The organism is Cryptosporangium minutisporangium (genome assembly GCF_039536245.1).
Taxonomy (GTDB): domain Bacteria; phylum Actinomycetota; class Actinomycetes; order Mycobacteriales; family Cryptosporangiaceae; genus Cryptosporangium; species Cryptosporangium minutisporangium.
In genome coordinates this window covers 1-56063 of sequence record NZ_BAAAYN010000009.1, presented here as the reverse complement: position 1 = coordinate 56063, position 56063 = coordinate 1, and the positions used below count along the sequence as shown (strand labels likewise).

Annotated in this window: 52 protein-coding genes (1 of these 52 running past the window's edge); 21 read left to right on the top strand and 31 right to left on the bottom strand. The window is 71.9% G+C overall.

Annotated elements, in window-relative coordinates:
• Positions 1-568: the 5' portion of a hypothetical protein gene (locus ABEB28_RS08005; protein WP_345727338.1), read on the bottom strand. The gene continues 32 nt to the left of window position 1, outside the view; only the first 568 of its 600 coding nucleotides appear in the window; the start codon lies at positions 566-568; its stop codon lies beyond the left edge, outside the window.
• 147 nt (positions 569-715) lie between these two features.
• On the opposite strand from ABEB28_RS08005, the gene ABEB28_RS08000 reads away from it, so the two are divergent.
• Together ABEB28_RS08000 and ABEB28_RS07995 are read left to right on the top strand one after the other, a co-directional pair.
• Positions 716-1141 carry a rhodanese-like domain-containing protein gene (locus ABEB28_RS08000; protein ID WP_345727337.1) on the top strand — a complete coding sequence of 142 codons (426 nt, stop codon included), beginning with the start codon at positions 716-718 and terminating at the stop codon, positions 1139-1141.
• A 5-nt stretch (positions 1142-1146) separates the two neighbouring features.
• Complete coding sequence (locus tag ABEB28_RS07995; protein WP_345727336.1) at positions 1147-2262, top strand: aminoglycoside phosphotransferase family protein; 1116 nt, start codon at positions 1147-1149, stop codon at positions 2260-2262.
• A gap of 31 nt (positions 2263-2293) precedes the next feature.
• On the opposite strand, the gene ABEB28_RS07990 is transcribed toward ABEB28_RS07995, so the two are convergent.
• The 4 genes from ABEB28_RS07990 to ABEB28_RS07975 all read right to left on the bottom strand — a co-directional run bounded on the left by ABEB28_RS07990 (position 2294) and on the right by ABEB28_RS07975 (position 5827).
• Positions 2294-3481, bottom strand: coding sequence for a winged helix DNA-binding domain-containing protein (locus ABEB28_RS07990; protein ID WP_345727335.1), 1188 nt, complete (start codon positions 3479-3481; stop codon positions 2294-2296).
• Between the two features lie 179 nt (positions 3482-3660).
• Positions 3661-4182: an HXXEE domain-containing protein gene (locus ABEB28_RS07985; protein ID WP_345727334.1), complete on the bottom strand. Its 522-nt coding sequence runs from the start codon at positions 4180-4182 to the stop codon at positions 3661-3663.
• Positions 4179-4364 (bottom strand): hypothetical protein, encoded by a 186-nt coding sequence (locus tag ABEB28_RS07980; RefSeq protein ID WP_345727333.1) that lies wholly within the window; start codon positions 4362-4364, stop codon positions 4179-4181. Before ABEB28_RS07980 ends, ABEB28_RS07985 begins: the two co-directional genes overlap by 4 nt.
• 35 nt (positions 4365-4399) lie before the next feature.
• On the bottom strand, positions 4400-5827 hold the full coding sequence (locus ABEB28_RS07975; protein ID WP_345727332.1) for a cytochrome P450: 1428 nt from the start codon (positions 5825-5827) through the stop codon (positions 4400-4402).
• Positions 5828-5972: 145 nt separating this feature from the next.
• On the opposite strand from ABEB28_RS07975, the gene ABEB28_RS07970 reads away from it, so the two are divergent.
• Both ABEB28_RS07970 and ABEB28_RS07965 read left to right on the top strand, forming a co-directional pair.
• Positions 5973-6782, top strand: coding sequence for a hypothetical protein (locus tag ABEB28_RS07970; RefSeq protein WP_345727331.1), 810 nt, complete (start codon positions 5973-5975; stop codon positions 6780-6782).
• Positions 6783-6872: 90 nt separating this feature from the next.
• The gene (locus tag ABEB28_RS07965) at positions 6873-8744 is read left to right on the top strand and encodes an N-acyl-D-amino-acid deacylase family protein (RefSeq protein ID WP_345727330.1); all 1872 of its coding nucleotides are present in this window, start codon (positions 6873-6875) and stop codon (positions 8742-8744) included.
• Here the strand turns inward: ABEB28_RS07965 and ABEB28_RS07960 are convergent.
• A complete protein-coding gene (locus ABEB28_RS07960; RefSeq protein WP_345727329.1) occupies positions 8723-9529 on the bottom strand; it encodes a class I SAM-dependent methyltransferase in 807 nt (268 codons plus the stop codon). The genes ABEB28_RS07965 and ABEB28_RS07960 overlap by 22 nt on opposite strands.
• A 104-nt stretch (positions 9530-9633) precedes the next feature.
• On the opposite strand from ABEB28_RS07960, the gene ABEB28_RS07955 reads away from it, so the two are divergent.
• Positions 9634-10308, top strand: a complete 675-nt coding sequence (locus tag ABEB28_RS07955; protein ID WP_345727328.1) for a winged helix-turn-helix transcriptional regulator — start codon at positions 9634-9636, stop codon at positions 10306-10308.
• Between the two features lie 289 nt (positions 10309-10597).
• Here the strand turns inward: ABEB28_RS07955 and ABEB28_RS07950 are convergent, their stop codons facing one another.
• The gene (locus ABEB28_RS07950; protein ID WP_345727327.1) at positions 10598-11728 is read right to left on the bottom strand and encodes an FAD-dependent monooxygenase; all 1131 of its coding nucleotides are present in this window, start codon (positions 11726-11728) and stop codon (positions 10598-10600) included.
• Positions 11729-11984: 256 nt separating this feature from the next.
• On the opposite strand from ABEB28_RS07950, the gene ABEB28_RS07945 reads away from it, so the two are divergent.
• Complete coding sequence (locus tag ABEB28_RS07945) at positions 11985-13001, top strand: phosphotransferase family protein (RefSeq protein ID WP_345727326.1); 1017 nt, start codon at positions 11985-11987, stop codon at positions 12999-13001.
• Here ABEB28_RS07945 and ABEB28_RS07940 read toward each other — a convergent pair.
• Entirely contained in the window at positions 12987-14114 is a 1128-nt protein-coding gene (locus tag ABEB28_RS07940) for a coiled-coil domain-containing protein (protein ID WP_345727325.1), read from the bottom strand. The genes ABEB28_RS07945 and ABEB28_RS07940 overlap by 15 nt on opposite strands.
• Before the next feature lie 295 nt (positions 14115-14409).
• On the opposite strand from ABEB28_RS07940, the gene ABEB28_RS07935 reads away from it, so the two are divergent.
• Positions 14410-15432: a hypothetical protein gene (locus ABEB28_RS07935; protein WP_345727324.1), complete on the top strand. Its 1023-nt coding sequence runs from the start codon at positions 14410-14412 to the stop codon at positions 15430-15432.
• A gap of 5 nt (positions 15433-15437) precedes the next feature.
• Here ABEB28_RS07935 and ABEB28_RS07930 read toward each other — a convergent pair whose 3' ends face one another.
• Together ABEB28_RS07930 and ABEB28_RS07925 are read right to left on the bottom strand one after the other, a co-directional pair.
• Complete coding sequence (locus ABEB28_RS07930) at positions 15438-16286, bottom strand: ABC transporter permease (RefSeq protein ID WP_345727323.1); 849 nt, start codon at positions 16284-16286, stop codon at positions 15438-15440.
• The gene (locus ABEB28_RS07925) at positions 16283-17299 is read right to left on the bottom strand and encodes an ATP-binding cassette domain-containing protein (RefSeq protein WP_345727322.1); all 1017 of its coding nucleotides are present in this window, start codon (positions 17297-17299) and stop codon (positions 16283-16285) included. The genes ABEB28_RS07930 and ABEB28_RS07925 overlap by 4 nt, the downstream gene beginning before the upstream one ends.
• A gap of 120 nt (positions 17300-17419) precedes the next feature.
• Between ABEB28_RS07925 and ABEB28_RS07920 the strand changes: the two genes are divergently transcribed.
• Together ABEB28_RS07920 and ABEB28_RS07915 are read left to right on the top strand one after the other, a co-directional pair.
• Positions 17420-18520 (top strand): nucleotide disphospho-sugar-binding domain-containing protein, encoded by a 1101-nt coding sequence (locus ABEB28_RS07920; protein WP_345727321.1) that lies wholly within the window; start codon positions 17420-17422, stop codon positions 18518-18520.
• 84 nt (positions 18521-18604) lie between these two features.
• Positions 18605-19096: a cupin domain-containing protein gene (locus ABEB28_RS07915; protein ID WP_345727320.1), complete on the top strand. Its 492-nt coding sequence runs from the start codon at positions 18605-18607 to the stop codon at positions 19094-19096.
• Between the two features lie 6 nt (positions 19097-19102).
• Here the strand turns inward: ABEB28_RS07915 and ABEB28_RS07910 are convergent, their stop codons facing one another.
• The gene (locus ABEB28_RS07910) at positions 19103-20443 is read right to left on the bottom strand and encodes a DUF4185 domain-containing protein (RefSeq protein ID WP_345727319.1); all 1341 of its coding nucleotides are present in this window, start codon (positions 20441-20443) and stop codon (positions 19103-19105) included.
• 296 nt (positions 20444-20739) lie between these two features.
• On the opposite strand from ABEB28_RS07910, the gene ABEB28_RS07905 reads away from it, so the two are divergent.
• Both ABEB28_RS07905 and ABEB28_RS07900 read left to right on the top strand, forming a co-directional pair.
• Positions 20740-21429, top strand: a complete 690-nt coding sequence (locus tag ABEB28_RS07905; protein ID WP_376980866.1) for a TetR/AcrR family transcriptional regulator C-terminal domain-containing protein — start codon at positions 20740-20742, stop codon at positions 21427-21429.
• A gap of 86 nt (positions 21430-21515) precedes the next feature.
• Positions 21516-22496 (top strand): NAD(P)-dependent alcohol dehydrogenase, encoded by a 981-nt coding sequence (locus tag ABEB28_RS07900; RefSeq protein WP_345727317.1) that lies wholly within the window; start codon positions 21516-21518, stop codon positions 22494-22496.
• 321 nt (positions 22497-22817) lie between these two features.
• On the opposite strand, the gene ABEB28_RS07895 is transcribed toward ABEB28_RS07900, so the two are convergent.
• The gene (locus ABEB28_RS07895; protein WP_345727316.1) at positions 22818-23693 is read right to left on the bottom strand and encodes a dihydrodipicolinate synthase family protein; all 876 of its coding nucleotides are present in this window, start codon (positions 23691-23693) and stop codon (positions 22818-22820) included.
• A gap of 70 nt (positions 23694-23763) precedes the next feature.
• On the opposite strand from ABEB28_RS07895, the gene ABEB28_RS07890 reads away from it, so the two are divergent.
• Together ABEB28_RS07890 and ABEB28_RS07885 are read left to right on the top strand one after the other, a co-directional pair.
• Complete coding sequence (locus ABEB28_RS07890) at positions 23764-24663, top strand: LysR family transcriptional regulator (RefSeq protein WP_345727315.1); 900 nt, start codon at positions 23764-23766, stop codon at positions 24661-24663.
• 21 nt (positions 24664-24684) lie between these two features.
• A complete protein-coding gene (locus ABEB28_RS07885; protein ID WP_345727314.1) occupies positions 24685-27519 on the top strand; it encodes an ATP-binding protein in 2835 nt (944 codons plus the stop codon).
• Positions 27520-27549: 30 nt separating this feature from the next.
• Here ABEB28_RS07885 and ABEB28_RS07880 read toward each other — a convergent pair whose 3' ends face one another.
• Positions 27550-28611 carry a class I SAM-dependent methyltransferase gene (locus ABEB28_RS07880; protein WP_345727313.1) on the bottom strand — a complete coding sequence of 354 codons (1062 nt, stop codon included), beginning with the start codon at positions 28609-28611 and terminating at the stop codon, positions 27550-27552.
• Between the two features lie 176 nt (positions 28612-28787).
• Here ABEB28_RS07880 and ABEB28_RS07875 point away from each other — a divergent pair, with 176 nt between their 5' ends.
• A complete protein-coding gene (locus tag ABEB28_RS07875) occupies positions 28788-29378 on the top strand; it encodes an HD domain-containing protein (RefSeq protein WP_345727312.1) in 591 nt (196 codons plus the stop codon).
• Positions 29379-29621: 243 nt separating this feature from the next.
• Here ABEB28_RS07875 and ABEB28_RS07870 read toward each other — a convergent pair whose 3' ends face one another.
• Positions 29622-29969, bottom strand: coding sequence for a DoxX family protein (locus tag ABEB28_RS07870; RefSeq protein WP_345727311.1), 348 nt, complete (start codon positions 29967-29969; stop codon positions 29622-29624).
• Between the two features lie 79 nt (positions 29970-30048).
• Complete coding sequence (locus tag ABEB28_RS07865) at positions 30049-30918, bottom strand: RNA polymerase sigma-70 factor (RefSeq protein ID WP_345727310.1); 870 nt, start codon at positions 30916-30918, stop codon at positions 30049-30051.
• Positions 30919-31125: 207 nt separating this feature from the next.
• Here ABEB28_RS07865 and ABEB28_RS07860 point away from each other — a divergent pair, with 207 nt between their 5' ends.
• Positions 31126-33768 carry a helix-turn-helix transcriptional regulator gene (locus ABEB28_RS07860; RefSeq protein ID WP_345727309.1) on the top strand — a complete coding sequence of 881 codons (2643 nt, stop codon included), beginning with the start codon at positions 31126-31128 and terminating at the stop codon, positions 33766-33768.
• Between the two features lie 62 nt (positions 33769-33830).
• Here the strand turns inward: ABEB28_RS07860 and ABEB28_RS07855 are convergent, their stop codons facing one another.
• Positions 33831-34043 carry a hypothetical protein gene (locus ABEB28_RS07855; protein ID WP_345727308.1) on the bottom strand — a complete coding sequence of 71 codons (213 nt, stop codon included), beginning with the start codon at positions 34041-34043 and terminating at the stop codon, positions 33831-33833.
• Positions 34044-34260: 217 nt separating this feature from the next.
• Here ABEB28_RS07855 and ABEB28_RS07850 point away from each other — a divergent pair, with 217 nt between their 5' ends.
• Positions 34261-37110: a LuxR C-terminal-related transcriptional regulator gene (locus ABEB28_RS07850; RefSeq protein WP_345727307.1), complete on the top strand. Its 2850-nt coding sequence runs from the start codon at positions 34261-34263 to the stop codon at positions 37108-37110.
• Between the two features lie 94 nt (positions 37111-37204).
• Entirely contained in the window at positions 37205-37744 is a 540-nt protein-coding gene (locus ABEB28_RS07845; RefSeq protein WP_345727306.1) for an SHOCT domain-containing protein, read from the top strand.
• 4 nt (positions 37745-37748) lie between these two features.
• Here ABEB28_RS07845 and ABEB28_RS07840 read toward each other — a convergent pair whose 3' ends face one another.
• From ABEB28_RS07840 to ABEB28_RS07825, 4 genes are read right to left on the bottom strand one after another with little or no spacing between them, the layout of a single operon-like run.
• Positions 37749-38417 carry a MarC family protein gene (locus ABEB28_RS07840; protein WP_345727305.1) on the bottom strand — a complete coding sequence of 223 codons (669 nt, stop codon included), beginning with the start codon at positions 38415-38417 and terminating at the stop codon, positions 37749-37751.
• 44 nt (positions 38418-38461) lie between these two features.
• A complete protein-coding gene (locus ABEB28_RS07835) occupies positions 38462-39724 on the bottom strand; it encodes an arginine deiminase (protein WP_345727304.1) in 1263 nt (420 codons plus the stop codon).
• Positions 39725-39742: 18 nt separating this feature from the next.
• Positions 39743-41188: a basic amino acid/polyamine antiporter gene (locus ABEB28_RS07830; RefSeq protein ID WP_345727303.1), complete on the bottom strand. Its 1446-nt coding sequence runs from the start codon at positions 41186-41188 to the stop codon at positions 39743-39745.
• Position 41189: 1 nt separating this feature from the next.
• A complete protein-coding gene (locus tag ABEB28_RS07825; protein ID WP_345727302.1) occupies positions 41190-41369 on the bottom strand; it encodes a DUF1269 domain-containing protein in 180 nt (59 codons plus the stop codon).
• A 311-nt stretch (positions 41370-41680) separates the two neighbouring features.
• Here ABEB28_RS07825 and ABEB28_RS07820 point away from each other — a divergent pair, with 311 nt between their 5' ends.
• On the top strand, positions 41681-42151 hold the full coding sequence (locus tag ABEB28_RS07820) for an alpha/beta-hydrolase family protein (protein WP_345727301.1): 471 nt from the start codon (positions 41681-41683) through the stop codon (positions 42149-42151).
• Here the strand turns inward: ABEB28_RS07820 and ABEB28_RS07815 are convergent.
• Together ABEB28_RS07815 and ABEB28_RS07810 are read right to left on the bottom strand one after the other, a co-directional pair.
• Complete coding sequence (locus tag ABEB28_RS07815; protein ID WP_345727300.1) at positions 42132-43334, bottom strand: XRE family transcriptional regulator; 1203 nt, start codon at positions 43332-43334, stop codon at positions 42132-42134. The genes ABEB28_RS07820 and ABEB28_RS07815 overlap by 20 nt on opposite strands.
• A gap of 26 nt (positions 43335-43360) precedes the next feature.
• Positions 43361-44254, bottom strand: coding sequence for a LysR family transcriptional regulator (locus ABEB28_RS07810; RefSeq protein WP_345727299.1), 894 nt, complete (start codon positions 44252-44254; stop codon positions 43361-43363).
• 30 nt (positions 44255-44284) lie between these two features.
• Here ABEB28_RS07810 and ABEB28_RS07805 point away from each other — a divergent pair, with 30 nt between their 5' ends.
• Together ABEB28_RS07805 and ABEB28_RS07800 are read left to right on the top strand one after the other, a co-directional pair.
• Positions 44285-45211: an alpha/beta fold hydrolase gene (locus tag ABEB28_RS07805; RefSeq protein WP_345727298.1), complete on the top strand. Its 927-nt coding sequence runs from the start codon at positions 44285-44287 to the stop codon at positions 45209-45211.
• A 52-nt stretch (positions 45212-45263) separates the two neighbouring features.
• Positions 45264-45701 (top strand): VOC family protein, encoded by a 438-nt coding sequence (locus ABEB28_RS07800; protein ID WP_345727297.1) that lies wholly within the window; start codon positions 45264-45266, stop codon positions 45699-45701.
• Here the strand turns inward: ABEB28_RS07800 and ABEB28_RS07795 are convergent.
• From ABEB28_RS07795 to ABEB28_RS07770, 6 genes are all read right to left on the bottom strand, one after another.
• On the bottom strand, positions 45673-47106 hold the full coding sequence (locus tag ABEB28_RS07795) for a multicopper oxidase family protein (RefSeq protein WP_345727296.1): 1434 nt from the start codon (positions 47104-47106) through the stop codon (positions 45673-45675). The two genes, ABEB28_RS07800 and ABEB28_RS07795, sit on opposite strands and share 29 nt — an antisense overlap.
• A complete protein-coding gene (locus ABEB28_RS07790; RefSeq protein WP_345727295.1) occupies positions 47103-48443 on the bottom strand; it encodes a DJ-1/PfpI family protein in 1341 nt (446 codons plus the stop codon). The genes ABEB28_RS07795 and ABEB28_RS07790 overlap by 4 nt, the downstream gene beginning before the upstream one ends.
• Before the next feature lie 5 nt (positions 48444-48448).
• Positions 48449-48871, bottom strand: a complete 423-nt coding sequence (locus ABEB28_RS07785; protein WP_345727294.1) for a hypothetical protein — start codon at positions 48869-48871, stop codon at positions 48449-48451.
• A 62-nt stretch (positions 48872-48933) separates the two neighbouring features.
• Positions 48934-51531 (bottom strand): winged helix-turn-helix domain-containing protein, encoded by a 2598-nt coding sequence (locus ABEB28_RS07780; RefSeq protein ID WP_345727293.1) that lies wholly within the window; start codon positions 51529-51531, stop codon positions 48934-48936.
• A 21-nt stretch (positions 51532-51552) separates the two neighbouring features.
• Complete coding sequence (locus tag ABEB28_RS07775; protein ID WP_345727292.1) at positions 51553-52284, bottom strand: DUF899 family protein; 732 nt, start codon at positions 52282-52284, stop codon at positions 51553-51555.
• Complete coding sequence (locus tag ABEB28_RS07770; RefSeq protein ID WP_345727291.1) at positions 52277-52744, bottom strand: hypothetical protein; 468 nt, start codon at positions 52742-52744, stop codon at positions 52277-52279. Before ABEB28_RS07770 ends, ABEB28_RS07775 begins: the two co-directional genes overlap by 8 nt.
• A gap of 260 nt (positions 52745-53004) precedes the next feature.
• Here ABEB28_RS07770 and ABEB28_RS07765 point away from each other — a divergent pair, with 260 nt between their 5' ends.
• Positions 53005-53235: a DUF5708 family protein gene (locus ABEB28_RS07765; protein ID WP_345727290.1), complete on the top strand. Its 231-nt coding sequence runs from the start codon at positions 53005-53007 to the stop codon at positions 53233-53235.
• A 26-nt stretch (positions 53236-53261) separates the two neighbouring features.
• Here the strand turns inward: ABEB28_RS07765 and ABEB28_RS07760 are convergent, their stop codons facing one another.
• Genes ABEB28_RS07760 through ABEB28_RS07750 form a run of 3 tightly spaced genes read right to left on the bottom strand, consistent with a single transcriptional unit; the run spans position 53262 to position 55859 of the window.
• Entirely contained in the window at positions 53262-53801 is a 540-nt protein-coding gene (locus ABEB28_RS07760; RefSeq protein WP_345727289.1) for a hypothetical protein, read from the bottom strand.
• Entirely contained in the window at positions 53798-55552 is a 1755-nt protein-coding gene (locus tag ABEB28_RS07755) for an alpha/beta hydrolase (protein WP_345727288.1), read from the bottom strand. Before ABEB28_RS07755 ends, ABEB28_RS07760 begins: the two co-directional genes overlap by 4 nt.
• 4 nt (positions 55553-55556) lie before the next feature.
• Positions 55557-55859, bottom strand: coding sequence for a WXG100 family type VII secretion target (locus ABEB28_RS07750; protein ID WP_345727287.1), 303 nt, complete (start codon positions 55857-55859; stop codon positions 55557-55559).
• Between the last annotated feature and the right edge of the window lie 204 nt (positions 55860-56063).

Sequence of the window (56063 nt, the reverse complement as noted above, 5' to 3'; positions counted from 1 at the left end):
GCAGCGGACGGTCCGGGTTCGTGGGGAGCGCGACCGGTGCCGCGCTGGTGAGCACTGCGCGACCGCGCCCCGGGTCGTGGACCCAGGCAGCGACCAGCGCGCCCAGGTCGGGGTCGGCGAACGTCCCCGCTGCGGTGAGGTCGGCCTCGACGTCCTGGTACCGGAAGAGGACCGGCCAGTGCGGCAGGACGTGAACGGTGAGGAGCTGGAAGCGCGCAGTCCAGTGCTGCTCCCGGTTCCGCAGCGGCACGGCCAGCGCATGCCACGGGTGCGCGTCCGGGTGGCCGTTCGCGCGGGCAGCGTCCTCCAACTCGTCGGCTACCGCTTCGAGCATCTCGTCGGCGTCGGTCGGGCCGTCGACCGGGACGACGAGCGCCGCGCGATCGCCGAGCGCACGCACCACCGCTGCGGCCAGGCTGTGGCGAGCCGCCCGATCCGTGCCCTGGAGCAGCACACCGGCGTTCTCCGGTTCGCCGAGGGTCCGCAGCACGGAACGCACCTCGGCGTCGGTCGGCCGCACGCGACCGGCCTCGGCCGCCGACGTCGCGACGTCGCTCCGCTGGTCCACTGCACCTCCCCGGGCGATTCCCGTTCTCCGCCGTCGCTCCATGATGCCCGCGGAAACGGCGCGCAACCGCATCCGGCGAAAGGGGGGCCCGGGAACCACTCGACCTCCGGTGTGGGCCACGTCGACGCGCGGGACACAATCGGGGGCGTGCACCAGGATCCGGCAGACGAGCAAAGCCGAGGCGACGATCCGAGCGCGGCCAGGGCCGGCGCGTTCGCGTGGCGGCTGACCCCGGCGGAGACCGTGGCGGCGTTCGTCCGCGGCGCGCTGCTGATCGACATCCGGTCGACGGTGGACCGCAAGGAGCAGGGCTGGCTACCGGGAGCGATCGTGCTCGAGCCGTCGGTACTGGAGTGGCGGCTGATTCCGCACAGCGGCGGGCACATCCCCGAAGTGACCAGCTACGACGTGGAGGTGGTGCTGGTATCCCGGGACGGGGAGGAGTCCAGCGTCGTCGCGGCGCGGCTGCGCGAGTTGGGGCTCTGGCGCGCGACCGACCTGGCCGGTGGGTTCTGGTCCTGGCGGGCCGCCGAGCTGCCGGTCGGGGGCGACCCGGCCCCGATGCGGGGTTGATCGGGATGACACGGACCTCTGACGTCCGGCCCGGGCCGGATGGCTTCGCCGCCGCGCCGCCGGCGCTGGTACGGAACGCGACCGCGGTGTGGGGCGACGCAGGTCGGCAGTGGCTGGACGCGTTGCCCGCGCTGGTGGACGCCGTGGCCCGGCAGTGGGGGCTCACGATCGGCGCGCCCTACTCGGGTCTCTCGTACCACTGGGTCGCGCAGGTGACCGATGCCGCCGGCGCGCCGGCGGTCCTGAAGCTCGGCCCGCCCGGGTTCGGGCACCTGCAGGACGAGGCCGCGGCGCTGCGTGCGTTCGACGGGCACGGAGCCGCCCGGCTGCTCGACGCGGACGATCAGCGGGGCGCGCTGCTGCTGGAGCAAGTGCGGCCCGGCTCCCTCCTCCGCGACGAGGTCATCGCGGGGCGCGACGCCGAGGCCACCGCCGCACTCGTCGCGGTCGCGACGCGCCTGCACCGCGCCGCCGTCGAACCGCGGCGCGATCGCGTGTCCGCCCCCGAACCGGTCCGCGACCGCGTTCACACTCCCGAACCGGCGAGCGGCGGCACGGCCACGCCCGAACCGTCACCCGGCGCCGAGCCGGCACCAGGTTCGGGCGACTCCGGCCTACCGGACGTGCGGCAGCAGCGCGAAGCCTTCCCGCGCTACCTGCAGACGTTCGGTGACGACGGTCCGCTCCCCCGCGCGCTCGTCGAGCGGGCCGACCGCCTCTTCACCGAGCTGTGCGACAGCGCGACCCGGCGCGTCGTGCTCCACGGCGACCTGCACCACGACAACGTGCTGCGCGCCGAGCGGGCACCCTGGCTGGCCATCGATCCGCACGGGGTCGTCGGCGACCCCGGTTACGACGCCGGGGCGCTGCTCTACAACCCGGATCCGGACCGACGGGACGAGGCCCTGCTGGCCCTGGTTCCCGCGCGGGTGGAACAGCTCGCGGACGGGCTCGGCGAGCCGATCGAGCGGATCACCGCGTGGGGTTTCGCGGTCGCGATGCTCTCCGAGGTGTGGGACACCGAGGGACGGATTCCCGGGGCGTCACCGGCGCAGGGCGGCCCCGGGCCGACCGGCCGCGCGTTCGACGTCGCCCGCATACTGCTGCCCCGCCTCCGGTAGCCACCGCTCGAGCCGCGGCGAACCGCGCGGATCAGGTGGACAGTTCCCGCTCCACCGGCGTGCGGAAGCGCGGGACGACCCGGACGTCGCCCACCTCCGCGAGCCACCGCGTCAGCCGCCCGGCCTCGGCGTCGACCAGCGCCCTTCCCTCGGTACCGACGTCCTCGAACAGGCGGACCGCGACCGCGCCGTCCGGCCGCTGCGCCCAGCCGCCCACGATCCGGCCGTTCAGCCAGAGCGTCGGACCGGCGTTGCCCGCACGGTCGAAGAGCAGCGGCCCGTACGAACCGAGGTACCAGCTCCGCTCCGCCCACCCCATCGTCGTCGGGTCGAGCGCGGGCAGGAACGCCGCCCACGGGCCCGGATCCGCCGTTGGGTCGAGATCGTCCGGCAGCACAACGGCGGATCCACCGTCGGCCAGCCTCACCGGCACGGCCTTGGCGTCGGCCAGCGCCCGCTTGACCTGGGCTCCGGTCCAGCCCGTCCACCACTGGAGGTCGGACGCGGGCGCCGGCCCGTACGCGGCCAGCCACTCGCGGGCCAGGACGGCTCGGGCTTCGGTCTCGGACGGCCGGTCGAGCGGTACCGGCAGCCACTGTTCGGCCAGCGCCCAGCGGTACCGCTGGGAGAGCCACGACCCGGTCGGCCGGCCACGGACGATGCGCCCGTCGGCGCCGAGGACCGTGAGTACGCGGGTGGTGATCGTGGTACGGGCCTGGTACGGCTTGCCCGGCGCCATCAGCAGCGCCGTGCGGAGCCGTGGTTCGTCGGCGGAGAGCTCGTTCGCGGTGGCGGCGCCGCCCCGGGCCGCGAGCGCGGCGAGCGTGCCGGCTTCGACGTCGGTGAGCCAGCGTTCGGTGTCCGGTACCCCCGCTTCGCGCAGATGCTTGAGCAGCAGGCGGCGTTGCGCAGCCGCGACCCGCTGCATGGTCGACGCCTCGACGATCGGCAGCATCGGGCTCGGGACCACGAACATCGTCCGCCGCATACCGAGCATGCGGACCAGCGACCGCTGCACGTACAGCGCGTCCTCCACGACGGCGGGCGGAGCCGGATCGGCCCGGGCGCGGACGGCGAGAAACACCGTGGGCGCGTCGGTCGCGTGCAGCGCGACCACTGCGGTAGCCGCCGCGACCGGGTCCGCCACCCGAGCCGAGGACGCCAGCGCATGCCGGACGCCGAGCCGACGCCGCCGCTCTTCCGTCGTGATCTCCCGCACGCCCGAGATCCTTCCCCACCCCACCGACAGTTCCCGACCCGCCGACGGCCCCGTCGGAGGGATCCGTCCCTGCGGCCCAGCCCTCGAGCGGAAGCCCCGGCCGCGGCAGGCTGTGCGCGCCGCATGCCTCGGCCGTGCGCACCGATCGAACCGCGGTGGACCGCGCGCACGGCGAGGGCTCAGCGGCGGCGGGTCACCCAACGGGCCAGCGCGTGGCCGCCGCCGACGGTGAGCGGAAGCGCGGCGACGGCCCACCACGTCGACGGGCCACCCTTCCGCGGCACACCCGCCGCGCCGAGCTTCCGCCACGCCCAGATCGAGAACGGGGCCACCACCAGCGGCGTCGTGACGACGCCCGGCGTGTAACCGCGGGCCGCCGCCGAGGCGCCGAGGTGCGAGAGCGCGTGCAGCCCGAATCCCACCAGCGCGGCCTGGTAGAAGCCGCTGCGGCCGCCGGTCCGGGCTCCGTCGGCGGCGGCCGCGGCCATCACGACACCGACCGACCCGATCGCGATCCCGGCCTGGGCAGGCGTCACGTCCAGCACGCGCCACGCGCGCTCCGGCACCGCCGGGAACCGGGCGGCGAGCTCCGGACGGGCCCGCTGCGCCCAGCGGCTCATCGTCGCCGCCTCCTCGACGTCGTGCACCAGCCAGGCCGCGAACAAGCCCCAAGTCGCCCACGGGGTCACCGAAGATGTCATGGAACGGGTTTACCGCGCCCGGACAACGCCGCGCCCAGCGCCTCCAGACCGGGCTGGGTCCGCTCGACCGGGATCAGCCCGAAGCCGAACACCAGGCCGTCGGCCGACCCGCCGTAACCGGCCAGGCGTTCCACCCGGACGCCGCCCGCGGCGGCGCCGTGCAGCAGCGCGGGGACGTCCACCTCCGGCGCCGCGTGGGTGCAGAGGTGCGGTCAGGTCAGCGGTGGGTCACCGAGAAGCGCATGCTCACGTGGTCGACGCTGCCCGGGAGCCGGTGCCGCGGGTCCAGTCCCAAGCACGACGTCAGCTCGAACCGGTGCTCGCGGAGCAGTACCCCCAGCATCGAGCTCGTCGTGTAGAGCACCAGGTTGCGGCCGGGGCACTGCGCCGGGCCACCGCTGAACGGCACCAGCGACCAGCTCTCCCGTGCCCGCCCGTCGAGCCAGATGTCCGGCGTGAACCGGTCCGCGTACGGCAGGCGCTGGTTGTCCCGGTGGAAGAACGGCGCGTAGATCATCACCAACTCGCCGTCGGCCAGCCCGGAGTCCGCGTGCCCACCCGGCTGCGGTGCCACGTAGTCACGGAGGATGGCCGGCGTCGTCGGCCAGAGCCGGACCGCCTCGTGCACGCAGGCCCGCAGGTAGGGCAGGTCCTGCGGGACCGACAGGTCCCGGCCGCCGATCTCTTCGTCGGCGCACCGAGCTTGTTCCGGGTGGGTGGAGAGCAGCGCCAGCACCCGGTAGGTCGCGATCCCGGCCGCATCGAACGCGAACAGCCACTGCGGGATCTGCTGTTCCGGAGCGACGCCGTCCCGCGCGGCCGACGCCGCTGCCAGCGCCGCGAGGCTACCCGGCTCGGCGCGCGCGACGTACTCCTGGATCCGCCGCTGGAAGGCGGCCGTGGCGGCCGGACGCGACGGGTGGAACGGCCCCCAGTTACCGTCCCGGCGCAAGCGGGACAGCAGGTCGGTCGTCTCGAAGTCGTCGCGCGCCGCGTCGCCGAGCACGATCCGCCGGACCATGCGCCACCACGAGGACGAGAACCGGTCCCAGTCCAGGCTGCCGGTGACCGCCGTCGACCGGCCCTCTTCCACGATCGCCGCGAGCATCGCGTCCGCGTGGCGGTGGACCGGCTCCGCGGTGTCCAGGACCGCCTCGTTCAGCGCGCGCTTGCCCGGCCGCTCGCCCGGCGAGGAGATGAGGACGCCACCCGGTTCGAATCGTTCGAGGGCCGCTTCCTTCTCCTGGTTGGCGGGTGTGAACGGTTCCGGAGCACCCTCCAGCACCGTGCGGACGTCGTCCGGCGAGAGCACCAGCGTGATCGGACGGAAGGGCACCCGGAGCCGCAGCAGACCGTCGCCGTAGCGACTGCGCAACCGCTGCAGTTGCCGCACGCCGCGGCGGTCGGCGTCGAGTCGCGCGGCCAGCTTCACCGCCCACGGGCGCCGCTGGATCACTCCGATGGCGACGGTGGCCGCGAGCGGGTTGACCAGCGCGCGGGTGGTGTCGAGCACGGAGGCTCGCGAGACCGGCCGGACCGCCGGCCGGGTCGTCGGTTGCGTCTGGACGTCGGTCATCGGCCCCTCCTCGTCGATGCGCATCGTGCCGACCTGTGCCCGCGCGCTGACGTCCCAAACTAAGGGCATGAATAGGTACAAACTGGATGCCACACCGCAGACATGCTCCTAGAACCGGACGCCGGGTAGCACATCCGGCAGCGCGGACCTCGGGTGATCTCGGTAACCGACGTCGTCGCGTACCCGGCGGGGCGTCGGAGGCGGCGACCGGGGTATGCCCGATCGACTCGACGAGGAGGAGAACATGCTGCTGCAGCTGATAGCCGACTACGGCGTGGGCGACCTGGCCTACGCGGAGGTCCGCCAGCGACTGGCCCGCTACCTGCCGGACGCCGACGTCGTCTACACGCCGGTGCCACCGTTCGACACGATCGGCGCCGGCTTCTGCGTCGCACAACTGGCGCTCACCCCGGGTCCGCCCGGCCGGCTCATCTACTGCAACGTGGCGCCGCGCGCCGACACCGACGAGCCCCGGCCGGACAACGAAGGCGAACGGCTGGTGGCCGCTGTGCTGCCCGACGGCACCCAGGTCGTCGCGGTCGACGCCGGCCACGTCTTCTCGTTCCTGCGGGACGAGGCCGTGTCGCTGTCGGAACTGGCGATTCCGAACTCGGGGTCGCAGTTCCGGTCCCGGGACGCGTTCCCGTCCCTGCTCCCGCGGGTGCTGGCCGGAGAGGCCGACGTGGTGGGCCCGGTCGACCCCGGCCGGATCCCACCGCCGCCGGAGCGGGCGGTGCTCTACGTCGACGGCTACGGAAACCTCAAGACGAGCTGGTCGGAGCCGCCGGCGCCGCTGGGCTCGGTGGTGACGCTGCGGGTGGGCGGCGTCGGCGCGGAGGCGGTGGTGAGCGACGGAACGTTCGACGTCCCCGCCGGGTCGCTGTCGTTCGCGCCGGGCAGCTCGGGATGGACCCGGGCGGACGGATCCGAGGTGCGGTGGTACGAGCTCCTTCTCCGCGGCGGAAACGCGAGCGCGGTCCTCGACCATCCCGAGCCAGGAACCCCGGTGCACGTACGCGTCTGATCCGGACTCGGGGATTCTGACGATTGTTGATCAGATATCGCGCTACCCTCGGGCGCATCTGTGGTGCACGTCACGCCGGGAGGGTGTGCGATGACCGACTTCGACCTCGTGATCCGGGGTGGCCGCTGGTTCGACGGCACCGGTGCGCCGTCCGCGATCCGTGACCTCGGCGTCCGCGACGGACTGGTGGTGGAGGTGGCGGACGGCGCGGTCAACCCGCTGCCGGTCGGACCGGCCACCGAGGTGATCGACGCGACCGGACGCTGGGTGCTGCCCGGCATGGTCGACCTGCACACCCACTACGACGCCGAGGTGCTGGTCTCCCCCGGGCTGAAGGAGTCGGTCCGGCACGGCGTCACGACGGTGGTGGTCGGCAACTGCTCGCTCTCGACGATCTACGTCGAGCCGGTCGACGCCGCCGATCTGTTCAGTCGGGTCGAAGCGCTCCCCCGCCAGCACGTGCTCACCGCACTGGGAGAGGGACGCACCTGGACCCGGCCGTCCGAGTGGGCCGCCGCGGTCGAGCAACTCCCGCTCGGGCCGAACGTCGCCTCGTTCCTCGGCCACTCCGACCTGCGGACCACGGTGATGGGGCTCGGCCGAGCCACCGATCGGAGCCACCGGCCGGCCGCCGGCGAGCTGCGGCAGATGACCGACCTGCTCTCCGACGCGCTCGACGCCGGCTTCATCGGGCTGTCGACGATGACGAACCCTTGGGACAAACTGGACGGTGACCGGTACCGCTCCCGGTCGCTGCCGAGCACCTACGCGCACTGGTCGGAGTACCGCACGCTGCACCGCTTACTGCGCAAGCGCGGCGCGATCCTGCAGAGCATCCCGAACCTGAACACGAAGTACGACGTGCTGTTCTTCCTCGGCACGAGCACCGGGATCGGCCGCAAGGCACTGAAGACGTCGCTGCTCTCGGCCGCCGACCCGAAGTCCGACCGCTGGCTCTGGCGCATCTTCGGACCGCTCTCCTGGCTGGCGAACGGGCCCGGTCGCGGCAACTTCCGGTTCCAGCACCTGCCCGTGCCGTTCGAGGTGCACGCGGACGGCGTCGACCTGGTGGTGTTCGAGGAGTTCGGTGCGGGCGCCGCCGCCCTGCACCTGCAGGACGAACTGGAGCGCGATCGGCTGCTGCGCGACGAGGGATACCGGCGGTGGTTCCGCCGGGATTTCGAGAAGCGATTCAGCTCCCGGGTCTGGCACCGCGACTTCGCCGACGCGTACATCGTCGAGTGCCCGGACGCCTCGCTGGTGGGACAGTCGGTCGCCGATGTCGCCGAGGCCCGCGGCGTGCACGTCGTCGACGCGTTCCTCGACCTGGTGGTCGAGCACGGGCGGAAGTTCCGCTGGAAGACGACGATCGTCAACGACCGCCCGGAGATCCTCGACCGGTTGTCGGCGCTACCCGGCGTGCAGTACGGCTTCTCGGACGCCGGGGCGCACCTGCGGAACATGGCCTTCTACAACTACGGCCTCCGCCTGCTCGGCCGGGTGCGGGACGCCGAGCGAGCCGGCCGGCCGTTCCTCACCACCGAGCGTGCGGTGCACCGGCTCACCGGAGAGCTGGCCGACTGGCTCGGTCTGGATGCCGGGCACCTGCGCGTCGGCGACCGGGCCGACTTGGTGGTGGTCGACCCGGCCGGACTCGACGCCGACGTCCTCGCGAGCTACCACGAGGAGCCGCTCCCGGAGTTCGGCGGCCTGCGCCGGATGGTCAACCGGAACGACGCTGCCGTGGACGCGACCGTGATCGGCGGCGAGGTGGTGTTCTCCGGCGGCGAGTTCCGCCCGGAGTACGGCGTCTCCCGGCGCACCGGCCGCTTCCTCCGCTACCGGGAGGAGAGCCGGGCGCCGCTGAACCCCGTCCGACCTCCGGCCTTCTCCGAGGTCGAGCGGGCTCAGCGGTCGCCGGTGGAGAACGGCTCGCTGGCTCAGGCCACCGAAGCCGTATAGAGCAGGTACTCCCACGGCATCACGCCGCCGGTGAGGTAGCGATCGCCGAGGTCGGCCAGGTCGCGGTCGAGCGCGGCGGTGCGGTCGGGGTCGCCGCCGAGGCCGCGGTAGGCCGCGATCGTCGGACCGTAGATCTCTTTCCAGTAGTCGCGGAACTCGGCGCCGGTCGCGAAGCCCTCGACCAGCACGTTCTGCCTGCGGGTGGCGACGCCGCGGACCCGGTCGCCGAAGAGGGTGCTCAGGTGTGCCTCGCTCCCCCACAGCGGTGGCGGCTGGGCACCGGGCGGCGGCGGCGCGACGTACGGCTTCATCGCGGCGAAGAGCTGCCCGACGAAGCCCTCGGGCGTCCAGCTGATCAACCCGATGCGGCCGCCGGGCCGGCAGACCCGGACGAACTCGTCCGCGGCGGCCTGGTGGTGCGGCGCGAACATGACGCCCACGCAGGAGACGACCGCGTCGAACTCGCCCGTGTCGTACGGGAGGTTCTCCGCGTCGGCCTCCTGCCAGACGACCGTCGCGCCGCTCTCCTTGGCACCGAGTTCGCCCACCCGCAGCAGCTCTGGCGTCAGATCGCAGGCGACGACGTCCGCCCCGGCGAGTGCGGCCGGGATCGCGACGTTGCCGGTACCCGCCGCGACGTCGAGCACCCGCCGCCCGGGCCCGAGCCCCGCGGCGGCGACCAGGATCGGGCCGAGCGAGCTGATCAGGTCCGTGGCGACGGCCGGGTAGTCACCCAGCGCCCACATCGCTCTGTGCTTGGCCTTCAACGCCGTGTCAGTGGTCATGGGTGTCCCCCGTGTCCTCGGCCGACCTGGTGCCGGCCCGTCGGAACGACGGTAGGAAAACGGTGGGTGCCCTTCTAGTACACGATCTGTACTAGAACTGACCCATGGGAGCCACGTACCACCAGTTCTGCCCGGTCGCGAAGGCCATGGAACTGCTCGACGAGCGGTGGACGATGCTCGTGGTGCGGGAGTTGGTCGCCGGCAGCCGGCACTTCAACGACCTGCGGCGCGGGCTGCCGCGGATCTCCCCGACGCTGCTGTCCAAACGGCTGCAGCACCTCGTCGCGGCCGGGGTCGTGGAGCGGCGGCCCGGCGAGCGCGAAGTGCAGTACGTGCTGACGCCCGCCGGTGCGGAGCTGGCGCCGATCGTCGCGGCGCTCGGTGCGTGGGGCGTCCGCTGGGTCGGCGAGCTCGGCGACTCCGACCTCGACCCCAAGCTGCTGCTCTGGGACCTGCACCGCAACGTCGACCACGGCGCGGTCCCGGCGGGACGGACCGTCGTCCAGTTCCGCTTCCCCGGCGCGGCGCCGCGGAAGCAGGACTGGTGGATGGTGATCACCCCGCCCGACGTCGACGTGTGCGACGTCGACCCGGGCCACGACGTGGCGGTGCGGGTCACCGCGGACCTGCGCCGGATGGTGCTGGTGTGGCGGGGCGACGTGTCCTGGTGGGACGCGGTGCGTACCGGGGACGTCGCGCTGGACGGCCCGGAACCGTTGCGGCGCGCGGTTCCGACGTGGTTCCGCCCCACAGCGTTCGCCTCTGTGCCCCGCGTCTAGCCTCGCCCGCGGGCCCCGGGCGCCGGGCGCCGGGCGAGTTCCAGGCAGCGCGTGGCACGGGCGCGCGGCACAGAGGCACGGGCGCGCGGCGCGATGCGGGCGGGCGGGCGGGCGGCGCCGGGCGCGGGCGGATTTTCGGGAAGGCCACCTCTCATGGGGCGCGCAGAGGTGGTCTTTCGGAAAGACCACCTCTCGGAGGGAGCGGGGAAGCGGTCTGTCGGGAAGTTCCGGGGCGGCGCGCCCCACCCCGGGCGGCGGGTGCCACCCGGGACGGCGGTCGGGCCGGACCTCAGGCTGGCTGGCTCACCAGGGCGGACACCTTCCCCATCAAGCCGGGAACGTCCCCGCGGACACCGTCGATCAGCCACTGCCCGAGCTGCACCGACGACTCGACCACGAGCTTGGCGCGCTCGTAGCGCCGCACCGTGAACACGTCGAACACGCTCTGGTCGAGCTGCTCCGCCGTGGTCAGCAACTCGGCCAGGACCGCCGCGTCCTCCAGTGCCATCGCCGCGCCCTGCGCCAGGGTGGGCGGGCAGGTGTGCGCGGCGTCGCCGATCAGCACGACCCGGCCGCGGTTCCACGGCGCGTCGAGGAGGTGCGTCTCGAACCGGGTGTAGTTGACCCGGCTCGGGTCGGTCAGGCCGGGGCGGATGTCGTCCCACGGCCCGTGGTAGGCCTGCGAGAGCTCGACCATCGTGGCCAACTTCTCGGCCGGCGAGAGCCCGCTGCGATCCTGCACCTTCTCGACGATGTACGCGTAGAGCGTGTCCTCGCCGGTCGGGCAGTACCCGGCGATGTAGCTCGGGCCGCCGTAGATCAGGTCGGTCCGGGTGACGCTGGCCGGACGCGGCGCGAACACCCGCCAGATTCCCATGCCGGTGGAGCGGGTCTCCAGCTCGACGCCGATCGCGCGCCGCACGGCCGACCGGATCCCGTCCGCGCCGATCACCAGGTCGTACCGGCCGGACGAGCCGTCGGAGAACCGCACGTCGACTCCGTGGTCGTCTTGGGTCAGCTCGGCGAACGACGAGCCGAACCGGACCTTCGCCCCCAGCTCGGTGGCGCGCTGCATCAGGATCGCGGCCAGGTCGGGGCGGTACATCCCGAGCGTCGCCGGCAGTTCGGGGCCGCCGGTGCGGGCGTCCGGGAACTCGGCGACCACGGTGCCATGTGGATCGGGAGCGCGGATCCCGAGGTCGTTGAAGGCGTAACCCTTCGCGCTCACCTGCTCCCAGACCCCGAGCCGGCGAAGGACGCGCAGCGCGTTGCCCTGGAGGGTGATGCCGGAGCCGAGCGTCGTGACGTCCGGGTTCGCCTCCGCGACCTCGACGGCGACACCCTGCTCGGCGAGGAGGATGGCGGATGCGGCGCCCGCCGCACCGCCGCCGACGACCAGGACGTTCTGGACAGCAGGCATGACATCGTTCTCCGAATCGGGCCGCGGGGCGGCGTCGGGCGGCACAGGTGTAGCGGCGGCGGGGCCGGGTGATTACCGAGGAGTTACCGGGCGCCGGAACGCCTCACTATGCGAGATCCCGGTCACATGAAGGAAATCAATTCTCACCATACCGACCATGCACCAGACAAATACTCTGGGGTGGAGCCATCGGGCGGGCGCTGCCAGACTAGAGCGTCCAACTCGACCGCATTGTCGGTTCACGGAGGTAAGCAACGTGGCCCCAGAATCCTCGTTACCCGGGCTCGACCTCGACGCCCTCGCCGCGTGGGCGTCCGTCCACCTCCCCGAGCAGGGGACGGTCCAGAGCGCCACGCTGATCTCCGGCGGCCTCTCGAACCTCACGTTCCGAGTCGTGTTCGAGGCGAGCTCCCTGATCCTGCGGCGGCCGCCGCGCGGGCCGGTACTGCCCAGCGCACACGACATGGGGCGCGAGTACCGGGTGCTCTCCGGCCTCCAGCAGAGCGCGGTCCCGGTGGCTCGCACAGCCGCGTTCGAGCCGGGCCCGGACGTCCTCGGTGCACCGTTCTACCTGGTCGAGGACGTCGTCGGCGAGGTCTACCGCAGGCCGGAGCAGACCGCGGCACTCGCGCCCGACGACCGGGGCGCGATCGGTGCGAGCGTGGTCGAGGCGCTGGCCCGGATCCACGAGGTCGATCTGGTGGAGACCGGTCTCTCCGAGTTCGGCCCGCCGACCGGCTACCTGCAGCGGCAGGTACGCCGGTGGGGGCGGCAGTGGGCGGCGTCCAAGACGCGCGACCTGCCGGTCATGGAGGAGTTGCTGACCCGGCTCGGCACGGACCTGCCGACGGACAGCGAGACCACGCTCGTGCACGGCGACTACCGCCTCGACAACATGATCATCCGGGGCACCGACGTCGCGGCCGTCGTCGACTGGGAGCTCTCGACGCTCGGCGACCCGCTGGCCGACCTGGCGCTGACGCTCCTCTACTGGGCGGACGACGGCTCGGTCTCGTCCGCGGGCGGCGTCACCGGGCATCCCGGCTTCCCGACCGCGGACGAGTTCGCCGCGGCCTACGCGACCCGGACCGGCCGGGAGCTGGACCTGCTGCCGCTCTATCGGGCGTTCGCCGAGTTCAAGCTCGCGGTGATCCTGGAGGGAGTGCACGCCCGCTACCTGGCCGGTGGCACCGTCGGCGACGGCTACGCGGCGGCCGGGCGAGCGGTGCCGATGCTGGCCGAGCGCGCGCTCGCCGGCTTACTGGATCGATAGGTGGACGTGGTTCGTATGGGCGGACGAGGGGTCGCCGCCGCTCTGGTACGCCCGCCAGCCGGAGCCAGGTAGCCAGATCTGCCGGTACCAGATGACGTAGAGGACGGCGAGCCGGTCGGCGTTCTCCACCAGCCACGCCGCCAAGCGGTTTCCGTAGGTCCGGTCGCCGCCGGTCGCGGCCCCGCCGAAGCCGCTCCGCGACGCCGCGAAGTCGCACGCCCGGCCCTTGGGGTGCTCGCCGAACGACGCCTGCCGGAAGCAGTGGACGTAGCGGGTGAAGCCGGCGGCCTTCGTCTGCCGCAGCGCGTGCAGGGTGCGGCCGGTCAGGCACCCGCCGGACGTCGGATCGTCCTGCGAGCAGCCCTGCGACGCCCACGTGCCGTCCGAGCGACGCGGAGCCGCCGCCGCACGCCGCGTCTTCTTCCGCTTCTTCGGCGTGGTCGCCTGCGGCGCCTCGGCCGAGCTGCGGTCACCCCCGGACGACGCTGCCGGCTGGTCGGTGTTGTCACCGTCGGTCGAGAAACCACCGGTGCGCTCACCACCGACGTCCGCCGCGGCCAGTGCTTTCTCCGCGTCCCGGCGCCGTTTGTCCATCGTGCGCTGCTCGGCGCGCTGCTTCGCCAGCTGCTCGTCGACCTCGCGCTGGGCGGCCGCGAGATCCTTCCGGGAGTTCCGGAGCTCGTCGAGGGTCTGCTGCCTGCGCTGGGAGAGGCTTTCGATCAGCCCCACGTCGCCGATCATGTCCGGCAGCGACCGCGAGTTGGCCATCGCGGTGGCCGGGTCGGGCAGGCCGCCGCGGTAGGCGGCTGCGCTCAGCTCCTGGACTTCCCGGTCGAGTGCGGAGATGCGCTTCTCGGCAGCGGCGATCTTCTGGATCAACGCGGCGCGGCGACGTTCGGACGCCTGGGCCTTGGCTCGCGCGTTGTTGTAACCGCTCGCCGCCTCGTCGAGTTTCTGGCGTAACGACGCGGTGCCGCCCTCGTCGTCCTCGGCCGTGCTGGGCGCCGCGACCGCCGGACCGGGTACACCGCCGAACAGGAGACCCAGCGCGGCTAGGACGGCGACCAGCGCGAGGACGACGCGGAAGCGGGCTGTCGGGGCAACGAACGTCACGAGCACTTTCCTTCTCCGGGCGAAAATCTGTTCCGGACTGTACGTCGCCGCCGGAACCATTCATGGCCCCGGAAAGGGAATTAAGTAGTTTTAATCCGCCCACGGAATGGAGCGCCTGGTCGCGCGGTTCACCGAATAGCGCAATTTCGGGGATACTTAATTTCGGCCTAATGTGGCGCTGCACAACAATGACCGCGGCGAATAGCTGCGGTGTTACTGCTGTGACGGAAGTGATCAATGAGCTGCCGGCACCGCGGAAAGTGCGAGCGAATAGCCGCCGGATTACGCTGGGACGATGGCCGCCGCTGGGGAGACCGGGTCGAGCCCGCCCACGTTCCACTGCTGCCTGGCGCACTTCACCGACCGACTCGGCGATCGCCACTCGCTCGTGGTGGCGCCGGGTCGGAGCCCGGCTCCGGCGTCCTACACCGCCTGGCGTGAGCGGCACGCCCGACTCGAACGGGAGGCCGCCGCCCGCGCCGGTGGCGGCTACATGCTGACCGGCCTCTCCTCCGCCCCTCCACCGCCGAAGCCGGAAGAGGTCCGGCGGGACGCGGTGGCCCGGCTCGAAGCGGAGCGCGACCTCGCGGCCCGGCACATCGAGGTCAGCCAGAGCGTTCGGATCGACGCCGACGAACAGGCGGCTCGCGCCTGGATCGCCGCCGCGGACGACCTGCTGGACGCCGTGGACGCCGCCGACGCCGCACTGGCCAGATCGGAGGCCCGCGCGCGGCGAACCCCGCTCCTCGCCGACCGACTCCGGGAACGAGCTCGCCGGCGGTACCGGCAAGCGGTCGCCACGGCCGCCGAGACCTACCGGGAGGCCGTCGGCGAGTTACCCGATCGGGTCCGCATCGCGGTGGCCGTCGCCGTCGCCGCGGCCTACCAACGGCAGCTCGAGATCGAGCGGGAGCGGGCACGAAAGGACGCGAAGCGGCGGCAGGCGACCGCGACGGCCGACGCGCGGCGGGTCTGGCGGTTGCTGGTGCGGGACCGGACCGCGTACGTCAAGCGCAGCGACGTGACGCCCACGACCCGGCTACCGAAGGCCGAACAGGGGTGGGGCGAGCCGCTCACCCCGTCCGACCTCGCGCACCGGCTCGCCCAACTGCTCTACCAGCGGCTGATGGTGGCGCCGCAGATCTTCGACCTCGTCTGGGACGACGCGGCCGTGCGGGCCACCCGTCGGCAGCTCAACGCGGGCGGGGCAGCGTTCGACGGGTGGTGGGCGGAGCACTACCGCCGGGCGGAGCGGCAGGTCTCGGACTTCGAGAACCGTCACCGCCGCGGCGGCTACAGCGCCGGTGGCTTCGTCTGAGTCCCCTACTTCCGGTTGTAGAGACGCATGGTGAGCGTGCCGAAGACCACCACGAAGATCAGGCTGGCGAGCAGCGTCCACATCACCGAGGCGCCCGCGTCCTCGCCGCTCATCATGGCCCGGACCGCGTTCACCAGCTGCGTGATCGGGTTGACGTTGACGAACGCCTGCAGCCAGCCCGGCATCGTCCGCGGCTCCACGAACACGTTGCTGAGGAACGTCAGCGGGAACAGGATCATCATGCTGACGCCCATCACCGACTTCTCGCTGCGCAACAGCAGTCCGAACATCGTCCAGACCCAGGAGAACGCGAACGAGAACACGACCAGCAGCAGGATGCTGCCCAGGACGCCGGGGACGCCGCCCTCCGGGCGGAAGCCGAGCACCAGCCCCACGCCAAGGATCACCAGCGACGCGAGCACATAGCGCAGCAGGTCGCCGAAGATCATCCCGACCAGCGCGGCCGGACGCCAGACCGGCAACGTGCGGAACCGGTCGAAGACGCCCTTCTCGATGTCGGTGTTCAGGCCGACGCCGGTGTACATCGTGATCATCACGACGCTGGTCACCATGATGCCGGGAAGGAAGAACTGCAGGTACTTCGCCGGGGTATCGGCCAGCGCACCCCCGAACAGGTACGTGAACATCAGCGTCATGATGATCGGGAACGCGGTGACGTCGAACAACTGCTCCGGCACGTGCTTGATCTTCAGCATCGCGCGCCAGCCGAACGCGATCGACGCGGCGAACGGGCCGGGCGGCGCCGGACGGCCGGCCGGCGAGAGCACCGCGCGCAGGTTCTCCGCGGTCGGCGTGTAGACGGTCGTCTCGACCGGATCGGTGGCGGTGCTCATGCGACGGTCTCCTTCTGGGCGGAGCTTGCCGGGGCGGCCGACTCGGCATGCTCGGAGGGGCCGGTGAGGGCGAGGAACACCTCGTCGAGGCTGGGCTGGCCGAGCGAGAAGTCGTCGACGACGATGCCGGCCGTCGCCAGGTCGGCGAGCGCGCGGGACGCGTGCTCGGCGGCGCCGCGGTCGGAGCCGGTCACTCGGATCGTCAGCGCCACCGGATCGGACTCCTGCAGCACCGGCGCGTTCAGCGCCCGGGAGAGCAGCTCGGAGGCCTCGGCCCGCCGCTGGGGGTCGCGTAGCCGCACGTGGACGGTGCCGGCTCCGATCGACGACTTCAGCGCGCCAGGGGTGCCCTCCGCGATGACCTTGCCGTGGTCGATGACCGCGATCCGGGACGCCAGCCGGTCGGCTTCGTCGAGGTACTGCGTCGTGAGCAGCACGGTCGTGCCGTAGGCGACCACCGCACGCACGATGTCCCAGACCTGGCTCCGGCTGCGCGGATCGAGGCCGGTCGTGGGTTCGTCGAGGAACAGCAGCTGCGGCGTGTTCAGGATGCTCGCCGCGATGTCGAGGCGGCGACGCATCCCGCCGCTGTACTTCTTCACCTGGCGGTCGGCCGCCGCGGTGAGCCCGAACGCCTCGAGCAGATCGTCCGCGCGGGCTCTGGCCGGCCGTTTGCGATGCCCGACCAGCCGGCCGAGGAGCACCAGGTTCTCCAGCCCGGTGAGGTCCTCGTCGACCGAGGCGTACTGCCCGGTGAGACTCACCCGGCTGCGGACCTCGTTGGCCTGGCGCACCACGTCGTAGCCGAAGACCCGAGCCTCACCGCCGTCGGGGCGCAGCAGCGTCGCCAGGATGCGAACCGCGGTGGTCTTCCCGGCGCCGTTGGGCCCCAGAACGCCGTAGACCGTGCCGGCCGGCACCGCGAGATCGACGCCGTCCACCGCGCGGGTATCGCCGAACGTTTTGACCAGGCCAGTGGTTTCGATCGCCAGGTCGGTAGCGGCTTTCGTCATGAAATCCCTCTCTCGCGGATTCGGGTCAGCACGGTAGCCATCGCCTATGGTTGCGGGTCTACCAACCAGGTACGACAGAATTTGGGACCGCGGGCGGTGGGTGCCCGTAACCTTCCCCGCATGCGTGTACTGGTCGTTTCGGCCCCGCTGCCCGGTCACGTCCTCCCGCTGGTCCCCCTGAGCCGCGCGCTCGTCGCCGCCGGCCACGACGTCCTCGTCGCCACCGCCGCCGACGCGGCCTCGACCGTGCGGGAGCTCGGCCTCCCGGTCGAGGACGTCGCGCCCGAGTTCGACTTCGGAGCGGTGGCCCGCGGCATCATGCTGCGGCACCCCCTGGTCGCCCGGGCCGAGCTGGCCGGCAACGGCGGGACCCGGGGCGTCGGCCTGCTGTTCGGAGCAGTGAACGCCCGGCTGGTGAACGCGGTCCGGGACGTCACCGAGCAGTTCCGGCCACAGGTCGTGGTCGCCGAGCCGCTGGCCGTGGCGGGGCTGATCGCCGCGGCGGGTTACGGCGTCCCGGCGGTGCGGCACGAGACGAATCTGTTCGACGGCGCCGAGCTGGCCGCGGCGGCGGCGGGGCCGGTGCTGCGGAAGCTGTCGATCGACCGGCTGCCGGAACCCGCCGCGGTGATCCAGGTGTTACCGGCGAGCGTCGTGGGGGAACGCCCCGGGTGGCCGATGCGCTACGAAGCACCGGCGCCGGCGGCGGTCCCGTCCTGGCTGGCCGAGACGCCGAACCGGCCGCGCATCCTGGTCAGCCGGAGCACGGTCGGCGGGCCGGGCAACGCGAGCATCATGCGGCCGCTGGTGATCGCCGCCGCCGAGGTGGACGCCGAGATCGTGCTGGTGCGGCCGGAACCCGGCTTGCCTGCGGAGCTGCCGGACAACGTCCGGACGATCGGCTGGGTCTCGCTCGACGCCGTGCTGCCGACCTGTACCGGCATCGTCCACCACGGTGGGGCCGGTACCGTCCTGGCCGCGTTCGCCGCCGGTGTGCCGCAGCTGGTCGTGCCGGGGCCGGGCGACCGGCGGTACAACGCGGAGCTGGTGGCCCGGATCGGCGCGGGGCTGTGCGTCTCGGCCCGGGAGGTGGCCGCCGAACACCTCCGGCGGCTGATCACCGACGACGGCCTGCGCCGGGTGAGCGTGACGATCCAGGACCAGCTCGCGGCCCGCCCGGCGTCCGCGGAGGTGGCGGCCCGCGTGGCCACGCTCGGCTGAGGCGGCCACGAGCGTTCGCGACGCGACAGTTCGGGCGGTGCGGCGGGCACAGAACGCGGGCGCGTCCGGCGCTTCACTGTCGTCATGGCCGCGACGACGAGCACCCCCACGCAGCAGAGCTCCGGGCTCGACCACCTCGAGCCGTGGCTGCTCGCGCCCTCGTCCCTGACGCCCACCGCGCTGCGCGAGCGGGCGGAGATCATCACCGCGGAGATCGACGCGGCCGGCGGTCCGGAGGCGTTGCTCGCGGCGTCCGGCGGCGCGCCGGTGGCCCTGCGCGGCAACTTCCTCTACGACGCCTGGCTGGTCCGATGGGCGCCCGGCGACGCGACCGACCTGCACGCCCACACCGTCGGCTTCCAGACCGTCACCGTGCTCGGCGGAAGCCTGCGGGAGACCGTCGCCACCGCGGACGCCCTGGACGACACGGAGCTGACCGCCGGCGGTCGGCTGGCCGCGCGTCCCGGGCACACCCACCGGCTGGTGGCCGGGGACGCCGGCGCGGTCAGCCTGATGCTGTCCTCGCCGCCGCGGCCCCACCCCGTGGTCAAAGCCCAGCCCGCCGTCAACGGCTGACCCGGCTCAGGGGCTGAGCGTGACCCGGAGGAGGCGCTGCGCGCCGGTGGACTGCTGGTAGTAGGTCACGTACTGCACCAGGCCGCCCTGCTGGGCGTACTCGGGGTGGGCGAACGCGGCGTAGTTCGTCCCGTAGTCACCGGGGTCGGTCTCGGCCACCGGGAAGGAATCCGACCACGGTCCGTACGGCGCACCGCCCACCTGCGCCCGCACCTCGTGCGAGCCGAACTCCATGTAGACGTTCATCCACGCGTCCAGCGCGGGGTTCCACAGCACGCTGTTCCCGGCCGCGCCCGCTCGCACGGTCGGCACCGCGTCCAGCGGATCGGTCACCCACAGCACGGTGCGGTCGTCGTCGCGGCCGCCGTAGAACCGCCAGGCCGATCGATCGTCGATCCGCGCCAGCGGCACCCGCGCCAGCCGGCACCGGCCGTCCTCGGCGCAGTCGCCGTAGACGTAGACGTCGTCCCCGGCCACCAGCGCGGCGGACGCGAACATCGTCTCGGCCGGGAAGAACAGCGCCGGGTCATGACCCTCGATGCTGCGCACCGGCGTGGCGTTCGCCGGGGTCAGCCGGGTCACCCGGAACGTCCGCATGTCCACGGCCGCGATGCCGGTGCCGAGGTCCTGCCCGTACCGCTGCGAGCACGGCTGCTCGGGCGCGCCGCCCCGGCAGAGCTTGTGGTAGAAGACGAGCACTCGCTGCCGGGCCGGGTCGGGGATGACCGGTCCTGGCCACAGGCCGAACGTCACGCCGCAGTACTCGTCGGAGCCGCGGACGCAGCCTTTCGCGTGCGCCCTCTCGAACGCGCGCTCCGCGTCGCTCCAGGGCAGGAACTCGTCGTGCAGCTCGCCGGGCGTCCCGGCGAGGTCGGCCGCGGTCAGCGTGATGCCGTCACCGGCGTCCAGGTCGGTGGTGGAGGCGGCGGTGTTCGAGAGGAACGCGTCCGGTGACTTCAGCACGGTGTCGGCGAAGATCCACACCGACCGGTCGCCGTAGCGCGTGCTCTGCCCGTTGTCGCGGGCGGTCACCCGGCCCTGCTGACGGACCGGGTCGAGCTGGACGACGTCGCTCACCTCGGGGATCGACGGGATCTCGTCCCGCACCGGCGGCGCCGGGGACCGCTGCGGCGCGGCCTGGACCGGAGCGGCCCGAGTCGGGGACGGCGTGGCTCCGGCCGGCGGCTTCGTCGACGCGGCGTCCCAGTCGACGACGAACCCGGCCGTGACGAGCGTGAGCAGGTAGGCAAAGAAAGCCGTGACGAGCTGCCTCCGGACCGGACGGGCGGCGCGCCGGATCGGCGGCGCTTCCGCTGTCTCCTCGTCGGGTAAGGCAGCGGTCGGCACGAATGCTCCTTTGCACGCGGTTTACGGACAGCGTCAACAGCTGACACTTCCATAGGAAACGCCCCGCTCGTAGCGAGTCGCGAGAGTCGGTGTGTGATCTCCGACCGATTCGCGGTGGTGTGCGCGGGGCAATTGGTACCCCGCAGTTCCACAGTTAACCGAGGCGCGCAACAATGGCCCGATCCGTTCCGGATCGGCCCATTGCGGCGGCCGGTGAAACCCCTCTCCGACCCGCCCGGGTGGCGCCCCGGGACCCCCGGACGTACGTTGTACGATCCAAACCGACCGGAGGACGGATGTCGGTGACCACACAGCTCCAGCCACGCACCCCCTTGAGCCGGGAGCGCGTCCTGCGGGCCGCGGTGGAGATCGCCGACGCGGAGGGCGCCGAGGCGCTCACCATGCGCCGTCTCGCCAAGGCGCTCGGAGCCGAGGCGATGTCCCTCTACCACTACGTCGCCAACAAGGAAGACCTGCTCGACGGCGTCGTCGAGCTGATCGCGAGCGAGATCAACGACGCGGTCGACCAGCTCGGCGTGCCGTCGGCGGGCGCGGCGTGGAAGCAGGCCACGCGCCTGCGGATCCTCACCGCGCGGACGATCTTCCTCCGCCATCCGTGGGCACCCCACGTGTTCGAGACGCGGAAGACCGTGAGCCTGGCCGTGGTGCGGTACCACGACCGGCTCGTCGGGCTGATGCGGGACGGTGGCTTCTCCTACGACCTGGCGCATCACGCGCTGCACGCGCTGGGCAGCCGCGCGCTCGGGTTCTCCCAGGAGCTGTTCGATCCGGGCGACGGCGCCGCCGCGGGCAGCGTCCCGGCGGAGCTCGCGGAGCAGGTGCCGCACCTCGTCGGGATGCTGACCGAGGTCGCGCACGACGATCCCGACTCGACGCTCGGCTGGTGCGATGACCAGTTCGAATTCGAGTTCGGCCTGGATCTGATCCTGGACGGCCTGGACCGGCTGCGCACTGCGGCGCGGTAGCGGCAGCCCCTCGCTTGACTGTTCTTACGTTGTAAGGGAGTCTTACGTCGTAAGACAGCCTTACAGCGTAAGAACGGGGAGTCCCGATGAAAGCCGTCGTCCACCACGCCTACGGTTCGCCCGACGTTCTGCGCTTCGCGGACGTCGACACGCCCTCTCCCGGGGCCGGTGAGGTCGTGGTGCGCACGCACGCCGCCTCCGTCAACGCCCGCGACTGGCACCTCCTGCGCGGAGACCCGTACCTGGCGCGTCTGCTCGCGCCCGAGCTGGGGCTGCGGGCGCCGCGGCAGCCGATCCGCGGCACCGACTTCGCCGGCACGGTGGAGGCCGTGGGGTCCGGGGTCACCCGGTTACGCCCCGGCGACGAGGTGTTCGGAGAGTCTCCGGGAGCCTTCGCCGAGTACGTCCTGGCTCCGGCCGACGTCGTCGACGTCAAACCCGCGAACCTGACGTTCGAGCAGGCCGCAGCCCTCCCGCTGGCCGCGAACACCGCGCTGATGGGTCTGCGCGAGGCCGACGCCCAGCCCGGACAGTCGGTGCTGATCAACGGTGCTTCCGGCGGCGTCGGCACGTTCGCGACCCAGCTGGCCGCGGAGTTCGGCGCGGACGTCACCGGCGTCTGCAGCCCACGGAACGCGGAGCTGGTGCGCTCACTCGGGGCCGGCCGCGTCGTCGACTACACCCGGGAGGACTTCACCGACCAGGGCCGCCGGTACGACGTCGTGTTCGACCTGGTCGGCAACCGATCGCTGCGGGCGCTCCGCCGCACGCTGACCCCGGGCGGCACGCTGGTGCTCTCCGGCGGTGGTGTCTCCACCGGCGGCTCGCTCGTCGGGCCGATGGCGCTGGTGATCCGCGGGCAGGCCGTCGCGCGTTTCGTCCGGCAGCGCATCGTCGTGCTGACCGCGACGCCGAGCCACGCGAACCTCGCCGCCCTGCGGGAGCTGGCGGAGGCCGGAAAGCTGACGCCGGTCATCGACCGGACGTACCCGCTGTCCGCGGCGGCCGACGCCATCCGCTACCTGGAGACCGACCACGCCCGTGCCAAGGTGGTGCTCACCGCCTGATCCACCGCGCGCCGGGTTGCTCCGCCAGGGTGAGGTGCGGCGGCAGAACTGGGCCTCCGGTGCCGAAGCGCGCCGGGTGCGCGTCAGCAAGGCTCGGCCTACCGCGGGGCTTCCGCATCGTCATCCGTCGCGGGTGCTACTCGCGCCTGGCAGCCGGCGGGGTGACGAGTTCCGCGGCGGGAGGGAAACAACGGTCTCCGGTCGATCGTCGGACGATCCGCGAAAGGAGAAACGAGTCCGCGGCGGACGCGCCGACGGCGGGTCACCTCGGCACGCGCGCCGCGGGAAGCAGCGACGAACCGTCGACCGACCGGAGCCCGATTACTCCAGCACGTCGAGTGACGGCAGCACTTCGAGGGCGGCCTTGACCAGCTGCGGATCCGCCGGGAGCAGTGGCAGGCGGACGCCCGGCGTCGGGATGCGCCCCTCCGCGTGCAGCACGCCCTTGAGCACCGTCGGGTTCGGCGCGGCGAAGAGCGCCGCGGAGAGCCGGCTGAGCCGACGCCCGAGCGGCTGCGCCGTCGCGAGGTCCCCGGCCCGCCAGGCCCCCACCAGACGCGCGTACGCCGCGGTTTGGCAGTGCGCGCTCGCGAGCACGCTGCCGTGCGCCCCGAGCGCGAGCACCGGCCCGAGGAACACGTCGTCACCACCGAGGATCGCGAAGTCCCGCGGCGGGTCCGCGAGCAGCGCGACGGTGTCGGTGGTGACCGCACCCGGCGCGTGCTTCACGCCGACGACGCCCGGGACGGCCGCCAGCGCGCGCAGTGCCCCCGCCGAGAGGTACTGACCGGTGCGCTGGGGAACGTCGTAGACGATCAGCGGCACCGGACTGCTCCCGGCCAGTGCCCGGAGGTGCGCGATCGCCCCGGCCTCACCGGGTCGGACGAACGGCGGGACGAGGGTGAGCGCCGCGGTCACCTCGGGCCGACCGCCCAGCGTCGCGAGCGCCTCGGCCGTACCGGCGCCCACCAGCAGCGGAGCCGCCCGCTCCCGGCAGGCCACCCCGATCACGTCCACGACGGTCCACCGCTCGGCCTCGGTGAGCGCGGACGGCTCCCCCGTCGTGCCCAGCGCCACGAGGCCGGTCGCGCCGGCGTCGAGCACGTCGTGGCACAGGGCCTCCAGCGCATCGGTCGCTACCGCCCCGGCGGCGTCGAACGGGGTGATCAGGGGGACGAACAAACCGGTCGGTGTCATGGCCAGAGCTTCCGGCCGCGGCCGGAAAAGGACCAGGTCGGATTGCTTGCCCCACACCTAAGCTGAGCTGATGCTCGACGTCCGGCGTCTGCACCTGCTCCGTGAGCTGTCCCACCTCGGGACGATCGCCGCGGTCGCCGAAGCGCACTCCTACACGGCCTCCGCCGTCTCCCAGCAGCTGGCCGCATTGCAGCGCGAGGCCGGTGTCCCGCTGCTGGAACGCACCGGACGCGGCGTGTCGCTGACGGCCGCGGGCGCGGCCCTGGTGGCCCACGCCGAGGACGCGCTGAGCGCACTCGAGGCGGCGGACGCGACGCTGGCGGCCGCGCGTAGTGGGCTGGCCGGACCACTGGGCGTCGGCGCGTTTCCCAGCGCGGTCCGGACGCTGCTGCCCGCCGCCTTGGTGAGTCTGGGGCGCGCGCATCCGTCGCTGGTCCTCCGCGTCACCGAGCTCGACCCGGTCGAGGTACCGGCCGCACTGCGGACCCGCCAGGTCGACGTCGCGCTCGTCCACGACTACGACCTCGTCCCGGCGGCGCCGGACACCACCGAGGAGTCGGTCCCGGTGCTCGACGAACGCGTCCACCTCGCGGTGCCGGCGGGGTGGAGCGAGGACGACGCGGACCCGATCCGCGCGTGCGCCCAGGCCGCGTGGATCGTCGGCAGCCCCGGAACGCTCTGCCACACGCTGGCCGTCCGCGCCTGCCTCGCGGCCGGCTACGCGCCGCGGGTGCGGCACTACGCCGACGACTTCACCGCCGTGCTGGCGCTGGTGGCTGCGGGCCAGGGTGTCGCGCTGGTGCCGAGGCTGGCCGTGGAGCACCTGCCGAGCGGGGTGCGCCTGGTGGAATTGCCGATCCACCGCCGGACCCGGATCGCGTACCGACGCGGGTCCGGGGCCCACCCGGCGATCGCCGCCTGCGTGGCCGCGCTGCGCGTCTCCGCGGCACAGGTCTGTCCCCCGGGTTAGCAACTGGCGCAGAATCGCCTCATGGACGGTCGAGCGCCACCTTCCCTCGCGGGCGTCTCGGCCCGCGAGGCGGAGGTGCTCGCCGGCGTCGGGGAGCACCTGACCAACGCCGAGATCGCGGCGCGCCTGCACATCTCGGTGCGCACCGTGGAGAGCCACGTCTCCTCGCTGCTGCGCAAGCTCGGCGCGGGTGACCGCCGAGAGCTCGCCGCTTCGTCACCGAGGCGCCGGGGCACCGTGCTGCCGTCCTCGCTGACGCCGCTGGTCGGGCGGGCCGCCGAACGAGCCGCGATCGTGGCCGCGCTGCAGGAGCATCGGCTGGTCACCGCCGTCGGGCCGGGCGGGATCGGCAAGACCCGGCTGGCTCTGGCGGTCGCCGCCGAGCTGGCCGACGGATTCCCCGACGACGCCTGGTACGTCGACCTGGTGCCGGTCACCGACCACACGATGGTCGCCCCGGCCATGGCCTACCTGCTCGGCCTGGGTGAGCAGCCGGGCCGCTCGGCCGAGGAGACGGTGCTGACCTGGCTGGCCGACCGCGAGGCGCTGCTCGTCCTGGACAACTGCGAGCACCTGGTCGACGGGGTCGTGGTGCTGCTCGAACGGCTGCTGACCCACTGCCCGCGGGTACGGGTGCTCGCGGCCGGCCGCGCCCGGCTGCTGGTCCCGTTCGAGCGGGTGTTCCTGGTGCCGGGTCTCGCGGTCGACGGGGACACCGGCGACGCGGTGGAGCTGTTCCTCGCCCGTGCCGCCGCGAGCGGTGGTGCGGTGACGACCGTCGACCGGCCCCGGGTGGCGGCGATCTGCCGGAGCCTGGACGGAATGGCGCTGGCGATCGAGCTGGCCGCCGCGCGGCTGCCCACGCTCGGCCTGGACGGGCTGGAGGCCGGCCTCGACGACCGGCTGGGGCTGCTCACCGGTGGCCGGCGGGCCGACGACCGGCACCGGTCGCTCCGCTCGGCACTCGACTGGAGCCATGCGCTGCTGACCGAGCCGCAGCGCGCGATCCTGCGCCGGACGTCGGTGTTCGCCACGCCGTTCACCGTGCGCGACGCGACGACGCTGCTGGCCGAGTGGCCACCGATCGAGGCGGCGGAGGCGGCCGCCGCGCTGGCCACCCTCGCGGACCAGAGTTTGCTGATCGCCCACGCCGATCCGGACGGCACCCGATACCGCGTCCTGGAGACGATCCGCCAGTACGGCGTCGGCCACCTCCGCACGGCCGGCGAACTGACCGAGGCCCGCGAACGCCACCTGCGGTGGTGCCTGTCCACTGCGGACGCACTGGACGCGTCGTTCGCGCGGGACGCCGCCGGGTGGCGCACCCGATTCGATCGAGCGGTCGACGAGTTGCGCGCCGCGCTGGACTGGGCGGTGACGTCGCTGGACGAGGTTTCCGGCTCCCCGGACGAAGCCGACGCCGGGCCGGATCGCCGCGCGGACGCGTACCGGCTGGCCGTCCACCTCGCCGAGCTGTGTTTCCTGCGTGGCCTGCCAAGCGAGACGCAGCGGCGGTACGAGCAGGCCGCCCGGCTCGCAGCGGACGACCGCCAGGCCGCAGGCGTCCTGCACTGCGCGGCGGAGGCGGCGAAGGCGCGGCACTTCGGCACCGACGGGCTTCGCCTGCACCGCGCCGCGGCGGAGGCTGCGCTGCGCGCCGGTGACCGCGCTGCGGCGGCGTACGACCTCGCGCAGCTCGCCGAACTGATCAACCGTGGCCCCGGCATCATGTCCCGGCCCGTACCGGCCGGCGAGGTGGAGCGGACGCTCGCCGAAGCCGCGGCGCTCGTCGGCGACGATCCGGCGGCGCGCGCCCGGCTGCTCACCGCGCGCGCATTCGCCGGCGACGAGCTCGATCCGGCGACCACCGAGTACCTCGAACAGGCGGTCGCGGGGAGTCGGGCGGCCGGTGACCCACTGGGCGAGAGCGCGGCGCTGGACCAGGTGACCTCCGTCCACCTGGTCCGCGGTGAGATCCGCGCGGCGGCGGCGAGCGCGCTGCGCCGGATCGAGCTGCTGACGCCGCTGCCGTTACGCGCCGACACCAGCGGGCTCGAACTCTCGGACGCGTACGCGATGGCGACCGAGACCGTCATCGCGGCCGGTGACCTGGGGATCGCCCGCCGGCTCGCCGAGCAGGCCAGAGACCTCCCGTTCCACCGGGAAGAGGGCCACCTGGCGACCGCGCGGCTGCTCGTCGTCACCGCGCTGACCGGCGACTGGGACGAGGCCGTCGCACTCGGCGCGCGGTTCCGCGAGGGCTGGGAGCGGGCCGGTCGCCCACGGGCCGGCAACCTGAGCCGCGGGCCGTACGCGCTCGCGACCGTGTACGGACTGCGCGGCGACGACCCGGCGCGCGCGGCGTGGCTCCGCGTCGCCGAAGGGCTGAGCACGCCGGGCAGGCCCGCGCTCGTGATCCACCACGGGGAGTTCTTCGACGCCATGCTGCTGCTCCACCGCGGCCGGCCCCACGACGCGGTGGCGCGGCTGGAGACCCCGCCGGAGGAGTTCCGCACCTGGTACAGCGGGCTCTGGCGGCCCTGGTACGCGGCGCTGTGGGCCGAGAGCGCCGTGCTCGGACGCCACCCCGAGGCCCCCGACCGGCTGGTCAGGGCCCGGCGGTCGGCAGAGGACAACCCGATCGCGCTGGCCATCGTGGACCGGTCGGCCGCGCTCGCCGCCGATGACCGGGACGGTGTCCTGGCCGCCGCCGAACGTCTGCGCGCCGCCGGCTGCCGGTACCAGTGGGCGCGCACGCTGGTCCTCGCCGGTGGACCGGAGCGGAGCCGAGGTGACGCCGAGCTCGCCGCGATGGGGGCGACCCCGATGGGGAGTGCGGCGGGGCCCGGCGAGTGATGGGTCGCCGGACCGCACCGCGCTGCGGCCTTACGGACGAGCTTCCAGTATCAGGTTGAACGGGGTCTCGGCGGCCCGCCGCACCCGGGTGAACCCGGCTTCGGTGAGAATCTCGGTGAGCCGCGCCTCTCCGGCCTGGGCACCCAGGCCGAGCCCGACCGGCTGGGCCAGCGACGCCGGGGTACAGATCACCGTCGAGAAGCCGTAGTACGCCCGGCTCACCGGATTCAGATTCTCGGCCAGGCCGTCCCCGGCGAACGGCTCGACCAGGAGCACGGTGCCGTCGCTCGCCAGCGCACGCCGGATGTGGCGAGCGGCACCGAGCGGATCGCCCATGTCGTGCAGGCAGTCGAACAGGCAGATCAGGTCGAAGCCGGTCCCCGGGAACTCGGTCGCGCTCTCGGTCTCGAACCGCACCCGGCGCTCCAACCCGGCCTCGGCGGCAGCCTTCCGCGCGGTCTCGGTGGACGGCTGGTGGTAGTCGTACCCGACGAACGTCGAGTGCGGATACGCCTCGGCCAGGATCATCGTGGCGGCGCCCAGGCCGCAGCCCACGTCGGCCACGCTCGCGCCGGACCGCAGCTTCTCGTCCACGCCGTCGAGCGCCGGGATCCACTCGGTGGCCAGGTGCGCGGCGTAACCCGGCCGAAACAGCCGGTGGACGCCGGAGAAGAGCCGTTCGTCGTGCTGATCCCACCCCACCCCGGCTCCGGTCACGACAGCGTCCACCAGCCGGTCGTGGTCGCTGTAGCAGGAGGCGATCGCCTCGAACGCCCCTCCGAGGAACACCGGACTGTTCTCGTCGGCAACCACGGCCGCGTGCTCGGCCGGCAGCTCGAACGTGCCGTCGTCGGGCCGGTAGACGACGTAGCCGCCGGCCGCCTGGTTGCTCAGCCACTCACGGATGTACCGCGGCGCCGTCCCGGTGCGCTCGGCGAGTTCCTCCGGCGTGAGCGGCCCGGCACCGGCCATGGCCTGGTAGAGGCCGAGGCGGTCGCCGATGTGCAGCAACAGCCCGGAGATCGCGGCCGCCATGTCGCCGACCGCCTGGCCGACGAACTGCTCCAACCTCGCCTGGTCGATCTCGCTCATCGTGCTTCTCCCCTCGTCGCCGCGGACGATCCGCGTAAGGGAAGCCTCGGGTCGGGCGCCGCCGGGCACATCCGTGGTGAGCACGGATTGTTCGGCTCCGTACTCGGCACGGAGGTGTCGGCGGCCGGTGCGGCACCCGCTGAGGCCGGTCCCGGGCGTACGGGTACGACGACCAGGTGAGCCCCGAACCTGGTCGCGTCCCCACCGACGCGCAGATCCTCGCCCTCCACCGGCAGCACGCGCCCACGCCGGAGGCGTTCGAACTGGTCTACACGCACTGCCGGATCGTCTGCGCCATCGCCGAGCAGCTGCTCCGGCGCCGCGCTCACTCCCTCGACGCCGACCTGGTGCGCGCCGGATGCCTGCTGCACGACGTCGGCGTGTACCGGCTCGGCCAGGACCACTACCTCCGCCACGGTGTGCTGGGCGATCAGCTCCTGCGCGAGGCGGGCTGGCCGGACCGGCTCGCGCGGTTCTGCTCGCACCACACGGGCGTGGGCTTGAGCCGCGACGACGTGACCACCCAGCGGCTCCCCCTGCCGGTGGCCGACTACCTGGCCGAGACCGCCGAGGAAGAGCTGGTCATGTACGCCGACAAGTTCCACAGCAAGACCACGCCACCGGTCTTCGTGTCGGCCGACACCTACGCGGCCCGAGTGCGGCGGTTCGGGGCGGACAAGGTCGCCCGCTTCGCGGCGCTGCGGGAGACGTTCGGCGAGCCCGACCTCGCGCCGCTGATCGACCACTACGGCCACGCGCTGGTTTGAACCCTCACGCGTAGGCCAGTTCCAGGCCATCACCATGCCGATCTGGGTCGTGCAGGTGGGAGGCATGCCGGTGACGACGGCTGCGCTCGCTGTCCAGTTAGCGCTCGCCGCGCTGGCGCCGGCCCTCTTGCTGTCGGTCTCCGCCCGTGCCGTACGTCGGCAACTGCGCCTGTAACCGGGTGGGCGCACCCACCGGTGGGCCGGGAGCGATGCGCTCCCGGCTCCCCCGGTCATGCGGCGGCCCTAGTAACGCCAGAGGGCGACGACGAGCGCGGCGAGCGCCGCTCCGAAGTACAGGGCCCAGGCGACCAGCCGGTAGTTGCCCGCCCGTACATGGGCGCCGAGGGCACCGAGGAAGTACCCGACCAAGCCGATCGCCGCCAGCACCCCCAGCACCGGCACCACGAACCCGGCGAGCAAGCCGACCGCCCCCGCGCCGAGCAGGATCCCCAGCGGCCGCACCCACGATCGCGGCACGCGGTTCAGGTCCGCCTGGGTCTTCGGATAGGTGTGGCCGATAAGGTTGGCGACGGCGGCCGAACCGTTGAGCGTCGAGGCGAACAGGGTCACGACAACGTAGGTAGCGAACATCGATGATCTCCGGGAAAGCGACGGTTGATCGGTCGCCTCTCCGGACGAGGTCGCCCCGCGGGACGTGACATGGCGCTGGTCACGGCGCCAGACCGGTCAGTTTCCGCGGGTTGCTGACGACGTGCACGGTCCGGACGGCGCCGTCCACCAGGTGCAGGGCCACCGCCAGCACCGGTGTACCGCCGGACCGCACGACGACTCCCGGCCCGCCGTTGAACTCGACGACGTCAGCGATCGAACCGGCTGGCTGCTGCCGCGACAGGACCACGAACGCGCGGGCCACCAGCTCCCCACCGTGGATCGGCTTGCGGGGCGCACCGGTCAGGCCACCGCCGTCGCTCACCAACGTCACCTCCGGCGCCAGCACCTCGAGCAACGCGGTGACGTCCCCGCCCACGCACGCGGCCAGGAACCGTTCGGTCACCCGCTGCCGAAGAGCAGGGTCGGTGTCGTACCGGCGGTTGCGGCTCTCCACCGCCTTCCTGGCCCGGTGCGCCAACTGCCGCACGGTCGGCTCCGCTCGCCCGAGCGCTTCGGCGATCTCGGCGTGCCGGTAGCCGAACACCTCGTTGAGCACGAACACCGCGCGTTCCAAGGGCGACAGCGTCTCCAGGATCAGCAGCAGCGCGGTGGAGACCGACTCGCCCCGGATCACGTCCTCGGCGACGTCCGGACGGGTGAGAAGGGGCTCGGGCAGCCACGGGCCGACGTAGGACTCCCGCCGCACGCGGGCGCTGCGCAGGTGGTCGATCGCCAGCCGGGTCGTCACCCGGACCAGGTAGCCCTCGGCGTCCGTGACGCCGCTGGAGTCGACGCGGCTCCACCGCAGCCAGGCGTCCTGCACGATGTCTTCGGCTTCGCTGACACTGCTGAGCATGCGGTAGGCGATGGCGAACAACAGTGGGCGGTGCTGAGCGAAGGACTGCTCGTGCTGGTCCATGGTCCCCATGATTCTCGGAGGACCGTATGCCCCGCGCTGACGTCCTCCTAAGCAGACGAGCGCAAGCGCACGAAACCTCACCCAAAACAGGCGAGGCGCCTCGCGGCCGCAACGCCCCACCATGAAACGGGATTCTTGATCCCGTCAGCCGCCATCCGTCGGCGTGTCTCGCCACGGATGGGTAACGCAGGGTGCTCGATCATGGGGGCCAGGGCGATGCCGAGAGAACTGACGACCGACGAACTGACGACGAACTCGTCGGGCGACCCGATCATGATCTCGAAGTTCGCGCCCCCGGCCTTGCCGTCCTGGTGGGTGCGCCGGAGCCGACTGCTCGCCCAGCTCTCGTCCGCTGTCACGAATCCGCTGACGCTCGTCGTCGGACCGGCCGGGTCCGGGAAGTCCACCCTGGTCGCGGATTGGGCCGGCGCCATCTCCGCGACGAGTACCGTGGCCTGGCTGAGCCTCGAACCGGAGGACTCCCAGCCCGGCGTCTTCTGGTCCTACGTCCTCGCCGGCCTGGCCCGAGCAGGCGTCGCCGTGACGGTCGATCCGGCCCCTGACCGCCCGGACGGCGTGCCTCGCTCGCTGCTCGTCCGCCTGGCGGTCGAACTCGCCGCCGCCCCGGCCCCCGTGGTCCTGGTGCTGGACGACGCGCACGAACTGGTGGAGCCCTCGGTCACCACTGCCCTGGACTTCGTGATCCAGCACGCCGGCGGCCGACTCAGCGTGGTGGTCATCGGACGACACGATCCCCTGTTGCCGCTGCACCGCTACCGCGTCGCCGGTTCGGTCTCCGAGATCCGCTACCCCGATCTCGCGTTCACCGTCGCGGAGACCGACGCGCTGCTGTCGGCCCACGGTCTGCATCTGCCGCCTGACGACGTCGAGGCCCTGGTCGGCGAGACGAAGGGCTGGGCCACCGGGCTACGTCTGGAGGCGAGGAAGCGCGCGGCGCCGAACGACTGTCCGCCGTCCTCGGTCCTGCTCGACTACCTGCGGGCAGAGGTTTTCGGGCACCACCGCCCGGCAGAGCACGAGTTCCTGGTCAAGACCGCGATCGTGGACGAGATCCGGCCCGGTCTCGCCGTCGCGCTGACGGGTCGACGGGATGCCCGAGCCCTACTCGATCGGCTCGCGGCCGAGAACATGTTCCTCACTCCCTCGCTCGGAGTCGCCACGAGTTATCAGTACTTCCCGATCGTCCGGCGGGCTCTCCTCACGGAGCTCGACCGAAGTCGTCCGGAGTGGACGGCGCACCTGCATCGAACGGCGGCCGAGTGGTACGCCACTCATCGGCGCCCAGCCGACGCGATACCGCATGCCCTCGCCGCCGGGGACGGGGAACTGGCGTCCGCGATGGTGGTGCACGGCCTCGCGATCGGACGGTTGCTGATCGAGCCGGGCGCGGCGGAACACCGTCGAACGTTCGGCGGCACCGGCCTCGAGGCGGCTACGCCGGAGAGCGCCGTGGTCGCGGCAGCCCTGGCGCTGCACCGGGGCGGCCCGGACGCCTGCGCCGAGCAGCTGCTCCGGGCGGGCGAGTTGACCGGCGACGGACCGGACGGCCACGGGGCGGCGCTGCGGTTGACCATCGCCGTTGTCGCGCTCGCGCGCGCCCAGGCATGCGGGCCACCGGTCCACGCCGACGTGGTCGCCGCCGCCGGCGATGCGCTGGCCGCCGCCGTGGCGGAACGGCTGCCGGTCCCTGCGGAGCTGCTGGCGATGGTCGGCCTCGCGGTCGCGGACCATTCCCTGTGGCGCGGCGACACGGCCGGCGCCCAGCAGGCCCTCAGCTCGATCGTCGAGCAGCCGGGCCGATCCGGCGCGCTGGAGGCGAAGCGCCTCGGACGGCTCGCGCTCGTCGAGGCTCTGTGCGGACAGCTGCGCCGGGCCACCGAGACAGCGCGGCGCGCGCAGCGGGTCGCCGACCGGCTCGGGACGGTCACCGACCGGATGCCACCGGAGATCTCCACCGCGTTGGCCTGGGTCCGCACCGAGGAGTACGACCTGCGCTCAGCCAGAGCGCACGCCGACCGGGCCGGAACCCAACTCGGGCAGGGCGGAGACACGATCACCGCGGGGCTGCTGGCGCTGGCCCGAGCCCGGATCTACCGAGCGCGCGGTGAGGTGTCCCGAGCCACGGCAGCGCTGACCCTGGCACGCACCCAGGAAGCACCGACGCCCACCTGGTTGACCCAGCTGTTGTGCAGGGCCGAGGCGGACGTCCAGGGGCATGCCGAGCGCGGGATCGCGACCGCGGAGACGATTCCGACGGTCCACGGCACCCTGCTCCGGGCGGCTGAGGCGTTGGCCGGCGGTGACGCGAGAACCGCTCGTTCGCTCGCCGTCCGGACCGGAGAGTTGCGGGACGCGCCGCTGGCCGCGCGGGTCGACGGCTGGATGGTGGCGGCGGCGGCGGACGCCGTCGACGCACGCTACGAGCGGGCCCGGACGTCGTTGGAGCGCGCGCTGACGCTGGCCGCTCCGGAACACATTCGCCGCCCGTTCCTGGAAGCACCCGTGCTCCTCCGCCGCATCCTTCGCCGGGAGGGTGCTCTGCTGGCGCACCACGACTGGCTCGGTCTCGTCGGCGGCGGGCACGCCCTGCCGGACCCGGCGCCGGACGCACCTCTCGCCGTCCTCGAGCCGCTCACCGCGCGGGAAACCGAGGTCCTGAGTCACCTGACGGCCCTGCTGACGACGGAGGAGATCGCTCAGGCGATGTTCGTGTCGGTCAACACCGTGAAGACCCATGTGCGCAGCATCCTGCGCAAACTCCGGGTCAAGCGCCGCCACGAGGCCATCCGGCGGGCGGGCGAGCTGGGATTGCTCACGCCGGCCGGGCTTGCGAACTGAGGATCGTCGGTGCGCCGCGCAGCCGAGCGTCGGTGACCGCGCCGCCGAAACCGCTGGAATACCTATTCCTCACCGTCCGGTAGCTCGATCACTGCGGCGATCGCGACGCCCATTTCGTCGAGGTGGTGCAGGATTCCCATCAGCGCGCTCTGGTCCGGAAGTTCTCCCCGCAGCACCGTTTCCGCCGGTCCTTCGGCCGGAACCATTTGCGGAAACGCGCTGACCAGATCACGGGACAGATGACCATGAACGCGCACCAAGTAGCGCATGACCACCCTCTTACCTGTGGGGAAATCCCAGCATGCGGGGCGAGCACGACGCGCACATCCTCCGCGGCGGACTAAATGCGTGTCGGCTCCGTCAATAGCGCGCAAACGAAAGCGACTATCCGCGCAGTGGTTACTTCGAGGCGAATAGCTCCCCTTAGTAGTTGCCCGCGGCGTGGCCGTGGAGAACACTCGGTTCGCGCGCGCGTCCAGGGGGTGGATACGCATGGAGTTACCGTCACCGGGAAGCGGTACCGCTCACGACACCACAGTGGACAGCCACGTCTTCCAGACCGCGCCGCGGCGTCCGGGGCGATGGATCGACCGGCCGCGCGTCGACGCCTTGCTGGCCGACGCGGGGCACCGGTCGCTCACGGTTCTGGTGGCGCCCGCCGGCTCGGGCAAGACCGCGGCTCTGGCCGGATGGAGCGAAAGAGGGAACGCCGATTCGGCGCCGACACCACCGGTACGGTGGCTGGTCGCCCGGCCAGGGCTCCGGGCGGACCGCTTCGCGTCGGCCATTCTGGTCACCGCCGGACAGCGCGCGCTGCCGGAGGCCCGGGACGGCAGGGCGCGGACGCCGGAGCAGGTGCGGCGTGAGGTGCTCCGGCGCCTGTACGGAGGAAACGCCACGCCGCAGATCCTGGTCGTCGACGACGCCCACCTGCTCCACCACGACCTGCTCAACCTGCTCGACGGCGTCCTGCGCGCCCACCCGGACGCGGTGCGGATCGTCCTGGCGACACGTCACGACCTGGCGCTGCCGATCGTCGATCTCGAACTTGCCGGGTCGGTTCAGGTGATCCGGGGGCATCACCTGACGTTCACGCGATCCGAAGCGTCCGCGCTGGTGTCCGCGCACGGCGTCACCGGGGAGGACGACCGCGACGCTCTCATCACCCGATCGCGCGGATGGGCTGCCGCACTCGTCCTCGGCGCCCACGCACTGGCCGGCGCGAGCGATCCGGTCACCGCACGGGCCACCCTGCTCGGCACCAACCAGCCCATCCTCGACTACCTGCTCGGCGAGGTCTTCACCACTCTGCCGGCCCGCGTCCGTCACGTGCTGCTGTGTACCGGCGCCAACGAGAGCGTCACCGCGGAGCAGGCGGTCGTGCTCTCGGGCGAGCCGGAGGCGCCGAAGCTGCTGGCCGACCTCGCTCAGGCCGGCTTGTTGGTGACGGTGCGGGGTCGCGCCTCGCTCGAGGACGCCGTCTGGACGTACCACCCCCTCCTGCGCGAGTTGCTGCGGCGACACGTCGGTCCCGGTGGCGGCGAGCGTCCTCTCTACGCCGCCGCGCAGTTACGAGGTGCGGCGTACTACCTCGCTCACGGCGCGGTCGCCGCGGCGGTCGAGCACGCCGTCCGCGCCGCGTACGTGCCCCGGCTCGTCGATCTCCTGGTCGAGCACGGCACCACGCTCCTCGCCACCGGCCATCACCAGCTGCTCGGCTCCGCGCTGGACATCGTCCCTACCGCTCTGCGTACCGGGCATCCGGCGCTCGCCGCCGTGGTCGCCCTGCACCGGTGCGCCGACCGGGACTTCGAGGCCGCGACCCGGCTGGCGCCACTGATCCTGCAGGAAGCGGCCCGGACGATCGACGCCCCGTCGGACGCGGTGAGCGGCGACGCCCACGGCGGGGCACTCGTCGCTGACGCCGCGATCCTGCGCCTCTGGCTCGCTCGCGCGGGGTGGTCCGATCCGCACGCCGCGCTGGAGAACGCCCGCGCTCTCCTCGGCTGCGCGGCCGCGGCGGATCCGCCGTCGGCCGGCCACGACCACGCGTCGAGCAACGGCGGACTCGCCTCCCGTTGGGCACTGTCGCTGGCGCGCAAGACGTGGCTGATGACCGAGGTGGGCGGAGCCGAACTGGCCACCGGCGACCTCGACGGCGCGAGTGCCCACCTCGGCGAAGCGGTCGCTATCGCCAGGGCCCTCGGCCACCGGGCGATGACCGCAACGATCCTGTCGTACCAGTGCGTCATGGCGGTGACGGTCGGCGCCGGGCGCACCGCCGGTGTGCTCGCCGAAGAGACGCTCGAGATCGCGACCAACGCCGGCCTGCCCGGTGTGCCCGTCCTGGCCCGCGCCTACCTCGGGTTGGCGGCCTCCGGGCTGCACCGGCTGGACCTCGACGCCGCTGCCCGGAACCGCGAACACGTGGAACAGTTGCAAGCCACCGAGACGGACCCGATGGTGGAGAGCCTCGCGACCACCCTCGACATCGGCCTCGCCGTCACGGCCGGCGGCCTGGAGGCGGCTCGGGACCAGCTGGGTCGAACCCTGGTCGATTCCGGCGACCCGCAGTCGTTCCTCGAGCGACGAGTTACCGGTGTCCGCGGCCGGCTCGCGCTCCTCTCGGGCTCGGATCCCGTCGCCGCGCAGCAGGTGCTCGCCGAGGAGTTCCCGGAAGACACGCCGACCGCGTTGGCCGGCTGGGTGGCGCTGCACCGGGGCGACGGGAACCGTGCGCTGGCGACCTTCACCGAGGTCCTGAACCAGCCCCAGCGGACCCGATGGCTCTACGTACCGATCGAGGCCGCAGCCGGTCGAACGCGCGCTCTGCTCGACCTGGGCGACCGCGAAGCGGCCCGGGATGCGCTCCGTGACACCCTTCTGCGCTGCGCCCCCGAACGGCTGGTGTATCCCCTGTTCCTCTGGCTCGCGGCGGCGCCTGCCTTCGCCGGGCTGCTGGACGAGCTCGCGGCCGAGCCGGACGCCCCGTCGTTCGTCGGCGAAGCCCGGGCGACGCTCGCAGCCCACCGCGCCGACCACCCGAACGTCGAGCAGCTCGCCCCGCTGCCGCCGCTGTCCAGCGCCGGACGGTCACTGCAGCAGAACTCCAGCGTGCGGAGTCGCATCGTCCGGCGGCGCGCCGGCGGCGTCGAGCTGACCCGCCGCGAGGCCGACGTCCTGGCCGAGCTGGCCCTCGGTGGCTCGTACATCGACATCGGCCAGACGTTGTTCGTCAGCGAGAACACCGTGAAGACCCACGTCGCGGCCCTCTACCGCAAGCTGGGATCGCGGCGCCGCGCCGAGGCCCTGCAGCGGGCCCGCACCATCGGCCTGCTCTGACCTCGCTCGGATCATCCGATCGGGATGAGGTGGTCGCCTCCTGGACGAGGCACGCTCGACGCCGTCCCCGGAAGACGTCGAGAGGACGGCATCCATGATCACGCCCTTGGAGCTCCTCGTCCTCACCTTCCCGGGCGGGCAGGACGCCCCCGCGCTCCCGGCCGAACTGGCCGATCTGGTCGCACGCGGCACGGCGACGATCCGCGACCTCGTGGTGCTCACCCGTCGGCCCGACGGATCCGTGCAGGCTGATCGCCGCACGTCGCCCGGACCGTGGGAGTCCTCGGCCGGAGACCCCTCACTGGTCTCCTCGACGGAGCTGGCGGCGATCGCGGACCGGCTCTCGTCCGACACGTCCGCTCTCGTCGCGGTGATCGAGTACACGTGGCTGGACCGGATGGCCCACACGATGGCGGAGAACGGGGGCGCGGTCGATGCCACCGCCCTCCGATCCGCGACGGGCCGGACGATCGAGTGCGCGGCCGGCGTCGGCCCCGACGAGTCGGTCGGCCGCCCCGACGACCTGGTGACCCAGCTCGCCGGCCTCGCCCGTCTCCGCGACGACGAGCTTCTGACCGAACAGGAATTCCAGACGGCCAAGACTCGCCTGCTCGCCACCGGACTCGACGGGTGAGCCATCAGCTGCGATCCACCGCGGCGAGGACGAGCTCGGTGAAGCCGTTGGTGAGCAGGACGACGGCGATGCTGGTGAGCAGGACCCCCGCGACGCGGTCGAGGACGGCCGACGCCGCGTCGGAGATGCGCCGCTCGACGTGCCCGGAGAGGTACAGGGTCACGCCGGTGACCACCGCGTAGGCCGCTGCGGCGACCGAGAGCCACAGCCGGCCGGTGACGCCCCCCACGTCTGCGGAGGCCGCGACGCCGAACGCGAACGTGGTGCCTCCGACCGTCAACGGGAACGTGATCGGCGAGAACAGCACCGATCGTGCCGCCGCCGGTGCGGCCGGTGCAGCCGGTTCCGGCCCGGCCCCGGTGTCGTCCGAGGCCGGCGGTGGCGTTTCGGAGGTACCGCGCATGAGCGGGATCGCGGCGAACAGGAGTGCGATGCCGCCGGTTGCGGTCAGCGCCGCGGTGCTGATGCCGAGGAGTTCCAGCAGCGGCTCCCCCACCCAGATCGCCAGCAGGACGAACGCCGCGACGTTGACGACCAGCCCCACGGCGAGGCGCAACTGCTGTGGGTGGGTGTACGGGCGGACGATCGGCAGGTAGGACGAGAGCGCAGCGACTGGGCTGTAGAGCGCGAACAGTGCCAGGAACAGCACCAGAGCGTCATGGTCGAACGACACCGGTTCCTCCGCTCCGAACGGGTGGGCCGCGGGCTGTCGACTCCTCAGAAGTCGACGGCGTCGCGGATGAGCGGGCAGGTCATGCAGTGACCGCCGCCGCGACCGCGGCCCAGCTCGGCGCCCACGATCGTGATGACCTCGACCCCGGCCCGGCGGAGCAGCGTGTTGGTCTGGGTGTTGCGGTCGTAGGTGAAGACGACTCCCGGCTCGACGGCGACCGCGTTGTTGCCGCTATCCCACTGCTGCCGCTCGGAGGCGTACACGTCGCCGCCGGTCTCGATGACCCGTAGTTCCTTCAGCCCGAGGGATTCGGCGACCACGTCGACGAAGGCGCGGTCGCCCTCGTCGACCACCTCGACGCCCGGCGCACGGTCGCTGGGGCGCAGCGAGAACGTGTGGATGCCGTCCACGATCGTCGGGTACAGCGTGACGATGTCGCGGTCGGCGAACGTGAAGATCGTGTCGAGGTGCATCGCGGCGCGCAGCTTGGGCATGCCGGCGACCACGACACGCTCGGCGGCGCCCGCGGCGAACAGCGCCGCGGCCACCTGGGTGATGGCCTGCCGCGACGTGCGCTCACTCATTCCGGTCAAGACGACGCCGTTGCCGATCGGCATGACGTCGCCGCCCTCGAACGTCGACAGTCCCCAGTCCTGCTCGGGGTCACCCCACCAGACCGGCGAGCCGATGAAGTCGGGGTGGAACTGGTAGACGGCCTTCATCAGCAGGGTCTCGTCGTGACGGGCGGGCCAGTAGAGCGGGTTCAGCGTCACGCCGCCGTACAGCCAGCACGTCGTGTCGCGGGTGTAGAGCGTGTTCGGTAGCGGCGGCATGAGGTACTCGCGGACGCCGGTGGCCTCGCGGGCGAGGGCGACGTAGCCGGAGCGGAAGTCGCTGGGCAGGTCCGCGGTGGCCAGGCCGCCGATGAGGAAGTCCGCGAGCTCGCGCGGCTTGAGCTCCTCGAGGAACGCCCTGGTATCGCTGATCAGGCCGATCCCGACTTCGTTCGGGACGATCTTGCGGTCGAGCAGCCACGTCTTCGCCTCGGGGATGGCCATCGTGTCGGCGAGCAGTTGGTGGAGCTCGACGACCTCCACGCCGCGCCCGCGGAGCTTGTTGACGAAGTCGGCGTGGTCGCGCTGCGCGTTCTCGACCCACATCACGTCGTCGAAGAGCAGGTCGTCGGCGTTGCTGGGGGTGAGCCGCCGATGGGCGAGCCCGGGAGCGCACACCAGAACCTTGCGCAGCCGGCCCACCTCCGAGTGCACGCCGAGGGTTGCAGCGCTGGCTCCGTTGTTGCTGACCATGACTTACCTCCAGGTGGGTCAGATGGAGATCCAGCCCGCGGCCAGCGCGCCGATGCCGACGAGCGCTCCGAGGACCGAGATGACACAGATGACGGCTTCGCGGCCGGAGAACAGCTGCCGGCCCTGCTCCCGGCGGGCCATGACGAACAGGATCGTGGCCGGGGCGTAGAGGATGAACGACACGAGGACGAACTTCGGGCCGGCGGCGACGAGCAGGAAGATCGTGTACACGACGGCCAGCACGCCCACGGTCAGTTCCCGCCGCCATCCCTGCGGCTGCTCGGTGTAGGTCTCCCTGGTCACGCCGAGCTTCAACGCGTACGCCGCCGCGAGCAGGAACGGAATGAGGCTCAACGCGCTGGTCAGGTCGAGCGCGAAGTTGAACGCGTCCTCGGAGAAGTACGTGACGACCAGGACGATCTGGATCAGGATCGTGGTCAGCAGCAGCGCCGCGAACGGCACGTCGCCGGCCGTGGTACGCCGCAGGAACCGCGGCATGTCGCCGTCCTTGGCCGCGACGTAGAGCACCTCGGCGGCCATCAGCGTCCAGGCCAGATAGGCACCGAGTACCGAGACGACGAGCCCGACGCTGACCAGGACCATGCCCCACTCGCCGACGGCTGCCTCCAGCACACCGCCCATCGACGGCTGCCGCAGCTCGGCGATCTCACTGCTCGGCAGGATGCCGTAGGACACGATCGTCACCGAGGCGAACACGGCGAAGACCGCGAGGAACCCCAGCACGGTGGCTCGCCCGACGTCCTCGCGCCGTTCGGCGTGGCGGGAGTAGACGCTGGCGCCCTCCACGCCGAGGAACACGAAGACGGTGATCAGCATCGTGCCCTTGACCTGCTCGAACAGCGATTCCGTCTGCGCGCCGCCGCGCAGATTGTCGACGAAGACGCCCGGATCCAGCGCGAACAGCGCGAGCAGGACGAACACCAGGATCGGAACGATCTTCGCGATCGTGACGATGCGGTTGAGGACCGCTGCGTCCTTCACGCCCCGCTGGATCAGGTAGAAGAACACCCAGACGCCGATCGTCGACAGCACGATCGACAACACGGTGTCGCCGTCACCGAGCGCCGGTACCACCGCGCCGATCGTCGACATGATGAGCACCCAGTACGTCACGTTGCCCACGCACGCGCTGGCCCAGTAACCGAAGGCGGAGAAGAACCCCAGGTACTCGCCGAATCCCGCCTTCGCGTACGCGTAGACCCCGGCGTCGAGCTCCGGTTTGCGCACGGCCAGCGTCTGGAAGACGAAGGCGAGCATGAGCATGCCCGCACCCGCGATCGACCACGCGATCAGCGCACCGTAGATCCCGGTCTCCTGCGCGAAGCGGCGCGGCAGCGAGAACACGCCGGCGCCGATCATCGACCCGACCACCATCGAGGTCATCGTCAGGAACGACAACTTCTGGACGGTGGACGGGCGCGGTGCAGTCTCGGTCCCGGCCATGTCAGGCCACGCCGAGTTCCTCGGCCAGTTCCTTCTCCTGCGCGTGCGACAGCGACGTCTGGAGAACCTCGCCGCCGAACGGCCGCAGCGCCTCGACGACGTGGTCGCGCTGGAGCTCGATGACCTTCGCGTACGCCGCGGTGTCGTGATCGTCGTATCCGATGATGATCAGGTCGGACATGGGTACCTCCGTCTGCCGTGGCTCGAGCGAGTAGGCCGCCCGGCTGCCGCGCTCTGCCGCAGCTCAAAAGGACCGTACGGATCGGACGGTGGCGGCCACCTCATTCGCGGCGGGTGAGGTGCGCCGTCGTGCGCTGTCCGCGGTGTCGGCGCGGTGGAAGTTCAGCCGGTGCGGATGAGGTGGCGTAGCCACGTCGTCGGCACGCTCGTGCTCGGCGGGGACGGCGATCGGAGTCCGATGAGTCCACGCAGCGGCGAAGCGCCACCGGGCGACCCAACGCCGTCGACCTGCAACGGTTCTCCGGGCCCGGCGTGCGTCCGCCGATCCGGGTCTACGTGGGTCTCGACACGGCGCCGACCTCACGGGAACGGGCCGCGTTGGCGGTGCGGGAACTCCAGCGCACCGGCGCCTTCCACCGGGAGACGCTCTGCCTGGTCACCACCACCGGCACCGGCTGGGTCAACCCGCAGGCCGTGGACCCACTGGAGTACATGTACCGGGGCGATACCGCCCTGGCCGCGATGCAGTACTCCTATCTCCCGAGCCCGATCTCCTTCCTCACGGACGAGGAACGGGCCAGGGAAGCCGCGCGTGACCTCTTCGACCAGGTGTACGCGGTCTGGTCCCGGCTGCCACGGACCGAGCGTCCGAAGCTGCTCGTCTTCGGCGAGAGCTTCGGCACCCTGCCGACGGCCGCCTGGGCCGAGATCGCGCCACCACCTGGATGGACCCCGGAACGCACCGCGGCGCTCATGCAGCTGCTCACCGTCCCGGACGACTGACGCGGCCATCCGGCCCGCCCGGCTCGAACAGGATCGCCCGGTGCTCCCACGCAAGGCGCAGACAGCCGGCACCGCCCGGCGCCATCCGACCCTCGCCCAGCTGCCGATCCATGACGTCCTGCGCGAACGGCAAGGCGGACTCCGACCGGCCTTCGGCGTTGGCGGCCGCCACGTCGGCGAAGACGTCGTCGTACACGTCTGCGTCGAGCACGCAGACGGTGAGGATCTCCCCGACGAGCGTCAGCGCGTCGAGCGCCAGCCCGAGAACGAAGACGCGCAGTCGCCCGGCGCGGTACGCCTCATCGAGGGACCGGAACGGCTCGTCGGTGTAGTCGACGAGCCTGCCGTCGGCGCCGTACTCGGTGTGGCCGAGGAACTCCTCGGCATACTCGCGCATCAGGCAGCGCCAGAGATCGAAGTCTGCGACGCGGGCAGCCGGATCGGAGCTGGACGGCTGGAAGACCCCGCAGGGCATGACGTGGGTGGTGCCGCCGGCGACGGCCACCTTTTGCGGATCGCGGTGGTGCAGCAGGAAAGTGCGGCTGTCCTGGCGGCGATCCCAGCGGATGGTCAGGGTGTCGATCGACGGCAGGAGCGCCCGGCGAGCCAGGTCGAAGGGGTCGCCGAGCAGGCGTCGAAACGGCACGCGCGCCCAGTTCGGTCGGCCCGTGCCGCCGTCGGGGCCGCGGTTCGCCCGAGCGAGCTCGTGTGCCAGCGGCTCGACGACGTCCAGCTGCTCGAAGTAGCTGGTGCGGCCGAGCTCCAGGCGTGGGCGGGCCGGGTCGAGGTCGACGTGCACCAGGCGATACGACTCGCGGTCGTCGAACAGTCGGGGACGCGCCAGGTCGGCCATCGCCTCGCTGTACCGCGGGTAGCGGCGGTCGACGTCCGCCAGTGGACGGGTCTCCTCGGCGACCGGCTCCGCCCCTGTCACCGCCGGTGGCGGTACGTCCTCGCGGTAGGAGAGCGCCACCCGTGCCAGCGGAATCGGCGTCGGCGGAATCCAGCCGGGTGCGGCGAGCAGGTCCGCGTCGGCCACTCGCCAGTCGGGCGGGTAGAGCTGAGCGGCGAGGCGGGTCAGCTCGGGCCGATGGGCGTTGAGCGCTGTTCGAGTCGCACACCACGCGTCCTGGTCGGCGACGACGCGACGTTCAGCGGTTGCCGACCGATCGGATGCTGTCACTGGTCGAACTGTAGAGCCACGCGTCATCACATCTGGCCGGCCAGGTCGCCGGCGACGTCGACGGCGATGTCGATGGCTCGGCTCACGAGCGGCGATTGGGTGCGCTCGGCCGGCCAGTGCAGGTACATCTCGCGGGCGGGCGAGGGCCGCAGCTGGTGGATGCCCAACCGATCGTCGGACCAGGCGTCGGAGCCGTGGAGCGCGAGCCACGGCAGCACCGCCGAGCCGATGCCTGCCCGCACCATCGAGAGGATGGTTTCGTGTCCGGCGGTCCGGAACACGATCCGTGGCCGCGCGCCGCCGGTAGCGAGCGCACGCTCCAACCATCGCTGGTGATAGGTCGGAGGCCAGGCGACCATCGGAACGTCGTTGAGCAGCTTCACCGGCACGGGACCCGGAGGGAACGCGTCGGCGCCCGCCACCAGGAGGTACTGCTCGTCGAACAGCTTGACGTGCTCGACGTCGCCCTCGATCCGGCCGTCGTGGAACAGCAGATCGAGGTCGCCGAGCTGCGGATCCTCCGGTTCCACCTCGGACAGCCTGATGTCGCAGCCGGGGTGCTCGTCCAGCAGGCGGCGCACGACGGTCGGCAGGATCAGGTTCGACACCCCCGGGAAGGTGCCGATGTCGATCCGGCCGTGACCCGCCCGGAAGCGATCAACGGCGTCGGCCAGTGCCTCCGCCTTCGTGAGCAGGTCGCGTCCATGGCCCAAGACCACCTCGCCAAGGGGAGTGATCCGTACCGGCCGCGGACCTCCGGGACGGTCGAAGACGGCTCCACCGACGGCCTTCTCCAGCGCGGCGATCTGCTGGCTCACCGACGATTGGGTGTAACCGAGCCGATCGGCTGCCCGGCCGAACGTGCCCTCCTCGGCGATGGCTGCCAGGGTCCGCAGGTGGCGCAGCTCGACGTCGGCCATGACGGCAGAGCATAACGGCTAGCGATTGATTTGATCGTTGACAATCGCTTTTCTCGATGTCTCGGCGAATCTACGGTCATCGGCATGACTACCTACCGTGCATCCACTGCCGACACCGAAATCCTCGAACTCGACGGCGTCGAGTTGGCGATCGAGCGCCGCGGCCCCACCGGCGCACCCGCGCTGCTGCTTCTCGCCGGCGGCGCCCAGTCGATGGACTGGTGGACCCCCGAATTCTGCGACCTGCTCGGCGCCGGCCAGTTGCAAGTGATCCGGTACGACCACCGGGATACCGGTCAATCGAGCGCGTCCCCGCCGGGACGGCCCGATTACACCGGCGATGACCTCGCGGACGATCCACTCCGCATCCTCGATGCGCTCGGCATCGACGAAGCGCATCTCGTCGGCATGTCGATGGGGGGCGGCATCGCGCAGAACATCGCGGTGCGCAACCGCGAGCGGGTGCGGTCCCTGACGCTCGTCGAGACCAGCCCCGCAGGTGGCGACCACGGGGAACTGCCGCCGCCGAGCCGCGCGGTGGCCGCGACCTGGGAGGAACCCGAGCCGGAGATCGACTGGACCGATGAGAACAGGGTCATCGACTACCGTGTCGACGTGGAGCGCCCGTTCGCCGGCCCGCTCGGGCTCGACGAGCCGCGGGTGCGCGCCCTGGCGACCCTCGAAGTGCGCCGCAGCCGCGACATGGCGTCGTCGATGATGAACCACTTCGTCGCCGGCTCCGGAACCGCGGTGGACCCGGCCGAGATCCGGGTGCCGACCCTCGTCCTGCACAGCGCCGACGACCCGATGTTTCCGCTCCCGCACGGGGAGGCGCTCGCGCGAGTGATCCCGGGGGCCCGGCTCGTACGCCTCGCGGGAGTGGGTCACGAAATCCCGCCGCCCGCCGTGTGGGATGTGGTCCTACCGCAGCTGCACAGGCACGTACTGGGCGCCTAACGCACATCCATGCCGCGGCCACGAGCGGCGGCCGTACGACGAGGAGGAGATCATGGCGATTCACCGGATGGATCACGTCGGCTTCGTGGTGGAGGATCTCGCGGCGGCGATCGGATTCTTCGTCGAACTGGGCTTGGAGTTGGAGGGCGAGACCACGGTCGAGGGCGCCTGGGTGGACCAGCTCGTCGGGCTGAATGACGTGCGTTCGGACCTTGCTTTCCTGCGGACCCCGGACGGCCAGAGCCGGGTCGAGCTGTCGACGTTCCATCGGCCGGTGGCCACCGGCCGTGCGCCGTGGGAGCCGGTGAACACCCCGGGCATCCCTCGGCTCACCTTCGTCGTCGATGCGGTCGAGGACGTCGTCGACCGGCTGCGCGGTCACGGCGCCGAGCTCGTGGGCGAACTGGCGCAGTACGAGGACCACTACCGGTACTGCTACGTCCGCGGCCCCGCCGGCGTCATCATCGGGCTGGTCGAGGAACTTCGCTGAACGACGCTCCTCTCACGTCGAAGCTGAACATCATCCCGCTCTCGTGATGCTCGGCGATGTGGCAGTGCGCCATCCATCGCCCGGGATTCGTGACGTGCAGCAAGATGTCGACGGTCTCGCCGGTTCGCAGCAGGACCGTGTCCTTCCAGGCCAGGTTGGGCTCGATGACGCCGTCCCTGGCCAGCACGAGGAACCGACCGGCACCGTGCACGTGGAACGGGTGGTGCATCGGGTGGTCGGACTCCCGGGTGTTGACCAGCCGGATCTTGACCGTGTCGCCCGCGGTGAAGGTCCACGCGATCTGGTGGTTCTCCGCACCGGTGTCCGCGTCGACGAGCTTCCACACCGTGTTCGACGGGTCGGAGGCGCGGTTCATCTCCGGCATCGTGTCTTCCCACTCGATGCCGTCCCCGGCGTCGTGGTCGTGATGGTGGTGGTGATGATGCATCCCCGGCATCTCGGCGACGAACGTCAGCGTCTTGTCCGGCTCCCGCTCCAGCTGCGGTCCGAGACCGCGACGGATCTCGGTCAGCTCCGGGTCCGTGCGCAACGACTCGAACGACGCGAACGACGCGGCCGCACCCGCGACGGAGAAGGATCCGAGCTCGTAGACCCGCTCGGGCGTCCGGTGCTCCAGCCCGACCTGCCCCGGGCTGTCGAACCGCACGTCGACGACGGCCCGCTCCGACGGCGCGAGCAGCACCGACGACACGAACGCCTCCTGCTCGTAGCGGCCGGAGTCGCTACCGACGAGCTTCATCCGTGCCCCCGGCAGCGCGACGCGGAAGATCCGGGTGTTCGCGGTGTTCACCAGATACAGCCGGACCACCTCCCCCACCGCCGCCCGCGCGGTGAACGTCGTCTCGCCGTTGGTGAGCAGCACGTTGCCGAAGCGTCCCATCGCGGCGAAGTTCGGCCCGGAGCGGTCGAACGGCACCATCTGCCCGTCCTCCAGCAGCACGTCGTCGAGCGTGATCGTCAGGTCCCGGTCGACCGGCGGCCAGTACGCGGCGTTCGCCGGCTCGACCACGATCGGCGCGTACAGCCCCATCTCCTGGCCGTAGTCCTCGCGGAGGTGCGGGTGGTACCAGTACAGGCCCGGATCTCCGAAGCGCAGGCGGTACGCGAACGTCCCGCCCGGTGGTATCGGCGGCTGGGTCTGCCCCGGCACGCCGTCGAACCGGTTCTCCAGCCGGAGGCCGTGCCAGTGCACGGTCGTGTCGGCGTCGCTGTCGTTGGTGACGTGCACCGTGACCTCCGAGCCCTGGCGCACGCGTAGCGTCGGGCCGGGAACGGAGCCGTTGTAGGCGAGCATCGGGATCTCGTCCCCGCCGATTCGCTTGCGAATCGGTCCGATGTGCAGGTCGAACTCGTCCTCCGGTTCCAGGCTGACGGTCTGCGTCACTGCTTTCTCCTCCTCCGGATGACGACGTCGAGCGCGCCGACGGTCCCGAGCCCCAGTAGCCCGACGGCCACCAGCGCGACCAGCGGTAGCACCGGCCAGCCCGGGCCGGTGAACGACAGGTGGCCGGTCGGGTACTCGAGCAGCCGAGCGTTGAAGCGGGCGAGCGGCACGTTCTCGTGTTCGGCCAGGTCGCGCAGCGTCGCGTCGAACGGGAACCCGGTCGTGCCCACGTGCACGTAGTGCGGCCGAACGCCGCTGTCCTCGGCCCACGCGCGCACGTCGGGCGGTACCTCGCGGCCGGGCACCACGAGACGGTCGAGTTCCGGAGCGTTCTCGACGGTGTAGCGCGGAACGAACGTGAGGCCGTGCGCGGACCGCACCGGCGAGGACCCCAGCGACGTGGTCCGCGACGTGAACGACGGCCCCGGATAGGCGTCGAACGCGGAGGCGAGTTCGATCTCCGACGCGCCCTCGGTGACCACCACCCCGATCCTCGGCTTGTTCGGGGTCCAGGCGGCGCGCAGCACGTAGAGGGCGCGATCGGCGGGGCTCAGGGTGTCGACCGGGATCCGGGGCTCGTCACCGAGCCGGGTGTCGGGGTAGCCGATGCGCTCGCTCAGCGCGGTCGCGGCCGGTTCGCCCAGCCGTTCCCGGACGACGTGCAGCGCGGCGACGACACCGGACGTGACACCGGCGCTGGTGAGAACGGTGCCGTCCTGGACGTAGCGGCTGCCCTGCACCCACTGCGTGTCCGGGTACCGCTTCTTCCACTTCGGCAGGTTGGCCCAGCTCGCGGTCGCGCGCCGTCCGTCCAGCAGCCCGGCGTCGGCGAGGACCTCGGCGCCGTCGCAGACCGACATCAGCGTGCCGATGCCCGAGGCGTGTTTCCGCAGCCAGTCGGCGACCGGCCGCTGTCCGTCGGACCCGACCCGCCACATCGCGGGCACGACGACGACGTCCGGCGACCGGCCGCCGAGCCGGCGGTCCAGGTCGGCGAGCGAGAACTGGGGCAGCACGTCCAGTCCGCCGCTGAGCGTCGCCCGCCGCTTCGTGGGCGCCGCCAGGTAGACGTTGAACGCTCCGGACTCCACGAAGACCTGGAACGGGGCCAGGGCGTCGGTGACCTCGGTTCCACCGTGGTTGAGCAGCACGACCGCGGTCGGCTTCGCCGGGTCGTGGGCGGGCGGCGTCACCTGGGCGCTCCGCTCGGCGGGCGGTGGTTCGTAGCGGTCGGCCTGCGCGGCCCGCACCCCGAAGACGCTGATCAGGACCGGTGGTACGACGAACGCGATCAGGTAGACGGCGACCCGGGCAATCCGCGTGAGGATCCGGCTCATGCCCGTCAGCCGAGGGCGCTGTCGGGCTGCGGCGCCGAGTGCCGGTGATGACCCTGGGTGTACTGGTCACGGCGGACGAGCATGTACGCGACCATGCCGCCGACCATCGCCACGTGGGTCAGCACCATCAGCGTGCCCTCGGCCGCGAGCCAGGCCGGGGCGACGTCCAGCACGACCGGAATCACCAGGACGAACATCGGCACGAGCATCGCCGCGGTCATCTGCCCGCCGTCGGACCAGGAGTGGCCGCGGTAGCGCATCCACGCGACCATCGGGACCGCCATCGCGACACCCATGGCGCCGTAGGTGACCAGCGGGCCCTCGTACCCGGGCGGCTCACCGACGACCATCAGGCCGATCCCGAGGACGGCCATGCCGACACCCATCGCGAGCAGCATCTCGACGAGGTGGCGCAGGAACCGCAGCACGTCGTTCTCCCTCCTGGCGGACGATCGCCAGGAAGCTATCGATCAGCGTCCCCCCGACGGCTCTACCGAAAGGTAGAGATCGACGGCAGATTCAGCGCCCTGGCCCGCGCGACCGCCTGCGTCCGGCTGTGCGCGCCGAGCTTGCGGTACAGGTTGTTCAGGTGCGTCTTGACGGTGCCGACGCTGACGAACAGCTCCGCCGCGATCTCCCGGTTGTTCTTGCCCACCGCGAGCAACCGCAGGACGTCCGACTCCCGATCGGTCATCGGCTCGACGAGCGCCGCCTGCGGTGGGGCGGCCTGACGCGCGAACGCGGCACGGAGTTCCTCGGAGCCCGGGACCCGCGGGAGCAGTGCGGCCAGCGCCGGGCCTTCGTCGACGAACGTCCGGACGTAGTGCTCCGGCGCCGCTCGCCCGAACGCGTCGGCCAGCGTCGCGGCGGCCTCGTCCGGCATCGACGCCTGCGCGTGCGCGAGCGCCTGCAACACCAGGATCTCGAGGAGATCCCGGCCCCGGTCGGCCGTCTGGGCAGCGTCGCGGAGCGGCCGCAGCTGGTCCAATGCATCGCGGGAGCGCCCGCGGGCGTGCAGCAGCCTCGCCGTGGCCAGCCGGCCGGGGATCTCCGCGCCCGGCGTTCCGGCCTCGGTGTGCCGGGCCAGGGTCTGCTCGGCAGCCGCGGCCTCCGGGAGTTCACTGCGCCGCAGGCGGAGCCGCACCATCCAGGCCGCGGCGACCACGGCCTCCGGGTTCGCCCCGTAGTCCCGGGCGACCCGCTCCGCCCGTGCGGCGGTGCCGAGCGCGGCGTCGGTTCGGTGGCGGGCGTGTTCGAGCCGGGAGAGGCCGACCAGACCCCAGGTCAGGTCCGTGACGTTCCCGGTCCGCTCGGCCGACTCGACGCCCGTGCGGAACGCCTCCTCCGCGGCGTCCAGATCGTCACGCTCGTACCGCAGCGCCGCCAGCCCCAGGTGGATCGCCGCCGTGGCCGAGGACGCCTCCATGTCCTGCTGCAGTACGTACCGTTCGGCCCGCAGGAGCGTGGCGTGTGCCCGGCCGAGCCGTCCGCGCTCGGACTGGACCCGCGCGAGCAGTGTCAGCGCCGAGAGCGTGCCGTAGACGTGGCCGGCGTCGCGGCCGATCGCGGCGGCGTCGGCGAGGGCCGTCTCCGCCGCCGGGAGATCGCCGAGTGACCACAGTGCGTCGCCCAAGGAGTCCGCGGCGAAGACGCGGAGCCCGCCCCGGTCCGCGGGCAGGAGTGCGAGCGCCTGCCGGGCGAGGTCGATCGCGGAGGGCAGATCGCCGCGGAGCCGGGCGCACCAGGACCGGACGGCGGCCGAGAACCCCGCCGGCACGGATTCCTCGCAGCCGACGGACGCGGCGAGCCGCTCCGCCCGGTCCGGCTTCCCGGTCAGCGCCAGGGCCAGCGCTTGCTGGAGCACGAGCGTGGGCTGATCGCGCACCACGTCGGCGGGCAACGCCTCGATCCAGCCGAGCACGGTCGGCACCTCGCCGCGGCTCCAGGCGTCGTCCGTGCCCCGCTGGATCAGGTCGACCGCGCGGTCGTGGTCGGCCGCCGCGATCGCGTGTCCGATCGCGTCCGGCAGGGCGCCGTTCGCCTCGCACCAGCGGGACGCGCGGACGTGGAGTTCGCCGCGCTCGGGGCCCAGCCGGGCACGCAGGAAGTCCGCGAAGAGATGGTGGTACCGGTACCACCGGCGTTCGTCGTCCAGAGCGACGACGAACAGGTTCTCCCGCTCCAGCCGCTCCAGCGTCTCCTGCCCGTCGGACCGGCCGGTGACCGCGTCGCACAGCGGTCCGCTCAGGTGGTCGAGGATCGACGTCTCGACGAGGAACCGCCGCGCGTCGGCGGGCTGCCGGTCGAGGACCTCCTCACCGAGGAAGTCGAAGACGTCCCGGTGCCGGCCGGAGAACGACTCGACGAACCCCGCGGAGTTGGCGCAGCCGCGCAGCGAGAGCGCCGCGATCTGCAGACCGGCAGCCCAGCCTTCGGTCTTCTCGTGCAGCCTCATCAGGTCCGGCCGCGGCAGGTCCAGCCGCATCACGTCCCGCACGAACGCCGCGGCTTCCGACGCCGTGAACGCCAGGTCGGCAGCTCCCAGCCGGACCAGCTCGTTGCGGACCCGCCACCGGGCCAGCGGCAGCGGTGGATCGACCCGGCCGGACAGAACCACGTGCAACTGCTCCGGCGCGCGTTCGACCAGGAAGGCGCATACCCGGTGCACCGCGTCGCCGGTGATGACGTGGTAGTCGTCGAGGACGACGTCGACCGTGCTCGGCCGCCGTGCGAGCTCGTTGACCAGCGCGCCGATCAGCGCGTCCGGGTGACGGACGTCCGGCGAGCGGAGCGCGGCCAGCACGCCCTGCCCCAGTTCGCCCTCGCCGGAGCCCTGCCGCAACGCACCGATCAGCGAGGACAGGAACCGGGTCGGGTCGTTGTCGCGCTCGTCCAGCGTCAGCCAACCGACCCGTTCCCGGGTTCCGGCCCACGTGCCGAGCAGCGTCGTCTTCCCGTAGCCGGCCGGAGCCGCGACGACGGTGAGCCGGCGACCGGCTCCCGGGTCCAGCCGCTCGGCTAGGCGGGCGCGCCGGACCACGGTCGCCCTCATCGTGTTCGGGCGGAGTGTCGGGCCGGAGCCTTCCATGGCGGTTCAGCGTAGCGACGCTCAGGTGCCGAGGTCGTCCGAATGTCCGGCCGCCAGGCGGGCCCACTGCACGATGGGGCGTCCGTTCGTTCGCCAGACCTCGGGGTTCTGCGCGTCACCCCAGGGCTGGGGCCAGCCTTCGGGAGAGTCCTCCCACGTCTCCTGCCGTCCGTAGACGGTCATGTCCAGGAGCCCGTGGGTGGGGGCCATGATCTCGACGCCGCGACCGCCGGTGTAGTAGGTCTCGAACACTCGCTCGCCGTCGCGGACGTAGCAGACCAGGTGGTGGCGTTGCCAGTCGCGGCCCTCCAGGAGTTGCGGCGCCGTCTTCTCGACGGAGTACCACGGCATGTCCAAGCCGAGGAAGTCCCGGTAGCGGATGCTCTCCTCGTACGGGCCCTTGCAGAGCGTCGCGTACGTGATGTCCCGGGAGTGGACGTAGGACAGCTCGCGGACCTGGCTGTTGAAGAACGTGCACCCCTCGCACTGCTCCGCGGCCGGGCGGCCGGGCCACCAGGCATGGAAGTACCCGATCAGCTGCTTCCGGCCTTCGAAGACGTCCAGGAACGGGATCGGTCCGGAAGGGCCGATGACCTCGATGGTGGCGTCGATCTCCACCATCGGCAGCCGCCGCCGCGCCGCGGCGATCGCGTCACCTTCGTGCGTGTGCGCCTTCTCCCGAACCCGCAGACGGTCCAGTTCGGACTGGAACGTCGCTCGATCGACGACGGTGGGCATCGATTGGTCAGCCATGAGTATTCCCCTGTTCATCGGAGTAGTACTGCCTGCGGCCGAGCATGGCGACGAGCATGCCGAGGTACATCCACTCGTGCCCGGCCATCGTCGCCGCGTGGTGATGGCCGGTCCCACCCATCCAGAGCGGCACCAGCGCCACGAAACCCACGCTCATACCGGCGACCATTTCGCCGATGAGCGGGAGGCGGTGACGCCGCACGGACATCCAAGCGGCCACCGCTACCGACATGTTGGCGGCCATCAGCAACGCCGACACCGTCGCGCCGTCCAGGGCACGCGGGTGGCCGATGGCCGACGCCAGTAGGGACTCCAGCCAACCCAGAACGACCATCCCGACGAGCATGGCCGCCACCATCTCCAGGTAGTGGCGGGCGAAACGGAGTCCCGCCGTGATCCTGGCTCGCCACGGGCGTGGGCGACCAGTGGTGTCGGACGTCAGAGCGGCCTGCGTGCTCATGGGGGTGACCCTTCGATGTGAGCCCGATCGCGCTGGGGTGTCGATTGGCAGATATTGCAACCACCTGGTTGCTATTGAAGCTATAGCAGCCAATCGGTTGCGTCAACCTTCCCGCCGGTCTCGGCCGAAGGTTGGCAACCGCGCGCGACCACCCGCCGGCGAGCGGCGACAGAGCCCTCGCGGCATGCTCCGAAAGATGTAATCCGGCTTCGTCAGCGCGCAGGACGTGCGACCGCCGAGCGGCACCTACCGTGAGACGCATGGACGCTCAGAAGCACAGTGGACTCCGGAACGCGCTGCTCACCGAGAAGAAGACGTTGATCAGCGGCCTGGCCACGTTCGCGGTCGGTCTTGTGCTGTGGCTGTTCGGCTCCGACAACCATGTCGTCCTCTTCACCCCCTCGAAGCTGGGCATCATCCTGATGGTCATCGGCGGGCTGGAGACCCTGTGGGCGCTGTTCAAAGCCGGGCGGCGCCGCCCGGTGGCGTGACGTCCGCCGGAGACTCAGCGCCCGGCCTACTGGGGTCGTTCGTAGCAGGGCGTGCTGATCCCCAGCGCGAATGCGATCGGAGGGTCGCCGGAGGTGAGGGTGACGGTGACCTCGTCGCTGGGACGGGTGCCTTTCAGGTTCGCCTTGACGCCCTCGGCGCCGAAGGTCGAGTAGGTGACGTCGGTCCACCCGGCAGCTTTCCATTCCTGGCCGAGCCGGGTGAGGACGCTGCGGTGCTGGTCGGCGGGGAGGAACACCTGGTAGACGCCGCGGATGGAGTACGGGCCCTCTTCCGAGGCGTTGCCCTGCGGATCCTCACACCAGATTTCGCTGACGCCGACCTTGGTGAACTTTCCGGTCGGCGCGATCTGCTGGTGCAGTTCGCCGGCGAGCGCGGCGATGGCCACCCTGGCGTCGGCGGGGTCACGCGTGGGCAAGGGGTGCTCCTCGGCCGGATCAGGGGAATGGGAACAGGCCGCGAGCACCGCGGCGAGGCTCAGCGCGATCACGACCCACCACGGACGGGCAGGTCGGCGCCGGGTCGCAAGCTCGAGGAGCAGGGTCATGGTGGGTCCACCGATTCGCCGCGAATTCGTGCCTGCCGGTAATTCCAGCCCTCGTCGGAGGTGTGGTCCAGCGCGCCTGGCGTCTGCTGCAGGAGGTCGTACTGGCCGGTGACGACAGCGGCTTGGTTCCGCAGGCTGGTGGAACCCTCCATCCAGTAGTTCCCGTGGCCGTGGGTGTCGACGTGAAACCGGTTGGCGCCGAACTCCGGATTGGCCGGTGACACGCCGTGGGCGGAGTCCGCGGTCCAGTTGACGATGGGGTCGTCGGGTGCGGCTCCGGCCCAAACATGGTTCCGGTCGAGATTGAGGTCACCGGCTTCGGCGACGCGCATGCCGGGGCTGCCAGCGGCGATGATGTCGTCGACGGCCAGGCCGTCCCCGGAGCTGGCGGCGGTGCCCACGACCGTGGATCCGTAGCTGTGCCCCAGAGCGGTGTAGTGGCCCTCCCCCTGGTGCGTGGCGTGCAGGCCGTTGAGGAACGCGTCGAGCCGGGCCGCGCCCTGATCGGCGCGCTCATGGCCCGCGAGCGACAGGTTGCCTTCTCCACCCGGCTTCCAGGGCTGGAAGTTCTCCGGCGCGTCGTAGTCCAGCCACGCGATCACCGAGACGTCACCGGGAACGCTGGGCGTGAGGGAGTCCGCTTCTACCTGGAGCGGAATGGCACGGTTGAGCATGAGGCCCGGTACGTCGTCCATATCGGTGGCGACACCCGGCACGAACGTCGTGACGTGGGTGGCGGTGTCGGGGTTACCCACCGCGACGATCGCCCGGCCCGCGTCCGGATTCCCCACCGCACCCGGCGCATACCCCAGCAGGTAGAGCGGAACGGGCGTGTCCTCGGTTCCGTACTCGGACTCTTCGAGCCGCTGGAGGAGCCTCTCGGTGGTCCGGCGGTCATGAGCGACCCGGTCACGCCACCCTTGATCGGTGGCGGACCCGAACTCGGTGGCCTTCTGCTCGACCTCGGCCAAGTGCCGGTGCAGCTGAGCCCGGTTCGCGGCGTTGCGGTCGACCGCCGGGATGCCGTTGAGCCGTCCGAGCTCGGCGGGGTAGGCGGTCAGATAGGCCTGTCGCTGGTCGGCCGTCAGACCCTGCCACCATTCGTTGATCGTCCACGCGGACTTGCCCTCCGGGATCGTCGACTTGTCCGCGCCCAGCAGCTTCGCGTTGTCCTTCGCATCCCGGGCGGCGTTGAGCACCTCGGACGGGCTCATCACCCCGCTGGGCGGATGGATGTACCGGGTGAGCGCGGAGGCGTACTCCTCGTCGAGCCGAGTCGCTTCGGCCAGGACAGCCGCGACCCGGTCGGCGAAAGCCTGGGCGGTCTCGTTGTTCCGGCGCGCCGCGGCCAGGGCCGACAGGTCATCGGCCGACTCCGTAGCGGTCAGGTAGGGCGGCTCGACGCTCCCGTCGGCGCGGACACGCGCTCCGGCCGCGCGGGCCTCCTGCTCGAGGTCGTCCAGTTGCCGTTGAAGGGTCGCGAAGCGCGACGCTGCCGCATCGATCAGCGCGCCGACCGCCCGCGCCTGCTCGGCCAGCAGACCAAAGCCCTCGTTGACGCCGTCGAGATGGCGGTAAGCCGCCTGCGCCGCAGTCCCCTCCCAGCGCGAGTGGTGGTGCAGCGGACCGATCAAGTCGCTGACCGCGTCGTCCTCCACCACCTTGAAACGTACAGCGAGCTTCCGCCAGGCAGCACCCGTCGACTCGACCGCGGACAGACGGGCATCGCGCAGGTCATCCAGCTCGACCATCGGGCTAGAACCGGTCCAAGGCGGTGAAGGAGGCCGCCGTCTCCGCGTCCGACTGCAGGTATCCCTGGGCCGCACCGGACAGTGCATCACCGAGACGATCGAGATAGTCCCGATGACGCCCCAACGCATCGACCCAGCCGAACTGCAGCCGATCCAACACCTCCCTGGTGCGAAACCCCGGCAGCGCCCGGACAGCAGCGTCGGTGTCGGTCTCGAGGCTCGTCGCTTCCTGCCGGACGACGTCTGCGAACCGGCCGGCAACACCCGCCGCCGTGAGCAGAGCGACGGGATTGACCCGCGTACCCATCAACGCCTCCCCCGGGAGTGGCGTACGGTGATCGGCCCATCACCGTAGCGGCGCGGACCCCAGGTGGGGCCGAAACGAGACGCTCCGCACACGCAATGAAGCGGATCGTAGTCCTGCCCCGCATCAGTCACGGGTCGAACGATCGGAAGGTTCAGGCGCGCGCCCCGACCACCGCCACCGGATTGCCGAGAAGCCAACGCGCAG

Excerpts from the sequence above, each read along its gene's own strand:
- ABEB28_RS07920 (WP_345727321.1), top strand. The coding sequence starts at position 17,420 with ATGCGTGTACTGGTCGTTTCGGCCCCGCTGCCCGGTCACGTCCTCCCG.
- ABEB28_RS07755 (WP_345727288.1), bottom strand. The coding sequence starts at position 55,552 with ATGGTCGAGCTGGATGACCTGCGCGATGCCCGTCTGTCCGCGGTCGAG.
- ABEB28_RS07845 (WP_345727306.1), top strand. The coding sequence starts at position 37,205 with ATGATCACGCCCTTGGAGCTCCTCGTCCTCACCTTCCCGGGCGGGCAG.
- ABEB28_RS07810 (WP_345727299.1), bottom strand. The coding sequence starts at position 44,254 with ATGGCCGACGTCGAGCTGCGCCACCTGCGGACCCTGGCAGCCATCGCC.
- ABEB28_RS07960 (WP_345727329.1), bottom strand. The coding sequence starts at position 9,529 with ATGACCACTGACACGGCGTTGAAGGCCAAGCACAGAGCGATGTGGGCG.
- ABEB28_RS07970 (WP_345727331.1), top strand. The coding sequence starts at position 5,973 with ATGCCCGATCGACTCGACGAGGAGGAGAACATGCTGCTGCAGCTGATA.
- ABEB28_RS07760 (WP_345727289.1), bottom strand. The coding sequence starts at position 53,801 with ATGACCCTGCTCCTCGAGCTTGCGACCCGGCGCCGACCTGCCCGTCCG.
- ABEB28_RS07880 (WP_345727313.1), bottom strand. The coding sequence starts at position 28,611 with ATGAGCGAGATCGACCAGGCGAGGTTGGAGCAGTTCGTCGGCCAGGCG.
- ABEB28_RS07890 (WP_345727315.1), top strand. The coding sequence starts at position 23,764 with ATGCTCGACGTCCGGCGTCTGCACCTGCTCCGTGAGCTGTCCCACCTC.
- ABEB28_RS07915 (WP_345727320.1), top strand. The coding sequence starts at position 18,605 with ATGGCCGCGACGACGAGCACCCCCACGCAGCAGAGCTCCGGGCTCGAC.
- ABEB28_RS07800 (WP_345727297.1), top strand. The coding sequence starts at position 45,264 with ATGGCGATTCACCGGATGGATCACGTCGGCTTCGTGGTGGAGGATCTC.
- ABEB28_RS07905 (WP_376980866.1), top strand. The coding sequence starts at position 20,740 with ATGTCGGTGACCACACAGCTCCAGCCACGCACCCCCTTGAGCCGGGAG.
- ABEB28_RS07775 (WP_345727292.1), bottom strand. The coding sequence starts at position 52,284 with ATGGCTGACCAATCGATGCCCACCGTCGTCGATCGAGCGACGTTCCAG.
- ABEB28_RS07765 (WP_345727290.1), top strand. The coding sequence starts at position 53,005 with ATGGACGCTCAGAAGCACAGTGGACTCCGGAACGCGCTGCTCACCGAG.
- ABEB28_RS07935 (WP_345727324.1), top strand. The coding sequence starts at position 14,410 with ATGGCCGCCGCTGGGGAGACCGGGTCGAGCCCGCCCACGTTCCACTGC.
- ABEB28_RS07965 (WP_345727330.1), top strand. The coding sequence starts at position 6,873 with ATGACCGACTTCGACCTCGTGATCCGGGGTGGCCGCTGGTTCGACGGC.
- ABEB28_RS07825 (WP_345727302.1), bottom strand. The coding sequence starts at position 41,369 with ATGTCCGACCTGATCATCATCGGATACGACGATCACGACACCGCGGCG.
- ABEB28_RS07885 (WP_345727314.1), top strand. The coding sequence starts at position 24,685 with ATGGACGGTCGAGCGCCACCTTCCCTCGCGGGCGTCTCGGCCCGCGAG.
- ABEB28_RS07870 (WP_345727311.1), bottom strand. The coding sequence starts at position 29,969 with ATGTTCGCTACCTACGTTGTCGTGACCCTGTTCGCCTCGACGCTCAAC.
- ABEB28_RS07780 (WP_345727293.1), bottom strand. The coding sequence starts at position 51,531 with ATGGAAGGCTCCGGCCCGACACTCCGCCCGAACACGATGAGGGCGACC.
- ABEB28_RS07925 (WP_345727322.1), bottom strand. The coding sequence starts at position 17,299 with ATGACGAAAGCCGCTACCGACCTGGCGATCGAAACCACTGGCCTGGTC.
- ABEB28_RS07900 (WP_345727317.1), top strand. The coding sequence starts at position 21,516 with ATGAAAGCCGTCGTCCACCACGCCTACGGTTCGCCCGACGTTCTGCGC.
- ABEB28_RS07750 (WP_345727287.1), bottom strand. The coding sequence starts at position 55,859 with ATGGGTACGCGGGTCAATCCCGTCGCTCTGCTCACGGCGGCGGGTGTT.
- ABEB28_RS07830 (WP_345727303.1), bottom strand. The coding sequence starts at position 41,188 with ATGGCCGGGACCGAGACTGCACCGCGCCCGTCCACCGTCCAGAAGTTG.
- ABEB28_RS07985 (WP_345727334.1), bottom strand. The coding sequence starts at position 4,182 with ATGACATCTTCGGTGACCCCGTGGGCGACTTGGGGCTTGTTCGCGGCC.
- ABEB28_RS07790 (WP_345727295.1), bottom strand. The coding sequence starts at position 48,443 with ATGAGCCGGATCCTCACGCGGATTGCCCGGGTCGCCGTCTACCTGATC.
- ABEB28_RS07835 (WP_345727304.1), bottom strand. The coding sequence starts at position 39,724 with ATGGTCAGCAACAACGGAGCCAGCGCTGCAACCCTCGGCGTGCACTCG.
- ABEB28_RS07865 (WP_345727310.1), bottom strand. The coding sequence starts at position 30,918 with ATGGGGACCATGGACCAGCACGAGCAGTCCTTCGCTCAGCACCGCCCA.
- ABEB28_RS07860 (WP_345727309.1), top strand. The coding sequence starts at position 31,126 with ATGCCGAGAGAACTGACGACCGACGAACTGACGACGAACTCGTCGGGC.
- ABEB28_RS07930 (WP_345727323.1), bottom strand. The coding sequence starts at position 16,286 with ATGAGCACCGCCACCGATCCGGTCGAGACGACCGTCTACACGCCGACC.
- ABEB28_RS07850 (WP_345727307.1), top strand. The coding sequence starts at position 34,261 with ATGGAGTTACCGTCACCGGGAAGCGGTACCGCTCACGACACCACAGTG.
- ABEB28_RS07895 (WP_345727316.1), bottom strand. The coding sequence starts at position 23,693 with ATGACACCGACCGGTTTGTTCGTCCCCCTGATCACCCCGTTCGACGCC.
- ABEB28_RS07950 (WP_345727327.1), bottom strand. The coding sequence starts at position 11,728 with ATGCCTGCTGTCCAGAACGTCCTGGTCGTCGGCGGCGGTGCGGCGGGC.
- ABEB28_RS07975 (WP_345727332.1), bottom strand. The coding sequence starts at position 5,827 with ATGCCCTTAGTTTGGGACGTCAGCGCGCGGGCACAGGTCGGCACGATG.
- ABEB28_RS07995 (WP_345727336.1), top strand. The coding sequence starts at position 1,147 with ATGACACGGACCTCTGACGTCCGGCCCGGGCCGGATGGCTTCGCCGCC.
- ABEB28_RS07770 (WP_345727291.1), bottom strand. The coding sequence starts at position 52,744 with ATGAGCACGCAGGCCGCTCTGACGTCCGACACCACTGGTCGCCCACGC.
- ABEB28_RS07955 (WP_345727328.1), top strand. The coding sequence starts at position 9,634 with ATGGGAGCCACGTACCACCAGTTCTGCCCGGTCGCGAAGGCCATGGAA.